Source organism: Pseudomonas sp. TAE6080, from assembly GCF_018732265.1.
GTDB classification, from domain to species: domain Bacteria; phylum Pseudomonadota; class Gammaproteobacteria; order Pseudomonadales; family Pseudomonadaceae; genus Aquipseudomonas; species Aquipseudomonas brenneri.
On sequence record NZ_JAHIDY010000009.1, the window covers coordinates 113,410 to 162,383 of the forward strand.

Sequence of the window (48,974 nt, forward strand, 5' to 3'; positions counted from 1 at the left end):
CATCACCGACAGCAACCTGTCGCCGCTGGCCAAGCGGGCCAACGCGGTGTTACTGGTCAATGAAGGGTCGTCGTTCGCGTTTCGCTCGTTGAGCGCAACGCTGTGCCTGTGCCAGGCGCTGTTTATTGCCGTGGCGTACCGGCTGGAGCTGAAGGTCGATGAGATTCACGAACAGGTGGGGTTCGACGACTAAAAAGGCCCGCTCCTACATTTTGGCCGAGGTGGCCGTGAGAATTGCCTACATGAATTTTCTTTTAGAAACCTCGCTATCATTTCTTGGCAAAATGCCTCACTCCAGAGTGACCAGGTAGCCCCCATGCCCCGTATTTTGACCATCGAAGACGACTCTGTGACGGCCCGCGAGATCGTCGCCGAGCTGAGCAGTCATGGACTGGACGTGGACTGGGTAGATAACGGCCGCGAAGGACTGAGCCGGGCCGTCAGCGGCGATTACGACCTGATCACCCTCGATCGCATGCTCCCGGAGCTCGATGGCCTGGCCATCGTCACCACCCTGCGCACCCTCGGCGTGTCGACGCCGATCCTGATGATCAGCGCCCTTTCCGACGTGGATGAACGGGTCCGCGGCTTGCGGGCCGGTGGGGATGACTACCTGACCAAACCCTTCGCCTCCGACGAGATGGCGGCCCGGGTCGAGGTGCTGCTGCGCCGCAACAATGCGGTGAAGGCTGCGCAAACCGCACTGCGCGTGGCCGACCTGGAATTGAACCTGATCAGCCGTGAAGCCAGCCGCGCCGAGCAGCCTTTGAGCCTGCTGCCCACCGAGTACAAGCTGCTGGAGTTCTTGATGCGCAACACCGGGCAAATCCTCTCGCGGATGATGATCTTCGAGGAAGTCTGGGGTTATCACTTCGACCCGGGCACCAACCTGATCGACGTACACATCGGCCGCCTGCGCAAGAAAATCGACCCACCGGGCCAGACGCCGCTGATTCGCACGGTACGAGGCTCGGGCTATGTCATTGCTGAACCCGTCTAACGGCTGGCGCTCGTCCAGCAGCCGGTTGCTGGCGCTGTACAGCTCACTGTTCGTGGCCTGGAGCTGCATCCTCATGGGGGTGTTGTACTACGAGGTCTCGGGATACCTGGGCGACCTTTCGCGCCACTCGTTGATGCAACGCCAGCACCTGTTCCAGCGGTTCGAAGGCGCACAACTGGATGAAGCCCTGGCCACCAGCATGACCTTCGACATGAAGGGCATCGACGCCTATGGCCTGTTCGATGGGCAACAACGCCCACTCAGTGGCCCGATCCAGCAGATTCCAGCAGGCTTGGCCCTGGACGGGCGCATCCATGCCTTGGCCAACTGCATCGAATCGGATGATCCGAAACTGCCCCTGGGCAGCTGCGACGCCGTAGCGACCCAGACCCAGGATGGTCGCTGGCTAGTACTGGTGCGCGATAACGGCTCGTTGCTGGGCGTGACCCGGATCATCCTGCAAGCCCTGCTTTGGGCGATCTCCCTGACCATTATCCCCGGCGTCGCCGGCTGGCATCTGCTGCGCCGGCGCCCGTTGCGCCGGATTCGCGCAATCCAGGCCAGCGCCGAAGCCATTGTCGCCGGCGACCTGACCCATCGCCTGCCGCTGTCCAACCGTCGTGACGAACTGGACATGCTGGCTGCCATCGTCAACGCCATGCTCGGGCGCATCGAAAAACTGATGAACGAGGTCAAGGGCGTGTGCGACAACATTGCCCACGACCTGCGTACCCCACTGACCCGCTTGCGTGCGCAGTTGTACCGGATCAAGCAACAGGCCGATGGACACTCGCCCCTGGCCTTGCAACTCGATGAAGTGATCAGCGAGACCGATACACTGATGGCGCGCTTTCGCGGCTTGCTGCGCATTTCCGAACTGGAAGACCGGCAACGACGCTCCGGCTTCCTGGTGTTCGATCCCCTGCCGTTGCTTCAGGAACTCCATGACTTCTACCTGCCGTTGGCGGAAGAAGGCCAGTTGGCGCTGCTGTTGCAGGTCCCCGAAGCATTGCCGCCAATTAATGGCGACCGCGCGCTGCTGTTCGAAGCGCTGGCCAACCTGCTGAGTAACTCGATCAAGTTCACCCCGCCGGGCGGCGAAGTGATTGTGCGAGGGAGCAACGAATCAGGCTGTACGCGCATCGACGTATTGGACTCCGGCCCGGGGATTCCAGAAGCAGAGCGGGCCGCGGTGTTCCAGCGTTTTTACCGGGTCGATGACGGCCAGCAACAGGGCAGCTTTGGCCTGGGCCTGTCGATTGTGGCGGCGATCATCAACCTGCATGGCTTTGGACTGGAAGTCGGCAGCAGCGAGCGCGGCGGCGCGCGATTGACCCTGGAATGCCGCCAAAAAAACCCACTGTAGGCGCCGGCTTGCCAGCGCCTACAAAGTCAGGCCGGGAAATTTTTGCGCAAGGCCTCGACACCACCGGTATAAACGCCGCTGAACAGCGCTTCGACCTCAGCCTCGGTCACACCGGCGATCGGGGTGAACACACCTGACCACGTGACTTTGGCCGAGTGCTCACCCAGCGCTTCAACCTGCAAGGTCGCCAGATACGCGCTCACCGGGAACGGCGATTCACTGATCGTGTAACTGTAGGTGCGCGCAGCGTTATCAAAGGTCTGCAGATGCTCGACCACCACCGCGCCATCCACGGTTTGCAGATGACGCACACGCCCACCTTCGCCCGGTTCGCTCTTGGCAATCAGGGGCAGCCAATCGGGCAACGAGTTGAAGCCGCCGACCAGGTGCCAGACGTCGTCGGCCGAGGCCGGAATTTCAATAAAAGCAGCGGCTTTGGCCACGATAAAACTCCACAACATGAGGAAAAGGGAGGCCAGCTTACGCTGCCTGTCGGCGCTCGTGCCATTGGTGGGCGGCCCACCGCCTCAAGCGAAGAAGTTTGCATGCACCACCTATCTGCCAGAGAAGAACAATGACGCGCATTATCCGGTGGCACTGCTGTGCAATAAATAGGGGTATCCGAATAACACTTTTGCGTTATACGCACAGCTTGGAGTCATCATGCAGAACTTCAACGAATTGAGTTTCAAGGCGCTGCGCCTTCCTCCATTACCCGGCAGATCCATCATCGACTTTTTTGTCGAACGCTTCGACAGCGTCCCTTACCGGGACCGCTGAATCAGAACAGCCACTGGCCGATCAGCCAGGCATTGGCGCCGCTGATCACGCTGAACAGACTCCAGGCCAGGATCCTGGTGGGCAGGCGATTGACGAAAGGCCCCATCAATTGCCGGTCGCCGGTCATGCGGATCAGTGGATACAGGGCAAAGGGCAACTGCAGGCTGAGCACCACCTGGCTGAGGATCAGCAACTTGCCAATGGCATCGTCCCCCATCAACCACACCCCGAGGAACGCCGGGATCAGCGCCAGGCCACGGGTGATCAGGCGGCGTTGCCAGCAGGGAATGCGCAGGTTGAGGTAGCCCTCCATGATCACCTGGCCGGCGATGGTGCCGGTGAAGGTCGAGCTTTGCCCGGACGCCAGCAAGGCAATGCCGAACAGGATACTGGCGAAGGCGCCGCCCACCAGCGGATCCAGCAGATGGTAGGCATCCTGGATTTCCACGACCTCGGTATGGCCGGTCTGGTGGAACGCCGCAGCCGCCAGCACCAGGATCGCGGCGTTGACCAGCAAGGCCAGGGCCAGGGAGCCGATGGTGTCGATGCGCGCCAGCTTGACCGCATCCTGGCGGCTGGCCAGGTCCTGGCCGAACAGGCGGGTTTGCACGATGGACGTGTGCAGGTACAGGTTGTGGGGCATTACCGTGGCCCCGAGGATGCCGATGGCCAGGTACAGCGGCGCGGCATCGCTGATCGCCGAGAGCGACGGTGTGAAACCACGCAAGACGTCCGGCCAATAGGGTTTGATCAGCACCAGTTCGACGAAGAAGCACACGCCGATGGTCGCCACCAGCGCCAACATGATCGCCTCCAGGCGCCGGAAGCCACGGTTTTGCAAGGCCAGGATCAGCAACGTGTCAAACGCGGTGATGACAATGCCGGTGGTCAGCGATACCCCCAGCAGCAGATGGAACGCCAGGGCGCAGCCAAGGACTTCGGCCAGGTCGGTGGCGATGATCGAGATTTCCGCCAGCACCCATTGCGTGCGCGCGGAGCGCTGGCTGTAGCGCTCGCGGCACAACTGCGCCAGGTCCTTGCCGGTGGCGATGCCCAGCCGTGAACACAGGCATTGCACCGCCATCCCCGCCAGGCTGGCGAGCAACACCACGAACAACAGACTGTAGCCATAGCGCGACCCGGCCTCGATGGCCGTGGCCCAGTTGCCGGGGTCCATGTAGCCGATGGAAATCAGCAGGCCGGGGCCGGCAAACTGCAGCACCCGTTTGAAAAACGACGCGCGGGGATCAACGGGGATGGTGCCCGCCACTTCTGGCGGGCAGAACGGGGCAGTGGCAATTTTCGGCAGGCTGAATTTCACGCGGGGTACCAGGCAAACACACAGGACAAGGACGCAGCTTAGCAGTCCGGAGCGACCGTGCGCATCAGCGTTTCCCGAGGTAGATCAAAGGCCTCGACCACCTGCACCACCAGGTCCATCTCCTGATTCAGCGCCTCACGCTCCATGCGCTGGCGAATCACCCCCAGCACCAGCACCGCCAGGGTCGTGATGGAATACGCCGGCCCGGAAAACGCCCGCACCCCGCTCACCAGCAGCATGGCCGCCGCCAGCGCCTGCCCCACCACCGGGATCGCCGTGGCCGCACCTCGGCGCAGGATAAACCCGGTCAGCCCGGCCAGCGCCGTACCGCTCAAGGCGGTGGTGGCCGAACGAGCGACATCGACACGGTTGAAAAACCCCTGCTCCTTTTGCGCCGCAGCCCTGAGTTCGGCCTCGAACACTGCGCGGTCGGCCAGGCTGAGTTTATCCTTGTATTGCTCGATCAGGGTCTCGGCGACCCGCTCTTCCAGGCTCACCAGGGCCACACTGTCGATGGGCTGGTCAAACTTGAGACCGACGCGCAAAGCCACGTCCTGGGCCAATTGGCGATAACTCACCCCATGCCCACGGGCCAGGTTCATAAAGCTGTCACCGCCCATACGCTGCAACTCGATAGCCAACTGCAATGGGTCGCGCACCTGCGCATCGATGGTCGCGCTGCGCTTGGCGGCCATCAGCTCGGCGAGAAACTGCAATTCTGGCGCCCGTGCCTGGCGCAGCACCGGGAACAGGTCCACGTCTTCCTCGGCAAAACGCACCTCGGCACTGCGCTGGTCCGCACGGATCATGCCGCGGCGCTCGTGCAGCAAGTCGGTGTACTGCACCACAGTCTGCAACTGCGGCCAGTAGGCAGCGTGATCGAAAGTGACCAGATGCACGTTGGTCACTTTGCCCTTGAGGGATGGCGTCAAGGGAATCGCATAGCGACCAATGCAGCGCTCGGTATCCGGCTTGAGCGCCAGGGCCCAGTCCTTGCTGGAGTGGCAGTTGATCACCCGCCCCTTGAGCGGCGCCGACACCTGCTCCCAGGGGCTGGACGTGCAAATCGCCCCACCCATCAACAACAGGTGATTGAGCGGCAGCTCCCGGGCCAGCTCGGGGCTGGCCAGCAGGCTCTTGACCAGCAGGCGGGCGCCCAGGGAATGGCCGATCAGGTTGATCTGGCGCACCTCGATGGATTCGGCATGCAGGTAGTTGGCCAACTCCACCAGCAGTGTCCTGGCCACTTCGTCCACCCGCGCTTCGACACTTTTGTAGTGATCGAGAAAATAGCCCACCGCCTTGCCCAGGCCCACGGTCGCCGCGCCCAGGGTGCCGCCGCCGAGCATCGAGGCGATGATGTCCTTGAAGGGGGCGAACAGGTTTTCCAGGAAATGCCCGGCCGGCCAGAACAGCATCAGGTTGGTCGAACCCTCGATCCCCGCCAGTTGCGCCTGGAAACTGGCCAACTGTTGCGGGTTGAAAAACGCGGAATAGCCATGGACATAGAGATTGAGCACCTGTCCCCGGGGCTCGCCGCACAGCACGAACGAGGGCTTGCGGGTGCGGTGCATTTCATCCCACTGGTGTTGCATGAGGCGGTGGCTCCTGGTGGCGTCGGGGGGCGATAGTAACAAGAACACGCCCTGCGTGGAGGGTTGTAGACAGCAACCGGCTGATGACTGAAGCACCCGCTTGGCCATGGTTTTAGTAAAAATTCAGATTCAAAAACGCCAAATCGCGCTCTAATAGCGCCCTGTCGATTCGCCTCAAAGATCCTGGAGTAAGCGATGCCCCATGAAGGCAACCTGTTACAAGCGGCCGTGGTGTTCCTGTTGGCCGCGGTGCTCACCGTGCCCCTGGCCAAGCACCTGAAACTGGGTGCGGTGCTGGGCTATCTGTTCGCCGGCGTGATTATCGGCCCCTCGGTACTGGGACTGATAGGCAACCCACAAAGCGTCGCGCAGTTCTCCGAGCTGGGGGTGGTGTTGTTGCTGTTCATCATCGGCCTGGAGCTATCGCCCAAACGCCTGTGGGTGATGCGCAAGGCGGTGTTTGGCGTGGGTCTGGCGCAAGTGCTGTTGACCGCCATGGTGATGGGCGCAGTGGCACTCTGGGCATTTGGCCAGTCGTGGAACAGCGCCATTGTGCTGGGCTTGGGCCTGGCGTTGTCCTCCACCGCCTTCGGCCTGCAAAGCCTGGCCGAACGCAAGGAACTGAACAGCCCCCACGGGCGCCTGGCCTTTGCGATCCTGCTGTTCCAGGACATCGCGGCAATCCCGCTGATCGCCATGGTGCCGCTGCTGGCCGGCAGCGACCACACCACCACCGCCGCCCAGGACCTGAACCACGGTTTGCAGGTATTGGGCAGCATCGCCGTGGTGATCATCGGTGGCCGCTACCTGCTGCGGCCGGTGTTTCGTATCGTCGCCAAGACCGGCCTGCGCGAAGTGTCCACCGCCACGGCGCTGCTGGTGGTGATCGGCACCGCCTGGCTGATGGAGCTGGTGGGGGTGTCCATGGCCCTCGGCGCGTTCCTCGCCGGCCTGCTGCTGGCCGACTCGGAGTACCGCCACGAGCTGGAGTCGCAAATCGAGCCGTTCAAAGGCCTGTTGCTGGGGCTGTTCTTTATCAGCGTGGGCATGGGCGCCAACATCGGCCTGTTGTTCAGCACGCCCTTTGTGGTGCTGGGGCTGACCCTGCTGCTGATCGCTATCAAGTTGCCGCTGCTGTACGCGGTCGGGCAGATGGTCGGCGAACTGAACCGCGAGAGCGCAGTACGCCTGGGTGTGGTGCTGGCGGCCGGTGGTGAGTTTGCCTTCGTGGTGTTCAAGATCGGCCGCGACCAGGGCCTGTTCGCCCCGCACCTGTACGACGTGCTGGTGCTGACCATCACCCTGTCCATGGCCCTCACGCCCCTGCTGTTGCTGCTGTGCCCGAAACTGTTCAGGCCCAAGGCCAAGCCGGTGGAAGTGCCAGAAGAGTACCGCGCCATCGAGAGCGATGCGCCACGGGTGGTGATCGCCGGCATGGGCCGTATGGGGCAGATCGTGGCACGGATCCTACGGGCGCAAAACATTTCGTTTATCGCCCTCGACACCTCGGTGGAAACCATCGAGCTGACCCGCAGTTTCGGCGGCATGCCGGTGTTCTACGGTGATCCGCAGCGGCCAGAGATCCTGCATGCGGCAAAGGTCGACCAGGCCGAGTACTTCGTGATCGCCATGGATGATCCCGAAATCAATATCAAGACCGCTGAACTGGTGCGCAACCTTTACCCGCACATGAAGATCATCGCCCGAGCCCGTAACCGCCAGCATGTGCATCGCCTGGTGGACCTGGATGCGTCACCGGTGCGCGAAACCTTCTATTCCAGCCTGGAAATGAGCCGCCGTACCCTGGTCGGCCTGGGACTGAGCGAGACCCAGGCCGATGCGCGGATCAACCGCTTCAAACACCATGACTTGCAACTGTTGACCGCCCAACACGCGGTGTACGACGACGCGGCCAAGGTGATGCAGTCGGCCCAGGAGTCTCGTGCAGAATTGGCCCGTCTGTTTGAAATGGACCGTCTTGAGGAAGAGTCCGGCAAGACTTGAGGATGGATCTGAACGAAATTGCGAATTTTCTGACAGAATACGTCGCAATTTCGTTCACCCATTGGACCACCTCATGGCCATTCTCAGCAAAACCGCCGCCCGCCTGGCCCTGGCGCTGACCATCAGCCTGGGCGCCAGCCCGCTGTTCGCGGCAGCCAAGCCGGCCACTGCGCAACCGGACGACTTCCAGATCGTCTCGACCCTCGACGGCAAATTCACCTTCACCCTGCCCAAAGGCTATGTCGCCGACGCCTTGCCCGCTGGCGCGCAAGCCCAGGGTACCGCTGGCGCCAACGGCACGATGTACATCAACCAGGCGTCAAAAAGCGTGGTGGTTGTGGCCCAGACCCTGCGCAACGATGGTATCGACCTGAAGGACGACGAACCGCTGTTTCTCGATAGCGCGGTTGAAGGTTTCCTCAAGGACGTCGGCACCAGCCTGCCGGACTACAAGAAACTGTCGCAAAAGAAACTGCTGATCAAAGGCGTAGGCCTGCGCCAGATTGATGCCACCGCGAGCATGGGCGGCGGCAAGACCTTGAACTCGACCTTCCTGGCCGGCTCCGGCAATCGGTTGCTGGTGATCCAGGCCATTTCCCGGGCCGAGGACGTGACGGGGCATGGGCTGCTGGTAAGACAGATTACCAGCGGTAAATAACTCTGCTCCTACAGGAGATATGACTAACACCCACCTGTGATCGCGACAGTCTCAGGGCCGGCCGAGCAAGTGGCTCATGGCGGTCTTGAGTTTCATCGGCCGCACCGGCTTGTGCATCAACGTATGCCCCAACTCGCGGATCTGCAGTTTCAGTTCATTGCTGTAGTTGGCCGTGATCATCATCGCCGGGATCGCGCTGGCTCGCCGCGCATTGATCCTGGCCACCGCGTCCACGCCATTCTGCTCGTCATCCAGGTGATAGTCGGCAATCAGCAAGTCCGCCTGGGCATGGTAGTTGTCCACCTGGCGCGCCAGGTCCTGCTCGGACAAGGCCGTCACCACCTGGCAGCCCCAGCCCTCAAGCAGCGTGCGCATACCGGCGCAGATCGCGGCGTCGTTATCCAGCACCCACACCCGCGCGCCCTGCAAACGCTCCAGCATCGGCTCGCTCATCACAGGTTTGGGCAACGCCTTGGGCGCGGTGCTGCTCAGCGGTACCTCCACGCTGAACATCGAGCCCCGGCCCGGCCATGAGCGTACGGTGATCCGGTGCCCGAGAATCCTGGCGATCTTCTCCACAATCGCCAGGCCCAGGCCCAGCCCGCGATCCTGATCCGGGCGTTGCACATCACCGCGCTTGAACTCCTGGAAAATCTCCTCCAGACGCTCCTCGGCGATGCCCATGCCAGTGTCCCAGACCTGGATCGACAAGCGCTGATGCTCACGCCGACAGCCCAGCAGCACACGCCCGCTAAAGGTGTAGCGAATGGCATTGCTCAACAGGTTGCGCAAGATCCTCGCCAGCAGTTGAACGTCACTGCGTACCAGTGCCGAGCAACCGATAAAATGCAACTCCAGCCCCTCACTGCGCGCCACTTGGGTGTATTCGGCGGCCAGGTTGTCCAGCAGTTCGCTCAAGGCAAACGGCGCGATATCGGCCTTGATCACCCCGGCATCGAGTTTGGAAATATCCACCAGGGTACCCAGCAGGTTTTCCACATCCTCCAGGGAGTTGCTGACATTACGCACCAGCGTCTCGTTGGCCACCGGGTCGCGCCGTTCCAGCAAGGCGCCGGTAAACAAGCGCGCGGCATTGAGCGGTTGCAGCAGGTCATGGCTGACCGCTGCGAGAAACTTGGTTTTCGACAGGTTGGCCTGCTCGGCTTCCAGCTTGGCCTCACGCAAGCGCGATTCCACGCGGCGACGCTCGTCGATTTCCTGCAGCAACTGGTCGTTGAGCGAGGTCAGCTCGGCCGTACGCTCGCGTACCCGCAGCTCCAGGTTCTGATAGGCCTGGTGCAAGGCTTCGGCGGTGCGGCGGCGCTCGGTAATGTCGCGGATCAGCACAAAGATCCCCACCACTTCGCCACTGGCCAGGCGGTTGGGCACATAGGAGCGCAGCATGTAGCGCTCCTGGTGGTTGCTGTTGGTTTCGGCGAACTCAAAGGTCACGCTCTCCCCCGCCAACGCCTGCGCCACGTAGGTTTGCAGACGCTGGTAATGCTGTTCGCTGTGGGCCTGGCGCAGGCTTTTGCCGAGCATCGCGCCCTGGGGCCAGCAATACCATTGCTCGTAGACTTTATTGGTGAACTCGTAGATCAAGTCGCCATTGAGGTAGGCAATCAACGCTGGCACATGGTCGGTAATCAGGCGAATCCAGCGCTCGCTCTCCTGGGATTTCTGCGCGACGGCTTGTTCTCGGCGCAGGGTCTCGGCCAGTTTGACGTCGGTGATATCAGTAAACAGAATCACCCGGCCGCCGTCCTGGGTCGGCCGTTCGCTGACTTGCAGCCAGCGCCCGTTATCCAGGCGATAGAACAGGGTCTCATCGGCGTGTCCGTGGGCCTCTTCAGTGAACAGGCCGTTGACCGTCATCAACCGCTTGACCTCGCGCAGGCCCATGCCCGCGACAATCTGCACCGGGCTGTTGCTCCAGAACCCCTGGAAGCGGCTGTTGAACAACACAATATGTTGGTGCTGGTCGAACAGCACAAAGGCATCGGAAATGCTCTCGATGGCATCGATCAGATGCTGGTGTGCGGTTTCTGCCCGCAGTCGGGCATCACTCAGCAGATGGTTGCTGGCCTTGAGTTCGGCCATGGCCTGGTTCAACGCATCGGTACGCTCGCGGACCTGCTCGGCCAGCACCACCGAATGCTGGAACGCCGCATAAGGGTCGTTGCCACGGGTGGCACCGGACTCGATGCGTTCGATCAGCGCGGCGTTGATCCGTTGCAGCTTGTGGTTGTCCTGCTGCAGGGCGCTGATCTGCGCCTGCAGTTCAGCGCTGTCCAGGGGGGCGACCACGGGCAATGGCGACCCCGGTAAAGGTCTGGTTGATGTGCATGCCATTGAACTGCTCTCCGTAGGTGTTGAACCCCATCACCCGTTGCTCACGCAGGAACGTGCCGATCGACTCCAGGGTGCCGTGGTCTTCCAGTTCCAGGCGCCTGAGGAAACAGTCGCAGCCGATGGTCAGCAGCAGGTCGCCAAGGCGTGCTTGCAGGCCGTCGAACAGGGTTTGCAGGTTGGGCAGGATCGGCCCCGGCGTCATGGCGGTGAGGACGATGCCGTTCTCTACCGCACAGTAAAAACTCAGGCTCAGGTCATCGTGGACCCGCTGGATCGCGCGCACGTAGTACTGGTCGTTGATGCGCACCGCCAGTGGGTGGGCGGCGAAGATCCGGTGATCGAGTTGTTCCACCGCCACGCCGATATGTCGGGCGTATTCTTCGGCGGCAGGTTCGGCATTCAGTTCGAAGACCCGCCGCGAAGGGCTGTCGGCGCCGGTCACTACCAGTTTCTGCGCCCGGGGCAGGATGTGGTGGGTGGTGAACACTTCAAAATCCAGCCAGGTATTGACCAGCACCACCACCGCCGCGCCGCTGTGAAACTCACCGTCGAAGTACACGTGAGTGTGGGTCAGGTGGTTGTCATCACCCGCCGAGCCGCCAAAGTGCGGGATATCGCCCAGAGCCGCACTCAGGGCGGCGAGGACCATTTCTTCACGGTTGGACAGGCCATCGAGCAGGGTCAAGGCAAAGCTGTTGCCCTTGATCGGCGCCAGGCTGTTGCTGCGACAGCCACCCACCAGGCGCTCGACCATTTGCTGGGCGTCGATCAGGCTGAAGTGCTCAACCTGGTCGATCAATTCGGTGGCGATGGAAAAGTGCGCATGATCAAACCCCACCGCTGTCACGCAATTGCGCCCATAGCCCTGGGGCGTGATTTCGCCGGCACTGGTGCAACCCACCACGCGGATCCCGCCGAAACGCTGTTGCAGGGCCTGGCCGAGGGCCTTGAGGTCATAGGTGGCGGAGCAGAAGAACAGCACGAAACCCAGGTACGGATGCAACAACTGGCTGGCCAGTTCATCAGCCACCTGCCACGCCTCGCTGGCCTGGGACATGGCTGTGACTACGCCTTCGCTGTGCACCTGTTGCATGGTCACCTCCGCCTTTGAAGATCAAGTGTACGAACGCGCGGGGTGGCGACCTATGCTACTTGGGTACTGGGTCGGGGCTTCGATGGGATGAGAGTCACTCATTGCCGAGGAGCCAATATGGAATGGGATCAACAATGTGGGAGCGGGCTTGCTCGCGAATGCGGTGGGTCAGTCAGCCATTTTTCAACTGACCCACCGCATTCGCGAGCAAGCCCGCTCCCACACTTTTGACCGTGTTCCAGGTCATTACCAGGTGAGCACCGCACCTACGGCAAAGGTATCGGTGTCTTCGTTCTGCGCGCTGGTGTCGTGGCCGGTGATCTCGAACTGGTTGTACTCGGCCACCAGTTTCAGGTTGTCGTTGATGTCATGGAACAGGGCAATGCCACGGGTTTCATAATCCGCGCCGCTGCCGACCACACCGTTGCCGTCGTCCTTGGTCTTGCCGTAGGACAGGGCCAGTCGGTTCTTGCCCAGTTTGTAGGAGCCCTGCAACAGGTAGCCGTTGCTGTCGACATTACGCAGCGTCGCCTCACCCGCGTTGTTGGTGAAGAACGGGTTGATGCCCTTGGCCTGGAAGCCCGAGCCGGTCAGCGACAAGCCGCCCATCTTCGCTTGCACGCCATAGCCCAGGCCCTTGGAGGTCACCGATTCGACGGTGGAATCGGTGTTGTCCGAAGTCTGGTAGCTGCCGTTGAGCCAGCTGTAGATCTTCGCCCCGCCGACATCGAACTGGTAGGTGATCTCGCTCTCGGTGCGCGGGTTCTTCTGGTAGGCCTTGCCCAGCGTGCTGCTGTCGTTGGTATCGACCGGGTCCATGATGCCCACCGCCACGCGCAGGCCGTCCATCACTGGGGTGCGGTAGGTGATCTGCGAGGTGGGGAACGGGTACGGGTAACCACTGCCGATATTGCCGAACGACACCCCGCCGCCGTCCACCAGGCCCAGGCTGTCGCTGACCTGGCCATAACCGGCGAGGAGTTCGTCGAGCAGGATGTTGGAGCGGGCGAACAGGCCGAAGTCCTTGCCGATCAACACCTCGCCCCATTCGGGGTTGGCCACGGTGCCGTAGAACTGGCGCACGTCGATGGCGGTGTCGGTGCCGTTGGTTTCGCTGTCGTTGATGGTCACCCAGAACGAGGCCCGGGCGCCGAGCCTGAGGTCATCGACCTGCTTGCCCATGTTGAAGCCCAGGTAGTTGGGCAGAAACCCCATCTTCACCCGCGACTGGCGCCGGTCGTACTGTTCGCCGGCACGGTCCACATCGCTGTTGACGTAGAAGGCGTTGATATAGCCATCGGTCGAGAATGTGGTCTCGTCCTTGTCGTACAGCACGATTTCGGCCTGGGCCACTGAACTCAAGCCGAGGCTGGCGATAAAGACAGGCAACAAATGACGGGGGACATTCTTATTGTTATGCATGGCGCGCTCCGCGACGGGGGTCTGGGTGTCGGAGGCGATTATCGAAAGGCAGGCTGCGCGGTTAAACGCTGCCTTGGAAGGGAATGTGCGGTGCTTTGGACGGCGGCAAGGGCCCGCCACTTAAGGCTTACACCTGTAGGAGCGAGCTTGCTCGCGAAGGTCGTCAACGATGACGCGGGGTGCTTGAAAGAACGGCGGCGTCCTTGGGTTTTTCGCGAGCAAGGTGAGCGGTGCGCAGGTTAGACAGCGTTGAACAACATCCCGCCGGCGACCACCACACACAGGCTGGCAAAACCGACTTGCAGCACCCGCGCCGGCACCCGCGAACCCAGGCGCCGGCCAATGAGCATGCCGACAATGCTGGCGCCGATAAACACCCAGCCCAGAAGGTCGATGGTCACGCCCGCATGAAACGCCCCCACCACGCCGATTAGCGAGATCAGGCTGATCACCATCAGCGACGTGGCGACGATCCCGCGCATCTGCACATCGGTCAGTTGCTTGAACGCCGGCACAATCAGAAAGCCGCCACCCACGCCGAGCAGGCCCGATACCGCCCCCGTCACCGCACCCAATGCGGCCAGGGTCGCGGTGCATTTGGCGGTCCAGGAAAAGCGCCCGGTCTGCTGATCGAGCATGCAGTTCTTCTGCCCCCAGGACGCAGCGCCGTGGTCGCTGGGGCCGGCTTCGACCTTCTCGCGCCGCAACATGCGCCACGCCACCAGCACCATCAGCGCGCTGAACAGGCCCATCAGGATCTTGTCCGGCAGTTGATGGGCAAAAAACACACCCAGTGGTGAAAACAGCGCGCCGAGCAAGGCGATCAACAGCGCCGCGCGGTAACGCACCAGGCCGTGGCGCAGGCCATCGATGGCACCGACGGCCGCCGCCGCGCCGACCGCGAACAACGACACCGGCGCCGCTTCGGTCATGCTCAAGCCCAGCCCCAACACCAACGCCGGCACGCCGAGAATCCCGCCCCCGGCACCGGTCAAGCCCATGACCAGGCCCATCATCACGCCAAAAAAACTTGCCAGCAGCATAGGGTTCTCTCAATCCACCTTGGCCAGACGGGTCAGCCACTCGCGGCCCTTGAGCATGCCGTTCCAGTAGAACCACGGCAGCAGCGTCGCCTTGAGCAACCACGCCGAGCGCCGCGCCACCGTCGGGTCGAGGGGGAACGTGGGCAACAGTTTGCCGCCATAGCCGAACTCGGCCAGCACCACCTTGCCCTTCTCGACCGTCAGCGGGCAGGAGCCATAGCCGTCGTACTTGAGCGGCAACGGCGCCTGTCTGCGCAGGGCCAGCAGGTTCTCGGCCACCACCACGATCTGCTTGCGCACCGCCGCCGCGGTCTTGGCATTGCTGGTGGAGCACACATCGCCAAGGGCGAAGATGTGCGGGTAGCGCACCTGTTGCAGGCTGTGAGGGTCGACTTCACACCAGCCGGCAGCATCGGCCAACGGGCTGTGGCGGATAAAGTCCGGGGCTATTTGAGGGGGGACTACGTGCAGCAGGTCGAAGGTTTTTTCCTCGACGCTGACATTGCCCTCGGCGTCCCTGACCTCGAACCAGGCCTTGCGCGCCGGGCCATCGACCTTGATCAGGTTGGAGTTGAAGGCCAACCGCGCGTGGTATTTCTCGACGTACTTCATCAACGGCGGGACAAAGGTCGCGACGCCAAACAGGGCCGCGCCCGCCAGGTTGAACTCAACCTCGATGTGGTGCAGGTCGCCTTGCCTGAGCCAGTGATCACAGGACAGATACAGGGCTTTTTGCGGCGCGCCGGCACATTTGATCGGCATGGCCGGCTGGGTGAAGATCGCCTTGCCACCCTTGAGCTGTTGCACCAACTGCCAGGTGTAGGCCGCGTGCTGGTAGCTGTAGTTGGAGGTGACGCCGTTGTGGCCCAGGGTCTGCTCCAGGCCTTCGATTTTCTCCCAGGCCAGGCGCAGGCCCGGGCATACAATCAGGTTGTTCCAGGTCACGCGCTGGCCGCTGTCGAGCAGCAGGGCCTGCTCGTCGGGCAGCAGCTCGCTGACCGCCGCCTGGACCCAGGTCACGCCATCGGGCAGCACCCGGGCCATGGGCCGCATGGTTTTGCGAATGTCATGGGCGCCGCCGCCCACCAGGGTCCAGGCGGGTTGGTAGTAATGTTCGGCGCTGGGTTCGATCAGGATGATATTCAGCTGCGGGTCGCGCTTGAGCAGGCTGGCCAGCAGGCCGATGCCTGCCGAGCCGCCGCCGATGACTACGATATCGCCACTGATGGTTGGGCCACAGTGTTGCTCGTTCATGGTCTATCGCCTTTTGAATCAATGCACACAAGGGTCGCTGCCGCATGGCGTCACGCCCAGCTTTTTATCACCGCCCCGCAGTACAACCCGGAGAGGGTTTTCATCACTTGAATCACTTCGTGGCTGGCCAGCCCGTAAAAGATGTACTTGCCTTCACGGCGAGTCGCCACCAGTCCCTCATCGCGCAGGATCCCCAACTGCTGAGACAACGTCGGCTGGCGCACGCCGGTCATGGTTTCCAGCTCACCGACGTTGCGTTCACCCTGGGTCAACTGACAGAGGATCAACAGCCGGTCCTCATTGGCCAGGGCCTTGAGCAAGGTGCACGCCTTGGACGCCGATGCACGCAACTGGGCGACTTCGCCTTCACTCAGACTGGATTCCATTTGCCTCGGTCCTTTCTCTCACTTAAGCTCAAAACATTATGTTTAAACATAAAGTGAATATCACGCCTTTTTTTAGCCATCAGGGACCGCCGTCATGTCAGCGCTGATTCAACCCTTCCTGGACGAGGCCTCGTCGACCTGGACCTATATCGTCTATGAAGCCGACGGTGGCCCCTGCGCCATCGTCGATTCGGTACTCGATTACGACCCGGCGTCCGGGCGCACCAGCACCGCGCAGGCCGAGCGGCTGGTCGCTTTTGTGGTTGAGCACCGCTTGCAAGTGCAATGGCTGCTGGAAACCCACGCCCACGCCGATCACCTCTCTGCCGCGCCTTATCTGCGCCGGCAGTTGGGCGGCAAGATCGCGATTGGGCAGTCCATCAGCAAGGTCCAAGATGTGTTCAAGAACCTGTTCAATCTGGAGCCGGAGTTCCGCGCCGATGGTTCACAGTTCGACCACCTGTTCGCCCCCAACGAGATCTTCCACATCGGCCACCTCAAGGCCCAGGCCCTGCACGTGCCCGGCCACACCCCGGCGGACATGGCCTACCTGATCGACGACCAGATGATCCTGGTCGGCGACACGCTGTTCATGCCTGACGTCGGCACCGCCCGCTGCGACTTCCCCGGCGGCGATGCGCACCAGTTGTATGCCTCGATGCGCACGTTGCTGGCCTTCCCTGCCGACACACGGTTGTATGTGTGCCATGACTACCCACCGCAAGGCCGCCCGGCCAAATGCCTGACCACCGTGGCCGAGCAGCGAGCAGGCAATATTCATGTGCATGACGGGGTGGATGAGGCGGCGTTTGTGCAGATGCGCACAACGCGTGATGCCGGGTTGGGCATGCCGACGCTATTGCTGCCGGCGATCCAGGTGAATGTGCGGGCGGGGCATATGCCGCCGGCGGAAGACAACGGGGTGGTGTACCTGAAGATCCCCCTCAACCAACTGTGAAACACCAGCTCCTACATTTTCAAACGCATTCCAATCATCAACCCAGGTTGATGCCATTGGCCGGCAACGGCAGCGCCGTCTTGTAGCGCACCTGCTTGAGCGCAAAGCTCGAACGGATGTTCGCCACCCCCGGTACCTTGGTCAGGAAATCCATCATGAAGCGCTCCAGCGACTGGATAGTCGGCACCAGCACCCGGATCAAATAGTCGGGATCGCCGGCCATCAGGTAGCACTCCATCACCTCCGGCCGGTCGGAAATCGCCCCCTCGAACTGTTGCAGCGCCAGTTCGTTCTGTTTTTCCAGGCTGACGTGGATAAACACATTGACGTGCAACCCCAGCAGGTCAGCGTCCAGCAGTGTCACCTGGTCACGGATCAGCCCCAGTTCTTCCATCGCCTTGACCCGGTTGAAACACGGTGTGGGCGACAGGTTGACCGAGCGTGCGAGGTCGGCGTTGGTGATGCGGGCGTTCTCCTGAAGACTGTTGAGAATCCCGATATCGATACGGTCCAGCTTGCGCATGAGACAAAACCACCTGTTTATTATGTTTATGCAGATTTTTTATCCGCAAATGATCTCAGGCGCAACCAAACAGAGATAAATATTCTCCCCAGCCCGGCCTATGATTGTTGTAGGACAAGATTTCCCCTACCCGGGGACTGACTGTCAGCTAAGCGCGCCCACTATAAGAAATCCACAAGATCGAGCGTAGAAAGCCATGACCCAGCAATACGAACCGCTGCGCCTGCACGTTCCCGAGCCTTCTGGCCGCCCAGGTTGCAAGACCGACTTTACCTACCTGCGTCTGACCGACGCCGGTACGGTGCGCAAACCCGCCGTTGACGTAGAACCCGCCGACACCGCCGACCTGGCCAAGGGTCTGATCCGCGTGCTCGACGACCAGGGCCAGGCCCTGGGCCCATGGGCTGAAGGTGTGCCGGTAGAGATTCTGCGCCGTGGCATGCGTGCCATGCTCAAGACACGGATCTTCGACAACCGCATGGTGGTCGCCCAGCGCCAGAAAAAAATGTCGTTCTACATGCAAAGCCTTGGCGAAGAAGCCATCGGCAGCGCCCAGGCCCTGGCCTTGAACATCGACGACATGTGCTTCCCCACCTACCGCCAGCAAAGCATCTTGATGGCCCGCGAAGTGCCGCTGGTGGACCTGATCTGCCAACTGCTGTCCAACGAGCGCGACCCGCTCAAGGGCCGCCAGTTGCCGATCATGTACTCGGTCAAGGACTTTGGTTTCTTCACCATTTCAGGCAACCTCGCCACCCAATTCGTACAGGGCGTGGGCTGGGGCATGGCCTCGGCGATCAAGGGCGATACCAAGATCGCCTCGGCGTGGATCGGCGATGGCGCCACCGCCGAATCGGACTTCCACACTGCCCTGACCTTCGCCCATGTGTACCGCGCGCCGGTGATTCTCAACGTGGTCAACAACCAGTGGGCAATCTCTACCTTCCAGGCGATTGCCGGTGGAGAGGCCACGACCTTTGCCGGACGCGGCGTGGGTTGCGGCATCGCCTCCCTGCGCGTGGACGGCAACGACTTCATCGCCGTCTACGCCGCCTCCGCCTGGGCCGCCGAACGTGCGCGACGCAACCTCGGCCCAACCCTGATCGAATGGGTCACCTACCGCGCCGGCCCGCACTCCACCTCGGATGACCCGTCCAAGTACCGGCCTGCCGACGACTGGAGCCATTTCCCGCTGGGCGACCCGATTGCCCGCCTCAAGCAGCACCTGATCAAGATTGGCCAGTGGTCCGAAGAGGAACACGCCACAGTCAGTGCAGAGCTGGAAGCCGAAGTGATCAGCGCACAGAAAGAAGCCGAACAGTACGGCACCCTGGCCGGTGGCCAGATCCCGAGCGCCGCGAGCATGTTCGAAGACGTCTACAAAGAGATGCCGGAGCACTTGAAGCGCCAGCGTCAAGAGTTGGGGATCTGACATGAACGATCACAACAATAAAATCGAGTTGGAAACCGCCATGACCACTTCCACCATGACCATGATCCAGGCCCTGCGCTCGGCCATGGATGTGATGCTTGAGCGTGACGACAACGTGGTGGTGTTCGGCCAGGACGTCGGTTATTTCGGCGGCGTATTCCGTTGCACCGAAGGCTTGCAGACCAAATACGGCACCTCGCGGGTATTCGACGCACCGATCTCCGAAAGCGGCATCGTCGGTGTGGCCGTGGGCATGGGCGCCTATGGCCTGCGGCCGGTGGCCGAGATCCAGTTCGCCGACTACGTCTACCCCGCCACCGACCAGATCATCTCGGAAGCGGCGCGCCTGCGCTATCGCTCGGCCGGCCAGTTCACTGCGCCTTTGACCATGCGCATGCCTTGCGGCGGTGGCATCTATGGTGGCCAGACCCACAGCCAGAGTATCGAAGCGGTGTTCACCCAGGTCTGCGGCCTGCGCACGGTGATGCCGTCCAACCCGTATGACGCCAAGGGCCTGCTGATCGCCTCGATCGAAAACGATGACCCGGTGATCTTCCTGGAGCCCAAGCGCCTGTACAACGGCCCGTTCGACGGCCACCACGACCGCCCGGTAACGCCATGGTCCAAGCACCCGCAGGCGCAGGTGCCGGACGGTTACTACACCGTACCGCTGGATGTGGCCGCCATCGTGCGCCCTGGCTCGGCCGTCACCGTGCTGACCTATGGCACCACCGTGTATGTGTCGCAAGTGGCCGCCGAAGAAACCGGCATCGACGCTGAAGTCATCGACCTGCGCAGCCTGTGGCCGCTGGACCTGGAAACCATCGTCAAGTCAGTGAAAAAGACCGGCCGTTGCGTGGTGGTGCATGAAGCCACCCGTACCTGCGGCTTCGGCGCCGAGCTGGTGTCTTTGGTGCAAGAACACTGCTTCCACCACCTGGAAGCGCCGATCGAACGTGTGACCGGTTGGGACACCCCCTACCCCCACGCGCAAGAGTGGGCGTATTTCCCTGGCCCGTCCCGTGTGGGCGCGGCTTTGCAACGGGTCATGGAGGTCTGAATGGGCACGCACGTTATCAAGATGCCGGACATTGGCGAAGGCATCGCAGAGGTTGAGTTGTCGGTGTGGCACGTCAAGGTCGGCGACATGGTCGTCGAAGACCAGGTATTGGCGGATGTGATGACCGACAAGGCGATGGTGGACATTCCCTCGCCAGTCCACGGCAAGGTGATTGCCCTCGGCGGCGAGCCGGGTGAAGTCATGGCGGTGGGCAGTATCCTGATCAGCATTGAAGTGGAAGGCGCCGGCAATACCAAGGAATCGGCGCTGTCGGCGGTGGTTGCACAAGCCGCGCCAGCACCGCAAGCCCAAACCAGGGCTCCCGTGGTTGAAAGCAAGCCGGCAGCGACCAAGCCGGTAGTGGCAACAGCGCAAGCCCCGGTGGCCCGTGACGCCGCCGAGCGCCCGCTGGCCTCCCCGGCCGTGCGCAAGCATGCGCTGGACGCCGGGATCCAGTTACGCCTGGTCCAGGGCTCGGGCCCGGCCGGGCGCATTTTGCATGAAGACCTCGATGCCTATCTGCAACAGGGCACCACGCGGGCCTCGGCCGGCGCCAACCCGTATGCCGAACGCAACGACGAAGAGCAGATCCCGGTGATCGGCATGCGTCGCAAGATCGCCCAGCGCATGCAGGACGCGACCCGCCGCGCCGCACACTTCAGCTACGTCGAAGAAATCGACGTGACGGCCCTCGACGACTTGCGCGTACACCTCAATGAAAAACACGGCACCAGCCGTGGCAAGCTGACCCTCCTGCCATTCCTGGTGCGGGCGATGGTCGTGGCGCTGCGTGACTTCCCGCAGATCAATGCGCGTTATGACGACGAAGCCCAGGTCATCACCCGCCTCGGTGCGGTGCATGTGGGCGTCGCCACCCAGAGCGACGTCGGGCTGATGGTGCCGGTGGTACGGCACGCCGAGGCGCGCAGCCTGTGGGGTACCGCCGAGGAAATCACCCGCCTGGCCACTGCCGCACGCAATGGCAAGGCCAGCCGCGACGAGCTGTCGGGCTCGACCATCACCCTGACCAGCCTTGGCGCGCTGGGCGGGATTGTCAGCACCCCGGTGCTGAACCTGCCGGAAGTGGCGATTGTCGGGGTCAACCGCATCGTCGAGCGGCCGATGGTGATCAAGGGGCAGATCGTGATCCGCAAGATGATGAACCTTTCCAGCTCCTTCGATCACCGGGTGGTCGATGGCATGGACGCGGCGCAATTCATCCAGGCCATCCGTGGCCTGCTCGAACAACCCGCCAGCCTGTTCCTGGAGTAAGTCATGTCGCAAGCATTGAACACCACGCTGCTGATTATCGGCGGCGGCCCTGGCGGCTATGTGGCAGCCATTCGTGCCGGCCAACTGGGCATCCCGACCATCCTGGTAGAAGGCCAGGCGTTGGGCGGCACCTGCCTGAACATCGGCTGCATTCCGTCCAAGGCGCTGATTCACGTGGCCGAACAGTTCCAGCAAACCGTACACCTGAGCCAGGGTTCGGCCCTGGGCATCGACGTGGACGTGCCGAGCCTGGACATCCGCAAGAGCGTGGAATGGAAAGACGGCATTGTCGACCGCCTGACCACTGGCGTCGCCGCGCTGCTGAAAAAGCACAAGGTCCAGGTGATCCATGGCTGGGCCAAGGTCATCGACGGCAAGACCGTGGAGGTGGGCGAGCAACGCATCCAGTGCGAACACCTGCTGCTGGCCACCGGTTCAAAAAGCGTCAACCTGCCGATGCTGCCGATTGGCGGGCCGATTATCTCGTCCACCGAAGCCCTGGCGCCGACCCGCGTACCCAAACGCTTGATCGTGGTCGGTGGCGGTTACATCGGCCTGGAACTGGGGATTGCCTATCGCAAACTCGGGGCCGAAGTCAGCGTGGTCGAAGCCCAGGATCGCATCCTGCCCGCCTACGACGCCGAGCTGACGCAACCGGTGGCCGAGTCCCTCAAGCAACTGGGGGTCAAGTTGTACCTCAAGCACAGCGTCACCGGGTTTGAAGGTGGCAGCCTGCAGGTACGCGATCCAAATGGCGACACGCTCTCTCTGGACACCGACCAGGTGCTGGTCGCCGTCGGGCGCAAACCCAACACCCAGGGCTGGAACCTGGAAGCCCTGGACCTGGCGATGAACGGTGCGGCGATCAAGATCGACAACCGTTGCCAGACCAGCATGCGCAATGTCTGGGCCATCGGCGACCTGAGCGGCGAGCCGATGCTGGCGCACCGGGCCATGGCCCAGGGCGAAATGGTCGCCGAACTGATCAGCGGTAAATCCCGGGAATTCAACCCGGCGGCGATCCCGGCGGTGTGCTTTACCGACCCGGAACTGGTGGTGGTCGGCAAGACCCCGGACGAAGCCAAGGCGGCAGGCCTGGACTGCATCGTGTCGAGCTTCCCGTTCGCCGCCAATGGCCGGGCCATGACCCTGGAGTCCAAGACCGGCTTCGTGCGGGTGGTAGCGCGCCGCGACAATCACCTGATTGTCGGCTGGCAGGCCGTGGGGGTTGGCGTGTCCGAGCTGTCCACGGCGTTTGGCCTGAGCCTGGAAATGGGCGCCCGCCTGGAAGATGTGGCCGGCACCATTCATGCCCATCCAACCTTGGGCGAAGCGGTGCAGGAAGCAGCCCTGCGTGCCTTGGGGCATGCCCTGCACCTGTAAAAAGCTACACACAACCCTGTAGGAGCGAGCTTGCTCGCGAAAAACTCAAGGGCACCGCGTTTATTTTGGTTATACGCGTTATCGTTGACGATTCTCGCGAGCAAGCTCGCTCCTACAGGAACCGCATGCAACTGGAAGACCAGCAGCGGAATGAAGTATTGTTGCGCCCATCCGGAAATAAACCGAAAGCCTGCCTTCGACCAGGCGGTTGCAAAGAGATAGAGGGTGTCATGAGTAACGAAAGCATCAATTGGGACAAATTGGGTTTTGACTACATCAAGACCGACAAGCGCTTCCTCCAGACCTGGAAAGACGGCGCCTGGCAAGAAGGCACCCTGACCGACGACAACGTGCTGCACATCAGCGAGGGCTCCACTGCCCTGCACTACGGCCAGCAGTGCTTTGAAGGCCTCAAGGCCTACCGCTGCAAGGACGGCTCGATCAACCTGTTCCGCCCGGACCAGAACGCCGCCCGCATGCAGCGCAGTTGCGGCCGCTTGCTGATGCCACAAGTGCCGACCGAAGCCTTTATCGAAGCCTGCAAGGAAGTGGTTCGCGCCAACGAGCGCTTCATCCCGCCGTACGGCACCGGCGGCGCGCTGTACCTGCGCCCGTTCGTGATCGGCACCGGTGACAACATCGGCGTGCGTACCGCGCCCGAGTTCATCTTCTCGATCTTCTGCATCCCGGTCGGCGCCTACTTCAAGGGCGGCCTGACCCCGCACAACTTCCTGATCTCCGGCTACGACCGCGCCGCGCCAAACGGCACCGGTGCCGCCAAGGTCGGTGGCAACTACGCGGCCAGCCTGATGCCCGGCTCCCTGGCGAAAAAAGCCAACTTTGCCGACTGCATCTACCTGGACCCGGCCACCCACTCGAAAATCGAAGAAGTCGGCTCGGCCAACTTCTTCGGGATCACCCACGACAACAAGTTCGTCACCCCGAACTCGCCGTCGGTACTGCCAGGCATCACCCGTCTGTCGCTGATCGAGCTGGCCAAGACCCGCCTGGGCCTGGAAGTGGTTGAAGGTGATGTGCTGATCGACAAACTGGCAGACTTCAAGGAAGCCGGGGCCTGCGGCACCGCTGCCGTGATCACGCCGATTGGCGGCATTGAGTACAAAGACAAGCTGCACGTGTTCTACAGCGAAAAAGACGTCGGCCCGGTCACCCAGAAGCTCTACAAAGAGCTGACTGGTGTGCAGTCCGGCGACGTTGAAGCGCCGGCTGGCTGGATCGTCAAGGTCTAAGCCAACACTGAATGCAGGGGCTGGCTTGTGTGGGAGCCAGCTCCCACATTTGTTTTGGGGTGACTTCAGGGTTTGGGCAGGTTCTGCGCAATCTTCTTGCCCATGCTGATCCTCGGTTCCACGCCATACCCCAGCGCTTCGTAGAACCCCACCACCGTATCGTTGCCCAGATTGATCTGCAGGTTGATCTTCAGGCAGCCCAGGGCGATCAACGCCTGTTCCCCATGCCGCACCAATGACGCGCCCAGGCCCTGGCGGCGATAGTCAGGATGCACGGCCACCGAATACAACCAGCCACGATGCCCGTCGTAACCGGCCATCAAGGTACCGATCACCGCCGCCTTATCGGTAGCGACAAAGAACAGCCCATCGTCGACCGCCAGCTTTTTATCAATCGCCAGTTCCGGCCGGTTGTGGGGCGTGTCATAACCAAACGCTTGCTGCCACAGCGCTGCCACCTGGGCACGGTGCTGGCGGTCGCGATAGACGCCGATGGGATGGCGTGACGACAACACCTTCTCCATCACCAGCGTGCGCTCGTTGCCGTGATACACATCGCGCACGGTATGAAACCCCAGCCTGGTATAGAACGGCTCGGCGGTGAGGGACGACGGTACGCTCAGCACCGTGACCCCAGCTTCACGGGCCCGCTGTTCGATATCGACCATCAGTTGGCGGCCGATGCCCTGCCCTTGCAGTGCCGGATTGACGAACACCGAACGTACGACATTGGCATCCAGGGCGGCGGTCGCGACGATTTGCTGATCCTGGAGTGCAACCAGCACGGTGCGCCGCGTAAGCAATTGCAGGACCGCCTGCGGCGTGAAGTTGCTCGCCACCCGGGCAATCACGTCCGCCGGGTAATCGCGAGCGTTGCTGCTGTGCAGGGCGGCGAGGATAACCTGGCTGATGCCTTCGGCATCCGAGGCTTGAGCAAGGCGAACGGCGGTAGACATGACTCCTCCTGACGGACGACGTTACGACAGCCACCACAATACCTATGTGTGGGCTTGTGTGGGAGCTCCCACATTTTGAGCGGTGCTCGACGCTACAGCCGATTCGGCTGCCTCACCCCTCTTTTCAGCTTTCCCGGCTGAGGCACGACCTTGTTTCAGCCGGGATTCTGCGGCCAGAGCGCACAAAATAGCCTCAATGCCCAACCTCATGGACTCGTGCCCCCATGCAAACCACCAACACCGTCTTGATGATCCGCCCGGCGCACTTTGCCTTTAACCCGGACACCGCGATCAACAACCGCTTCCAGCGCGCGCCCGCCGATCCCCTGGCCGCACAGCACAAAGCGCTGGAAGAGTTCGACGGTTATGTCGACACCCTGCGCCAGCATGGCGTGGAAGTGCTGGTGGTACAGGACACCCCCGCGCCCCACACCCCGGACTCGATCTTCCCCAACAACTGGTGGAGTAGCCACGCCGACGGCAGCCTGGTGCTGTACCCGATGGAAGGGCAGAACCGCCGCCTGGAACGCAACAAAGGCGTGCTGCAAGTGCTGGAGCAACGCTTCGCAATCAAAGGCACCATCGACTTCAGCCACCTCGAACAACAGAACATGTTCCTCGAAGGCACCGGCAGCATGGTCCTCGACCGCCAGCACCGCATCAGCTATGCCTGCCATTCCGGGCGCACCCACCATGACGCCCTGCGCCAGTTCGCCGAGCGCCTGGACTATCAGGTCTGCGCCTTCCATGCCGTCGACCGTCATCACGCGCCGATCTATCACAGCAACGTGATGATGAGCGTGGGCCGCGACCTGTCAGTGGTGTGCCTGCAAGCGTTGCCCGAAGAGCACGAACGCCGGGGCCTGGAACGATCCCTGCGCGATACCGGCAAGGACATCCTGCCCCTGGACTTCGACCAGTTGGAAGCCTTCGCCGGCAACATGCTGGAAGTCCACGACCGCGACGGCCAGCCGCTGCTGGTGATGTCCAACAGCGCCTGGCAATCACTCAAGCCCGCGCAGCGCCAGCATGTGGAGCGTCACACCCACCCGGTGGTGGTGAATATCGACAATATCGAACGCATCGGCGGCGGCAGTGCCCGCTGCATGTTGGCCGAAGTGCATCTGCCGGCCCGCGCCTCATTCCAATAAGGAGTTTCCCCATGACCCGTTATATCGACGTCAACGACCTCAGCTACCTGGTATCGCAAAAGGGCCTGCAAACCTGCATCACCGAGATGGCCGAGTACATCCGCGCCGACTACCTGCGCTGGAATGACTTTGAGAAATGCGCACGTCTGGCCAACCATTCGCCCGAGGGCGTGATCGAACTGATGCCGGTCTCGGATGCTTCGCTGTATGCCTTCAAATACGTCAATGGCCACCCGAAAAACACCCAGAGCGGCATGCTCACCGTCATGGCCTTTGGCGCCCTGGGAGATGTTGATACGGGCAAACCGGTATTGCTCAGCGAGATGACCCTGACCACCGCGATTCGTACCGCCGCCACCTCGGCCCTGGTCGCGCGCTACCTGGCCCGCGACAACAGCCGCAGCATGGCACTGATCGGCAACGGCTCGCAGAGTGAATTCCAGGCCCTGGCGTTCCACGCCATGCTCGGGATCACAGAAATCCGCCTGTTCGATATCGACGCCAAGGCCATGGCCAAACTGGCAAACAATCTCAAGGCCTTCCCGGCGATCAAGGTGATCCTGGCCGGCAGCGTGGCCGAAGCGGTCAAAGGCGCCGATATCGTCACCACCGTCACCGCCGACAAGGCCTACGCCACCATCCTCACCGACGAGATGATCGAGCCCGGCATGCACCTCAATGCCGTCGGCGGCGACTGCCCCGGCAAGACCGAACTGGACCGCCGTATCGTCGAGCGCGCGCGGGTGATTGTCGAGTACGAACCGCAAAGCCGTATCGAAGGCGAAATCCAGCATATGCCCGAGGATTCGCCAGTCACCGAGCTGTGGCAAGTGATCAACGGCCAGAAGCCAGGCCGGGAAAATGCGCGCCAGGTCACCCTGTTCGACTCGGTAGGTTTTGCCCTCGAAGACTACTCGGCCCTGCGTTATGTGCTGGACGTGGCCAAGGCCCTCGACGTGGGCAGCGAGCTGGAGTTGGTGCCAGACCTGGCCGACCCCAAGGACCTGTTCGCGCGCCTGGCGCAGCAACCGGCCGCACAGCATAAAAAGCGCGCCTGAAACCGCTCTGGCCTGCTGCTTTGCGCAAGTAGCAGGCCGAGACAGGCGGTTTGAAAAGCCGATATGCCGGGTCTTGCAGCCGATTCCGCTGCCGCCCGCGTTTTAACAGCGTATTCCGCATGCCAACACCCCGGTAAACGACACAAAAAACGCACCACCATGAAGCATTCTGAGCGCGACCAAAGAGTCAGCAAATGAATGCATGCCGCACCCTTTCTACTGCCCTGACATCAATTACAAAATATAGGGAAAACACCATGACTCCGCTCCGATCACTCATCGCCGCGCTGCTCCTGCCTTTGTGCGCCACCGCCGTCCAGGCCCAGGAATGGAAAGAAATCCGTTTCGGCGTGTTCCCCGAGTACCCACCCTTTGAATCCGTGGCCGCCGATGGCAGCCTGCAAGGTTTCGACATTGAGTTGGGCAACGCCATCTGCGCCAAGCTCGAAGTCAAATGCACCTGGGTCCACAACGAATTCGACGGCATGATCCCGGCGCTGCGTGCGCGCAAGTTCGACGCAATCATGTCCTCCATGGCCGTGACCCCGGCCCGGCAAAAACAGATCGACTTCAGCGACCGCCTGTTCCTCAGCCCCACCTCGGTGATCACCCGCAAGGGCGCCGGCTTCGGCGACACCCCGGAATCGCTCAAAGGCAAGCAGGTCGGCGTGCTCCAGGGCTCGCTGCAGGAAGCCTACGCCCGCGCGCACCTGGCCAAGCTCGGCGCCCAGGTCAAGGCGTACCAGTCCCAGGACCAGAACTACGCCGACCTGCAAAACGGCCGCCTCGACGCGACGCTGACCGACAAGCTCGAAGCCCAGCTCAACTTCCTGTCCAAGCCTGAAGGTGCCGACTACCAGTCCGGCCCAGCCTTCAAGGACCCGACCTTGCCCCTGGACATTGCCATGGGCCTGCGCAAGAACGACCAGGAACTACTGGCGCTGATCAACAAGGGCATTGCTGCCGTACAGGCCGATGGCACCTACGCGCAGATCCAGAAGAAATACTTCGGCGACGACGATATCTACCACGAATAACGTCAGCAGCTAGCCTCTCTCCCTGTAGGAGCGAGCTTGCTCGCGAAAAACGTCAACGATAACGCGTAAAACCAGATTAAACGCGGTGCCCTTGAGTTCTTCGCGAGCAAGCTCGCTCCTACAAAGGGAAACCGTGCCCATCGAGATCTCCCTCCATGAATGAACTCCTCAACCTGCAAGGCTTCGGCCCGCTGCTGGCCCAGGGCGCCTGGATGACCATCAAGCTGGCGTTCCTGGCGCTGGTGCTGAGCCTGGCCCTGGGCCTGATCGCTGCGGGTGCCAAGCTGTCCAGCCACAAACTGCTGCGTATCCCGGCCACGCTCTACACCACCTTGATCCGCAGTGTGCCGGACCTGGTGCTGATCCTGCTGATCTTCTACAGCCTGCAACTGTGGCTCAATGACCTGACCGAAATGCTCGGCTGGAACTACTTCGAAATCGATCCATTCACCGCGGGCGTGATCACCCTGGGCTTTATCTACGGGGCGTATTTCACCGAAAACTTTCGCGGCGCGATGCTCAGTGTGCCCGTGGGCCAACTGGAAGCGGCAACCGCCTACGGTTTGAGTCGCTGGCAGCGCTTCAGGCTGGTGATGTTCCCGCAATTGATGCGCTTTGCATTGCCGGGGCTGGGCAATAACTGGCTGGTGCTGCTCAAGTCCACGGCGCTGGTGTCGATCATCGGCCTGGCAGACCTGGTCAAGGCCGCGCAGAACGCCGGCAAGACCACCAATGACCCGCTGTACTTCCTGATCCTCGCGGGCTTGGTGTACCTGTTGATCACCACCCTCTCCAACCGCATCTTCAAACGCCTGGAACGGCGCTACAACGTCGGCATCAAGGGGATCGCGCGATGATTGAACTGATCCAGCAATATGGCCTGGCGTACCTGTGGACCGATGGCTCGGGCTTTTCCGGGGTGGCCATGACCTTGTGGCTGTTTATCGTGTCGGTGATCCTAGGGTTTTTCCTGTCGATCCCGCTGGCGATTGCCCGCGTCAGCGAGCACTTCTGGCTACGCTGGCCGGTGGAGGTCTACACCTACCTGTTTCGCGGCACGCCGCTGTATATCCAGTTGCTGATTTGCTACACCGGCCTGTACAGCCTGGAAATGGTGCAAGACAACGCCCTGCTCAATCAGTTTTTCCGCAACGCGCTGAACTGCACGCTGCTGGCGTTTGTACTCAATACCTGTGCCTACACCGTGGAGATCTTCGCCGGGGCCATTCGCAATATCCCCCATGGCGAGATTGAAGCCGCGCGGGCCTATGGTCTGCACGGCTGGCGGATGAACCTGTTCGTGGTGATTCCCGCTGCACTGCGCCGCGCGTTGCCGGCCTACAGCAACGAAATGATCCTGATGCTGCACGCCACGTCCCTGGCGTTTACCGCAACCATCGCCGACATCCTCAAGGTGGCCCGCGATGCCAATGCCGAGACGTTCATGACGTTCCAGGCTTTCGGCATTGCCGCGCTGCTGTACATGCTGCTGTCCTTTGCATTGGTGGGCCTGTTCCGACTGGCCGAACGACGCTGGATGCGCTTTCTTGTCCCGACCCGAGGCTAACCCATGAACCAGTCCGCACAGGCCCTGGCCGCTCACCCTGCTGACCTTGCCGTCTCCCGCCCGACTGTTGTTGCGGCCAGCGCCAGCGTCAAGCTCAAGGTCCAAGACCTGCATAAAAGCTACGGTGAGCATGAAGTACTCAAGGGCGTTTCGCTCAACGCCAGCAAGGGCGATGTGATCAGCCTGATCGGTGCCAGCGGCTCCGGCAAAAGCACCCTGCTGCGCTGCATCAACTTCCTTGAACAACCCGACGCCGGGGTGATTACCCTGGATGGCATCAGCATTGAAATGCGCCGGGGCCGCGCCGGCGTACAGGCGCCGCACCAGGCACAACTGCAGAACCTGCGTACGCGCCTGGCCATGGTGTTCCAGCACTTCAACCTGTGGAGCCACATGACGGTGCTGGAAAACATCTGCATGGCGCCGCGCCGGGTGCTGGGCGTGAGCGCCGCCGAAGCGGAAAAACGCGCACGGATGTATCTGGACAAAGTCGGCCTGCCGGGGCGGGTCGCTGATCAATACCCGGCGTTTCTCTCCGGTGGCCAACAACAGCGGGTGGCTATCGCGCGGGCCCTGGCCATGGAGCCGGAGATTATCCTGTTCGACGAACCGACCTCGGCGCTGGATCCAGAGCTTGTAGGAGAAGTCCTCAAAGTCATACAGACGTTGGCCGAGGAAGGTCGTACCATGCTCATGGTCACCCACGAAATGGGCTTCGCCCGGCAAGTGTCCAGCCAGGTGTTATTCCTGCACCAGGGCCGCGTCGAAGAGCAAGGCAGCGCCGAGATCCTCGACCATCCCAACAGCGAACGCTTGCAGCAATTTCTCTCCAACCGCTTGAAGTGAATACAGAATCGACCATGGATACCAAGGCCAACGGACCCCACTCCTCCCCTGCGCTGGATCGCATTGATGAAGCCATCATCGATGTCCTGCGCCATCAGGGACGTATCACCTACGAAAAGCTCTCTTCGCTGGTACACCTCACGCCCAGGCCCTGCCTGGAACGGGTGCGCAAGCTGGAGCGACGCGGAGTGATTCGTGGCTATGGCGCGATCATCGATGTGCAGATGGTCTCGCCGGGGTTGTCGCTGCTGGTGCTGGTGGCCCTGTCCAACCAGAGCGGGCGCTCGGCGCAAAAAGCCTTCGAAGCCTGCGTCAAGGCGTGCCCGCAGGTGTTCGAATGCCAGTTGATCAGCGGGCCGTTCGACTACAGCCTGCGCATGCGCTGCCGGGACATGGAGCACTACCGCGTGTTGACGGAAACCTGGCTGAACAATGACGAGCTGCACATTGATAAATTAGTGGCACATCCGGAGTTGGCGGTGGTGAAAAACACTGCGACTGAGTTGGCCTAATCACCACCCCCTGACACAACAGAGATCAACTGTGGGAGCAAGCTTGTGTGGGAGCTGGCTCCCACATTTAACTGTGCCCGCTTGATATTTTCTTACCTCGCCGAGCCGCCACCAGGCTCGCCTGCCCATCCCGCTGCTTCCCCGTCCGCGCCTCACTGATCAACCCCGGTATCAACTTGCCCTCCGGCAGATTCTTCCAGAACCGGCTCGGCAAGTGCCCTTCCATGACCTTGGGATTCAACCGCGCCGGGTTGAAGATATGGCTGTAGTAGGTCAGCCACATGGCACTGTGTGGATCTTCGACATTCTGTGCCAACTGCTGCCATTGCTCCGGGCACTGGCGTTGATGAATCAACTGCTCACCGTCGTAATACACCCCATCCAGTGGCGTGGCGATCATCCAGCGATGACGGCCCATGCGCCCGACAAAGTGCTGGCTGGCACTGTGCAAAATGTCGTGGGCCGGCTCATGCCACGCCACGTATTCCGGCATCTGCGGGCCCGCTGCCGCCGGCAGGGCAATAAAGCGCACAAACGCATGCAGGTGGTGGGCTTCGCGTCGTACCTGCTTGATCCGGCGCTGCAGTTCGCTGCCCAGTTGATCTCCCGCCATCATCGCCGTGCGGTCGCCATGGCTGACGCGCCACAGCACTTCGTACAGCAGGCTCCAACGCTGCTCGCCGTGGTAGCAGGCGGCACTTTCCAGCAGTTCCAGCAGGGTCTTGGGAATACGCGCCTGGAACGGGCCATTGTGCGCTGGGTAATGCTCATCGGTGGCGAACAGGTCCGCCACTTCCACTTCGCCCCAACTGACATGGCTGGGGTCGATCTGATGGCTGAGCAACCAACGCGCCTGCTCGCGCCAGGTGCTGAACAGGTTGTCGCATTCCAGGCTGATCATCCCCACAACCCCATCTGTTGCGGCTGCGGACGATCACGCAGCTGCTCGCGCAACAGCACGCTGGTGCTTTCGGCCTGCTGGGGATGGTAGTCACTGGTGATGAAAAACGGCTTGGCCTTGGTCAGCACGCAGCGCATGCGCGCCAGGTCCTCAAAGCGGATCTTGCGCTGTCGACGCAGTTCCACCAGACGCTCGGTGGTGCGTAGGCCTATCCCCGGGATACGCGCGATCAAGGTCGCCTCGGCACGGTTAAGGTCCAGCGGGAACACCTCGCGATGCTCCAGGGCCCAGGCCAGCTTAGGATCGATATCCAGCGCCAGATCCCCCGGCCCCGCGAACAGTTCATTGGCGCGAAAACCATAACTGCGCAGCAGGAAATCCGCTTGATACAAGCGGTGCTCGCGCATCAACGGCGGCGCCGCCAGGGGCACGCTTTTCGGGCTATTGGGAATCGGGCTGAACGCCGAGTAATACACCCGGCGCAACTTGAAGTTGCCATACAACGCCTCGGCGCCGTGGAGGATGGTGCTGTCGTCCGTGTCATCGGCACCGACAATCATCTGCGTGCTTTGCCCCGCCGGGGCAAAACGTGGTGCGCGGGGCTCGTTGAGCACGGTTTGCTCGCCGGTGAAAATCGTCTGCATCGCCTGCTTGATCGAGCCGATCTGCTTTTCCGGCGCCAGGATCCGCAAGCTTTTATCGGTGGGCAGTTCAATGTTCACGCTCAAGCGATCGGCGTAACGCCCAGCCTCGGCAATCAATGCAGGATCCGCTTCGGGAATGGTCTTGAGGTGGATATAACCGCGAAAGTCATGCACCTCGCGCAGCAACTTGGCGACCCGTACCAGTTGCTCCATGGTGTAGTCCGCCGAACGGATGATCCCCGAACTGAGAAACAACCCGCTGACACAATTACGCCGATAGAAGTCCAGGGTCAGCGTCACCACCTCCTCCGGGCTGAACCGCGCACGGGGCACGTCGCTGGAGCGGCGGTTGACGCAGTATTGGCAGTCGTAGAGGCAGAAATTGGTCAGCAATACCTTGAGCAACGACACACAGCGCCCGTCCGGGGTGTAGCTGTGACAGATGCCCATGCCGTCGGTCGAGCCCAGCCCCGCCTTGCCCTCGGAACTGCGCTTGGGCGCACCGCTGCTGGCGCAGGACGCGTCGTACTTGGCGGCATCGGCAAGGATGCTGAGTTTTTCGATCAACTGCATGGCGGGCTACCGAATACTGTATTTTTATACAGTATCAGCAGCAACACCCGCCATTCAAGGGGAGACAGGCGAACGGTAGGACAAATCACTGTAGGAGTCGGGTCTTGGACCTTCAATCATCGCGAGTCAGCACTTCCAGCAACTCGATCTCAAAATGCAGATTGCTATGGGGCTTTATATGCGCACCCATCGCCCGCTCGCCATAGGCCAGATGCGCCGGTACAAACAGCTTGCGCACACCACCGACCTGCATGCCCATCAAACCCTGGTCCCAACCTTTAATCACTCGACCAGTACCAATCACACATTGGAACGGCTTGCCCCGCTCCCAGGAGGAATCAAACACCGTGCCGTCTTCCAGGGTGCCGGTGTATTGGGTGGTGATCAGCGCCCCCTTGACCACGGTTTTTCCGTCGCCTTGGCGCAGGTCGGTGATTTGCAGTTCTTCGTTGCTCATGGGGGTCTCGTTGGGTTCATACAGGCTGGCTTTTTCCCAGAATCAAGCGCCGTTGGCAAGCGCCCTCTAAAGGATCCAGGCTACAGCTCAGCCAGAAGCATCTGACTTAACCTCACCCATTTTTTCCCCTCTTATGAAAAACCAACCACCCCGGTTGCATAACAATAAGAGGTCACCCGCAATGAGCGAACCAACAAGCCCTGTCCGCGTCGCTGTCGTGCAGTTCGCCCCCCAGGTCGGCCTGGGTAACCGCGAAAGCAATCTACGCCGCAGCCTGGCGTTGGCCGCCGAGGCCGTCAACGGTGGGGCTAACCTGATCGTACTGCCCGAGTTGTCGAACTGCGGCTATTTCTTCAGCAGCCGCCAGGATGCATTCGAGCATGCCGAGGTCATTCCAGGCGGCGCCAGTGTGCAGGCCTGGATGGCGTTTGCCGCCACGCACCAGGTGTATCTGGTGGCGGGCCTGAATGAGATCGATGGCCGGCAACTGTTTAATACTGCGGTATTGCTGGGGCCGGATGGGTTGATCGGCAAATACCGCAAGGCTCATCTGTGGAACCTGGAAAAACTCTGGTTCACCCCCGGCAACCTGGGGTTTCCGGTGTTTGAAACACCTATCGGGCGGATTGGCCTGTTGATCTGCTGGGATATCTGGTTCCCGGAAGTACCACGCATCCTCAGCCAACAAGGCGCCGACATTATTTGCAGCCTCAACAACTGGGTGTGGACACCGCCGCCGCTGTTCGATGAGGCCGGCAAATGCATGGCGTCCTATCTGACCATGACTGCGGCACACGTCAACAACGTGTTCATCGCCGCTGCCAGTCGTATCGGTGAAGAGCGCGACGCGCGCTACCTGGGCTGCTCGTTGATTGCCGGGACCAATGGCTGGCCCATCGGCAAAGTGGCGTCGGCCAACCGCCAGGAAATTCTGTTCGCCGATATCGACCTGACCAGTGCCCGCAGTGCGCCGATCTGGAACAGCCTCAATGACCTGCAACGTGATCGGCGCAATGATCTTTACGATCAGATGCTCGGGTATTCCCAACACCCCGCCCTGCCACGCTAAAAGGACGGTGGATCATGGAAAACCTGTTCCTGAAACCCGGCACCGAACGATCATCGATCGATACGGCGGTCATCATACTAGGGCTCATCAGCGCCTTGCTGATCCTCTGGATTGCATTCACACACCAAGGCTCCTGGCCCGGCTACAACGATATGGTGGCGGGCTTTCCGGAGCCCATCGCCTGGCTACGCTGGGTAGTGGGGGATATCAGCGAGATGGCCTTCTACAAGCATGAACTGGCCTCCCTCGGTTTGTTGGCGGGTGCATACCTGGCCTGGTGGGCCAGCCGAACCGGCAAGCGCTGGCAGGGTTTTGCGATTTGCTACGGCAGTGGGTTATGGCCGTGGCTGGTAACCAGTTCCCTTCTGGGCCTGCTGCTGAGTAACCTGCTGTGGGGGTGGACGGTCACCGCCGCTACCTGGCAGCCGACCTTTGCGGCGTTTGTGTCATTGCCGGCGGCAATGGTGCTGATGTTTGGCGACGGCTGGAAGGTCACGCTCAACGGCGCGTTGCTGGGCGCGCTACTGGTCACGCCAACGTGCTTGCTGATCGTCAATTTTGTCTGTGTCCCGCTGGGTTTGCCTGTCGTGATTGGCAACGTACTGGGCATGGCGGTGGGCAGCGTGATTGCCTTTGTCGTGTGCCGACGCGTACCGGTGCTGGTGCGTTCCGGCTATATCGCCCCGCCCAGGCCCGCCCCGGCCAAGCCACCATCTTATGGCGTGGCCTGGAGCCTGCGCAGGGTGTTGGCTGATTTTTCCGAAGCGCCGTTTTTCGGCAATGAGTGGGCCAGCCTCGGCCTGCTGGCCGGGGTCCTGCTGGCGTATGCCTTGAACCCCGTGAGCGCCGCCTATGGCTCGGGATTGGTGCTGCAACTGGTCGGCGCCCAGGCGCTGACTTCGGCACTGGGCGTGGTGATCTGGCGCAGCCAGTGGATCAAGCGCGGTTGGTATCCCACCTATGTGCCGTTGGTGTCGGTCGTGCCAGCGGCAGTGCTGACCCATGGCGGCAGTTGGATGGTGATCGGCTCAAGTGCATTGCTCGGGGCGCTGGTTGCGCCGCCATTGGCCTGCGCAATTGCAGGACGGATGCCGGCGCACTTTCATCCTTACATCGGCAATGTGATTTCGATGGCGCTGAGCACCTTGTTGATTGTGCCTTTGGTTGGAAGATTGGTCGCGTAAACACGCGGGTAAGGCCCATGAGCCTTACCCGCGCTCACTCACAACCACCGCCAAAACCGGCTCCAGAACCCCCGCTCCAGGTCCGCCTTGCACCCCGCATATTGGCGCGCATACATATCGGAGCGGGCCTTGACCTTGCCGGCAACCGGCAACAGCCACGCCTTGCTGGCATAGGTGCGGTTACGGTACCCACCCCAGCCTTCGTGGTAGTTCAGGTATTGGCCATAAGCGTCATATTTGTACACGCCGTTGATAGTGGCGGTCTTGTCCATGTACCAGCCGACAAAGTCGATGGCATCGTCGAAGTCCTGGCGGCTGGCCCAGTTGCGGCCGGTGCTTTTCTGGTAGTCGCCCCACACTTCATCCTTGGCCTGGGCGTAGCCGGCAGCGGTGCTGACACGGCCCCAGGGAATGATCCACAACAGGTATTTACGCGGGGTCTTGGCGTTCTGCCGGAAGCCCGACTCCTGGTACATGATGGCAAACGGCACCTGGATCGGCACACCCCAGCGCTTCTGGGTGACTTTGGCCGCGTCGTACCAGTCATCCTTTTCGCGGAAGATGCCACAGATATCATTGGGCGTGCGCGGCGGTGAGGTGCCGCACGCTGCCAGCAGGAGGGTGAGTAACAGCAGGGTTGTGGTTTTTAGCGGGGTCAAAAGCATACCTTTGCGTGATGCGCGTAAAAGGTCGACAGTTTACGCGCTCACGCAAGGTGATGCCGCTAAGACATCAATTGACCTTGATCAAGCCATTGGCACTTTACGAGTCGAAATGGCCAGGCGCCCCATACCAAAGCTCAATGCAGCCCCCAACAGCAACATCAGCAATGTGCTCCAGGCCGCGCGGGACAGTTGCTTAGCCGCGATTTCACCGGCTTCGCGGGCCTTTTGTTCAGCCTGGGCCTTGAGCTCTTCGACTTTCTGCACGGCCTGCTGATACGCCTGGGCATAGTTCTCGACAATCTGGCTGGCCTCGGCCTGGCTCTTGCCGGTGCGGGCCGCGACGATGTTGACCAGCGCCTCTTTGTCCGCCGCATTCAACGCAGGCTCACCGGAAGCCTTGACGCGCTCGAACCATTGCTTGAGTTCGGTCGCAGCCTGGGCCGGGTCGGTTGCTGCATCGGTGGCCGATTGCTTGCCATCAGCGCCAATCTGCTCGGCTTTCTGCTCGACCGTGGCCGGATCCAGCTCAGCCTTGCCGCTTTGCTTGAGCAAGGTGTCGAGTTCGCCCTGCAAGCTGTCCCAATCCAGGCTGATGCCCTTTTCGTTCAACTGCTGCTTGACGCTGTCGCTGATACCCGGCGCCACGGCGGCAATCCCGCTGCCCGCCGCCGACAGGCCTTTGCCTACGACATTGCCCGCTGCGCCGACAACGCTGGTGGCCAACGCCGCCAGCAGCCAGGTGGTCAGCAAGGTGGTGATGGTCCAGCTCAGGATGCCATGCAGGCCACCGCGATCCGGGGCCGTGCGCCCGGCAACGAAGGCACCCACGCCAATCGCCAGCAGCGTGGAGACAAACAGCCAGATACCAGCGCCAGTACCAAAACCACTCAACGGGTTACCGGCCTGCATCGCGTCGACCGCGCTGGCGCCGATGGCGGTGCCCAGTACGCTCAGTACCAGATAGGTCACCAGGGCAATTGCACTACCGGCCAGTACCGAGCCCCAGGACACGCGAAACGGCGAACGGTTGGTTTCATAGAGGGTGGTCATGATCGATCCTTGGACAAATGAGTAGGCCTTCAGTGTGTCCAGGTCGGTGGCTGCGGTCTCGGCACAATTGCACTAGGTACACTGGTGCATTCGCACCCCGCCAGGGTGATTGGCTCTGCACTATGCTCAGGCTCTGTTGTCGTACTCCACATGTGCCAGACACGCCCTGTTCTGTAGGAGCGAGCTTGCTCGCGAAGAACCTGAGGGCGCCGCGTTCTTCCTGGGCGCGCGCGTTACCGGTGGAGCAAGCTCGCGCCTACAGGAGACACGGTTGTCCTTATCTACCCATTTTGGAGAAACCATGAGCCAGGCCGTCCTCGCCCAAGAAACCAATCGCCGCCAATTGCAGCAGATCATCTCCGGACTGTCCGATGGGGTGATTCTCGCCGAGGTCGACCAGAGCATTCTCTGGGCCAACGAAGCCGCGCTGGCCATGCATGGCCTGGATGACATTGCCGGGCTCGGTGCCAACACGGCCGAATACGCCGAGCGCTTTGCCCTGCGCTATCGCAACAATCACCCGCTGGCCCTGGAGGCCTATCCGCTGAGCCGGGTGGCCAACGGCGAAGCGTTCAGTGACGTGATAGTCGAAGTCACCCCCACCGCCGACGCCGACCGCACCTGGGTCCATCGCTTGCGCAGCCTGGCGCTCACCGACAGCGCCGGCAAGCCGGAACTGCTGGTGCTGATCCTCAGCGACGCCACCGAATGGGCCAGCGCCGAGCAGCGCTTTGAAAAGACCTTCAATGCCAACCCGGCGCCGGCGGTGATCTGCCGCTTGAGCGATTTGCGCTATATCAAGGTCAACCAGGGGTTCCTCGAAATGACCGGTCATAACCGCGATCAGGTGATCGGCCGCTCGGTGTACGAACTGGATGTGCTGGAACAGGCCGAACGCAAGGAGCTGGCGATCCAGCGCCTGGGCGAAGGGGCGACCATCCCGCAGATGCAAGCCGAGCTCAAGCTGCCTGAAGGCGGCAGCAAGCTGGTGATTGTCGCCGGCCAGCCGCTGGATATGAACGATGAGGAATGCATGCTGTTTTCCTTCACTGACCTTGAGCCCCGGCGCAAGGCCGAAACCGCCCTGCGCCAGAGCGAGGAGCGGTTTGCCAAGTCCTTCCGCCTGACACCGGTGCCGACCCTGGTGTGCGATGCGGGCAATCAGCAAGTGGTGGACGTCAACGACGCGTTCATGAGCATCACCGGCTACACCAGTGAAGAACTGATCGGCAAGTCCATCACCGAGATCAACTTTATCGACAGCAGCGAGGCCTGCACGCAGTTGTTCGCCACCCTGGAAAAGGCCGGCAACCTCGATGGCCAGGATCTGAAGATCCGCAAGAAAGGCAACGAAGTGATTGATTGCGTGGTGTCGGCCGACACCGTGAGCATTCAGGACACCACCTGTTACTTGCTGGTGATGATGAACATCACCGAACGCAAACGCTCGGAGCTGGAGTTGGTATCGGCCATCGAGGAGGTGATGAAAGATGCGTCCTGGTTCAGCCAGACCCTGATCGAAAAACTGGCCAACGCCAAGAGCGTCAACAGCCCCAACCTGCCGAACATCGCGTTCACCGACTTGACCGCCCGTGAGCGGGATGTACTGGGGCTGATCTGTGAAGGCCTGGCCGACAAGGAAATCGCCTCGCGCCTGAAGCTGGCGCCCAATACCGTGCGCAATCATGTGGCTACGGTCTATTCCAAACTCAACGTACACAGCCGCAGTGCCGCCATCGTCTGGGCCCGGGAGCGGGGGTTGTTTGCCGGGGAGCGGCGGGCAAAAAACCCGAAATAAGGTGCAAATGCACTAGGACTACCAGTGCAAATTCGCCTTATTTTCCTACCCATGCACTACTTAACCTTTGAAGGGTGAGTACAGGCCTTGAACGCCTTTACCCAAGCACTCTTGCCCTTTGAAGGAAAGTCCACATGTTTACCCTGGCCCAACTGCGCAATTGCATCGAGGAAGCCTTGTTGCCGCTGACCTGCGAGTTCACCTTGTGTCGCGACTCGTCACTGACCTTGAAGGTGTTTGACGCCGAGAGCGGCCGGGTGGACCTGGTCGTCACCGGGATCAGCGTGAATAAGCTCAAGACCCCGCAAGACGTCGCGACGATGGTCGAGGAATTGCGCTATGAGTTGCACAGCAACACCGTGGGGGGGGCACTCTCCATCTGACCCCGCCCCTTTGTAGGCACTATTCCCTGTGGGACGCAGACATTTACACAGGTTGTGCGGTGTCAGGACGCGGTTTCAACGACGCGCCGATAAAATAGAACAGCCCGCCGGCCACGATAAACCCCGCCAGCATGTAGAACATGTAGTGCGCCGGCAGGCTGGCCAGCACCAGCCCGCACAACACCGGTCCCAGGGCGGCACCGAGGTTGGAGAGGTTTTGCGCGCCGTAGTACATGCCCCGCAGGTGATCCGGGGCAATGCGGTCGATAAACATGTATTCAGCGGGGAATACGATGATTTCCCCCACGGTAAAGATCGCCATCGACACCACCCACCACCACACGCTGGTGGACAGCGCAAAGCCAATCACCCCCAGCATGAACATGCCCAGCCCGAGGATCAGCCAGCGGCTCAGGTGACGGTGGCTGATCTGCCGGCCAATCACGTATTGCAGGGCGATCACCAATAGTGCGTTGGTGGTCAGAATCGCGCTGATGACCTTGTAGGTGTACTCCGCACTTGAGGTCGTCACCAGGTACTGCGACAGGTACGCAGTGAACTGTCCAAAGACTACTGCGCTGAGCAAGCCGCCCACGGTAAAGCACACCAGCCGATGATCACGCAGCAACACCCGGCCAACGGCAAGGAACGACACCGGTTTTTGCGCCGTGTCGACCGTCGCCAGGGTGCGGTCGCCCCAACGCCAGTAGAGCAGGAAAAACCCAGCCCCCAGTACCGCCGACAATACAAACGGCAGGCTGATATCGGCCTTGGCGATCATCGCACCAAAAAACGGCCCGACCGCGTAACCGATATTGGTCAGGGTGTACTTGATAGAAAACACTTCGCTGCGCGCATCCTCGGGCAACAGGCTGGCAAACCCGGCCTTGACCGCAATATCGATCACCGCATAGGCCAGGTTGATCAGGATCAGGCAGGCATAGAACAACCACAGGTCACGCGCCAGCAGCGTGCCGACAAACCCCAGGACAAACAGCAGGCTCAGGCCCAGCAACAAGCGATAACTGTTGACCCGGTCCACCAGGAAGCCGCCGTAGACACTCAGCAGGGAGCCGACGATCAGCGAACTGCCAATCACCAGGCCTACCTGGCTGATGCCCAGGGCAAAGTGACTGGTCAGGTAGATCACCATGTACGGAAAGGTAATCGCCTTGGCCAGTGTCAGAATCAGCGTGGCTGACAGCAACAGGTTCACGGTGCGGGGGTAATTTTTTATTGTGGTCAGCATCCTGCTCTCTTTCTCTGAAGGCATTCGTTGCAATGGGGCCAGTCGCTACCTTAACGCAGGATGAGCGGCAGAAAATGCTGCCTTATGCATTTATGCAAAAATTAAATCCACAATTCTGAATAACGTGTATACGGTACTACTCTCCTTGCGCCAGCCTACTGACGAGTCCAAGCACGATGAAAACAGCTCTGTCCCGAACCAAACTATTGGCCAGCGCCTTGATTGTGATCGCGGTGATCGGCGGCGCAACGTATTACCTGCTGGGCCGCAATGCTGACACCGAGTTGCTTGAAGACGCCGAGTACAGCGAGGCACAGCTCAATGAAGGCGGTGTGGATGGCATTCGGGACCTGCCCTTGGCGGAAGCGAAAAAGCGCCTGAATTACCTGATCCTCGATATGCGCGACAGCCTCAACCGCATTGCGGTGATCGAAAGCATGCGCCTGGAAATCGGCCCGGCCACCCCCACGCCCGACGAGCCTCAGGCGCAGAAAGAACTGAGCTACGACAAGCCGTTCGTGCCCTTCCCCGATCAGCAATTGAAGGCTGCGTTGACCACCCTCAAGCAAACACCGCTGCACTTCCAACAGGTGTTTTTCGACAATGGCTCCGGGCTCAACCTGGATGTCGAAACGATCCGCGACACCCTCAAGCTTGGCGCGCTGCCGGATCAGGAAAGCACAGGCAGCTACCAGATCCAGACCGTGCATTTTCGCGATGGCACCCAACAGCCGTTTGCCGAGGTGGTCCTTGAGGACGCCAATAGCGAAGAAGAGCCAAACCACACCAGCACCGAGCTGAAGGTCAACAAGCCGGTTGAGCGCATCAGTGTTGCCCTGCACTACCAGGCTTACCCTGGCTTCAAGAAAATCCTGCTGGACCAGGCCAACCCGAAAGTCACCGGTGAAAACGGCGAGACTTACCAACTGACCGCCCTCGGTGACTCACGCGCGGCCCTGCAACTGGCCACGCCCAAGCACAAGTCCTATGTGATCCAGGGCCTGACCGCCGACGGCAAGACCTTGTACAGCGGCGGCAGCAGCTCCAACACCTCGCCCACGGCCGAACAAAAGGCCAACCTGAAGGCGTACTACAACGAACTGCTGCGCATGGAAGACCATTTCGACGATTTCAAAAATGCCGCAGCCGTGCAGGATCACCTGGAAAAATTCGCCAGCAGCCTGCCCAGCTCAGACAGCGACCTGAGCAATGTCCAGGTGACTTACCAGTTCGAAGACACGCCTGCCAGTGTGGTCATCTACCTGCTGGAACCGGCGCAACCGCAGACGATTGATCTGGAAATGAGCAACAACCTGGCGCCCCGTGATCGCTACATTGCCTTCGACAGCGCCAGCGAAAAAAAGGGCTTTATCGATAACCAGGGGCAATGGGTGGTCAAGCCACGCTTCGAGCGTATCGAGTACACCCAAATGCCTGATGTCTACCAGATGATGGTCGGCGAGAAGTCCTCTGGCGAGGGCTGGAGCCAGTTGCTGTTCAAGTACTTTGCCTTTGTGCCTGGCACGCACACGCTCAATGAACTGCCCTTCGAAAGCATCGAACAGCAGATCAACGACCGGTTGATGGTGGTCCAGCGCGAGACCAATGGCCCCTACGGTGTCTACGACGTCAAGAAATTGCAGGTCGTGGTGCCGATGAAGTACGTCAACCCCAGTGTCGTCGGCGAGGTGTTCATCGCCCGTCCGGGCCAGAAAACCTATGGCTCGGACTCGCTATACGGTGCCTGGAACCTGAGCGGCAAGGAGCTGCTGGCGCCGCGCTACTCCAGCGTTAACGGCGCGGGCGCCTTTATCTACGCCACCTCTGCCGACAAGCATCAAACCGACGTCTACGACCTGGGTATGAAAAAACTCAATCCGGCCGGCGCAACGGTCTTCGGACAGTTTGTACAGGGCCAGCCGTTATTGATCCAGGACCGTAAAAGCAACAAATACAGCTTCATCAATGAACAGGGCAAGGCGCTGCCGTTCAGCCTGCCATTCGATGACGTGAATACGTTCTCCAACGGCATGGCGGTGGTGCAAAAGGGCAGCCGTTACGGCGCCATTGATATGAACGGCAAACTTCGCGTGCCCGTGACCTACACCAAGCTCACCCCCTTCCAGAAGAACCTGGCCGCTGCAGAAATGGATGGGTTTGAGGGCTTGGTGCTGATCGACAAGAACAACCGCGTGGCGAAGAAACTGGGCTCCTATACCAGCTACAGCTACCCGTCCAACAGCAACGATGCGACCTACAGCATTTGGGATGCGCAGGTGCCGAACCGGGTCAATGTGTTCGATGCTGACGGTAACCAGACAAGCAGTTTTGAGCGCGAGTAAGGTTCAAACCGTTCAATCAAGCCAGACAGGGCGCTTGTCCGTTGCGCCCATGAAATTAATCATGTATTTTTTCATGAAATTTAAAGATAAGAATTTCACGAAAATACTCCCATGGACAAACAAGAAGAACTGGACGCCCTGGCGACCCTGATCCACGACCTGCGCAAGTACAAGAAACTCACCCTGGCCCAGCTGGCGCAAAAGATCGAGCGCTCGGTGGGTTTCCTGTCCCAGGTCGAGCGCGGTTTGTCGCGCCCCACCGTGGCAGACCTGACTGCCATCAGCCATGCCCTCGATGTGCCCACCACTTATTTCTACAGCGTGCCCAAACCCAAGGCGGTGGATTGGGTCACGCGGCCCAACGAGCGGCGTACGGTGTACTACGCCAATGGCATTACCGACATCCTCGTCTCACCGAGCATGAACGGGGCGTTCTCGATGCTCGACAGCTGGTTGGCCCCTGGCGCCAACAGCGGTGAACAGACCATGAGCGACCGCGCCGAACAGGCCGGGTTTGTGCTTGAAGGCCACCTGACGCTATGGGTCGAAGGCGAGGCCGACGCGGTCACCCTGGGCCCCGGCGACAGCTTTCACCTGGCCAGTTTCGCCCACTGCCGCTACGGCAACCTGACCGACCTGCCGGCCCGCGTGCTGTGGGTCTACAACTGAGGCACACCAAGGAGCGTCACCCGTGAAAAGCCATTCCTCCACGTTACTGGCCGAAGTGCGGACCTTTCGCCAGAACCATCCGGATGTACGTTACGTCGACCTGATTTCCCTGGACATTCCCGGACGGTTCTACGGCAAGCGCTACCCGGTTGAAATGTTGGAAAAAGTCGCCGCCGGCAGCCCTCTGAAACTGCCACAGAACGCCGTGCTGCTAGGCGCCCAGGGCGGTTTGTTCAAGATCGGCGACTACTGCTTCCATGACGGCGACCCGGACGCCAACCGCCGCCTGGTGCCCGGCACGCTCAAGCCGGTAAGTTGGGAGGCGCAGCCCCTGGGACAGATGCTGATCACCTCCGACGGTACCGAGGCACCCATCGAATTCGAACCCCGAGAAGTGCTGGCCAAGGTCCTCGAACGCCTGCACGGCAAGGGTATTCACCCGGTGGTGGCGTTTGAACTGGAGTTCTACCTGTTCGACAGAAAACTCGCCGATGGCCTGCCGCAATTTGCCCGCGACCCGTTGAGCGATGACCCGGACGACCAGCCCACCCTGCATATCGAGCGGCTGTCACGGTTCGCCCCGGTGCTCGATGACATGGTGCAGACCGCCCAGGCCCAGGGCATCGATATTACGGTGATCACTGCCGAACTGGGCCCCGGCCAGTTCGAAATCAATTTTGGCCACCTCGACGATGGCCTGCGCGCCGCCGACTGGGCCGCCCTGTTCTGCCGCAGTACCCGTGGCGTGGCGCTCAAGCATGGCTATCGCGCCAGTTTCATGGCCAAGCCCTACCTGCAACATCCGGGCAGTGGCATGCATGTGCATGTCAGCCTGTACGATGCCGCCGGCAATAACCTGCTGGCGGCGCATCAGCAGCAACCGTTGCGCCACGCGGTGGCGGGTTGCCTGGAACTGCTGCCCCATTGCATGCCGATTTTCTCGCCCAACCACAACGCCTTCAGGCGCCTGGGCGGTACGGTCAACGCGGCGACCAAGGCCTGCTGGGGCTATGAAGACCGTGACGCCTGCGTGCGTATCCCCGAGTCTGATCCGCGCAACCTGCGGATCGAGCATCGCCTGGCCAGTGCCGACGCCAATCCCTACCTGGTGCTGGCGGCAATCCTGGTCGGGCTCGAACATGGCCTGGAGGCTGCGCGCGAACCCATCGCACCGTTGAACGAGGACCGCGACAGCGGCCACGACTTCCCCCTGGAAATGCTTGAGGCCGTGCGCGCCATGCAGGCGCAACCGGCCCTGCGCAAGGGCCTGGGCGCGGAGTTTGTCGACGTCTATTGCGAGAACAAACGCCAGGATCACCTGGCCTTCCAGCAGGAGATCAATGCACGGGAATATCGCTGGTATCTGTAGCGACCGCCTCCCTGTAGGAGCTGGCAAGCCAGCTCCTACAGTTTGATCTTCGCGGCCTTGAGCAAGGTGTTACCTTGCAAAGGTCTTATGATCGCCCTCTCCTGCGGACTGCCCATGACCGACCAAAGCCCCCCTGCCCTCAAGGAAATCTTCAACCTCGAACGCCTGCAACACATCGCCGATGAAATGCGTGCGGTGTACCCGGCGTTTGACGCCAAGGGGTTTCTCAAGCACGCCACGCAGGATTTGGCCCAGTTGTCGGTGATGCAGCGCATGGCCCGTGTCAGCGAAAGCCTGCACGCGGTCATCCCCCTGGACTATGCGCATACCCTCAAGCATCTGTATGCCCTGGCTCCGCGCCTGAACAGCAGCTTTGTCAGCCTGTTCCTGCCGCACTTTGTGGCCAGCTACGGCCAGGATGACTTCAAGCGCTCGATGGCAGCGCTCAAGTACTTCACCACCTTTGGTTCTGCCGAGTTTGCCGTGCGGCCTTTTCTGCTCAAGGATTTTGAACCCACGCTGGCGGTGATGCAGCAGTGGTCGCTGGACGACAATGAACACGTGCGCCGCCTCGCCAGCGAGGGCTCGCGGCCGAGGCTGCCGTGGTCGTTTCGCCTGGCCCGGGTGCAGGCCGATCCGCGCCTGTGCGCGTCGATCCTGGATAACCTCAAGGCCGACAACAGCCTGTATGTACGCAAGTCCGTGGCCAACCACCTCAACGACATCACCAAGGACCATCCGGACTGGGTGCTGGATGTTATCGAGAGTTGGTCACTGGACAACCCTCAAACAGCCTGGATCGCTCGCCACGCCCTGCGCAGCCTGATCAAGCAAGGCAATACCCGCGCATTGACGATCATGGGCGCAGGCGCGCGTGCCGAAGTGAAGATCCAGCACTTGAAGGTCGAGCCCGCGGTGATTCGCCTGGGTGAGCGCATCAACCTGTCGTTTACCCTGCAATCCATGGCCAGCACCTCACAAAAACTGGTGGTGGACTACGCCATCGATTATGTAAAAAGCACCGGCCATAGCGCCGCCAAGGTGTTCAAGCTCAAGACCTTTACCCTCGGCGCGAATGAGCGGCATACAGTTTTACGTAGCCAACACATCCGCGACATGACCACGCGCAAGCACTACCCCGGCCAGCACACCGTGCATGTACTTGTGAACGGTGAACGCCTGGCAAGCAGTGAATTTGAACTGCTCGACTGACCCTTCCCACCAAACAAAAGGCTCTATCTCGGGCCTTTCAGCGACATTTATTGTCCTACAATGCTGGTCTTTGGTGTTGCGATCAATTATCATCTGCCGCCTTCTTGGTACCCGCTAGGGTATCTGTGTCAACGTTCCACCTGAGGCGCCCATGCACTGTTTTTCGTTTTACCGCCCTTTGATTTGCGCAAGTCTGGGGCTTGTTTCGCACCACGCTTACGCCGCGCCGCAACCCATGGCAGAAGCTGCACTTGCCAACGAATCCGAGCTGCACTGCCACTTCAACCGTGACGCCAGCACCGATTGCACCACCACCTACCGCTACACCATCCTCAAGCCCAGTGGCCGGGAAATATTGTCGCGAATCGACTTCAACTATGCCGAAGGCGATGGTTTTGAAGTACTGCACGCCGAATCCACCCAGCCCGGCGGCAAGCCGCAGCCCCTCGACGAAGCGCAGATCGATACGCGCACCGCGCCCAACCCTGACCAGGGGTTTTCCCGGCTCAAGCAAACGTCCCTGGCCTTTCCCAACCTGCGGGTCGGCACGCAAATCCGCTACACCGTGCGCGAACATCACGCCGCCAAGCCGCTGATGACCGAGTTCCACTACGCCCTGCAGTTCGGCACCAGCACTGCCCGTCGCGACCGCCTCAAGGCACGGTTCACGGCTGAACGGCCAATCGAGTGGCGCGCGGAGTTGATGGACGGTTTCACCATCACCCCATCGGTCAATCGCAAGACCCTGGATATCGAACTGAAGGCGCCGACCTATCTCAATTACATCAACGAATCGAGCCACGCCTACCTGCGGCTGATCCCGCGTATCGAAGTGGGCAGCAGCCTTGATGTGCAAAAGCATTTCGGTGGTTTTGCCCAGCGCTACAACCAGATCCTCGCGACCAAGCTGCCGGCAGGCAGTGCCGCCGCCGTGGCTACGGTGAAAGACTTGGCCCCGGCGCAGCAAGTGGCCGGCCTGATGCAGCACATCAACGATCACTACCGTTACCTGGGGGACTGGCGCGCCACGGATCGCGGCTATGTGCCGTTTAACCTGGCAGAGATCGAACAGCACGGTTATGGCGACTGCAAGGACCTCGCGATCCTCCTGACCGCCATGCTCAAGGCCAGCGGGATCAAGGCCGAGACCGCCTGGGTCAGCCGTGGGGATGTGGTGGATTCACTGCTGATTCCGGGCACCGGCGCGCCCAACCACGCCATCGTGCGTGCCGAAGTAGCCGGCCAGGTGTGGTGGCTGGACCCGACCAACCCGGTGTTCGCCCCGGGCCAGGCCATGCCCGACATCCAGGACCGCTGGGTACTCGTCAACGACGCCCAAGGCCAGGTACGCGAGGAACATATCCCCCTGGCGCGCCCTGAAACCAGCATCCGCCTGGACAAACAGGTGCATTACGACAAACAGGGCAACGGTGCGACCCGCGCCAGCGTCACCTTCAGCGGCCTGACACTGATGCAATTAAGCGTCGCTGACCGCGAGCAAGGCGCTACCGCCACCGACCAGAACATCTGCGACAACTTCGGCCGGGAAATCAGCGATTGCCAGGTCACCCGCTCGCCCACCGGCTTCGTGGTGCCCGACACCTACACCGTCAACGCCAGCATGACTGACCTGCGCGCCCTGGAGAAACTCGACAACGGCTACGTCTATACCGACCAGTCGCTGAAAGAGAAGTGGGATGACCTGTTCAACTACCGCCGCAACGGGCAACAGGGCGACCTGTACCTGGGCAATCCGGACACTGTCGACTACACCTTTACCTTGACCGGCGGGAAGATGGACAAACCGGTGCAGGGCTGCAAGATCAGCTCGCCCTGGTATGACCTGGAGCTCGATGGCGAGCAGCTCAAGGACGGCTTGCGCTATCACTATCGGCTGACCCAGAAAGTGCGCTGGTTGAGCCACGATGAAATCTTCAGTGCGCCGTTTGAAAAGATGATCAACGATGCCCGTGCGTGTGGTGAACAGGTGCATCAGACCGTGAAACTCTAAACCCACGCACAGCCCCATGTGGGAGCTGTCTCGCCCTGCGAGGCTGCGATGGCGGCGGCACAGTCACTGAAGATGTCGCCTGATCCACCGCTATCGCAGCCTCGCCGGGGCTCGACAGC

At 61.2% G+C, this 48,974-nt stretch carries 44 protein-coding genes (1 of these 44 running past the window's edge); 27 read left to right on the forward strand and 17 right to left on the reverse strand.

Annotated elements, in window-relative coordinates; genetic code table 11:
* From KL786_RS09345 to KL786_RS09355, 3 genes are all read left to right on the forward strand, one after another.
* Positions 1–193, forward strand: the 3' end of a protein-coding gene (locus tag KL786_RS09345; protein WP_032861090.1) for a MurR/RpiR family transcriptional regulator. It extends 719 nt beyond the left edge of the window; 193 of the gene's 912 nt are visible here — the last part of the coding sequence; its start codon lies beyond the left edge, outside the window; its stop codon occupies positions 191–193.
* Between the two features lie 123 nt (positions 194–316).
* Positions 317–1,000 carry a response regulator transcription factor gene (locus KL786_RS09350; protein ID WP_215517420.1) on the forward strand — a complete coding sequence of 228 codons (684 nt, stop codon included), beginning with the start codon at positions 317–319 and terminating at the stop codon, positions 998–1,000.
* Positions 978–2,366, forward strand: coding sequence for a sensor histidine kinase (locus KL786_RS09355; protein ID WP_215517421.1), 1,389 nt, complete (start codon positions 978–980; stop codon positions 2,364–2,366). The genes KL786_RS09350 and KL786_RS09355 overlap by 23 nt, the downstream gene beginning before the upstream one ends.
* Before the next feature lie 26 nt (positions 2,367–2,392).
* Here KL786_RS09355 and KL786_RS09360 read toward each other — a convergent pair whose 3' ends face one another.
* The 3 genes from KL786_RS09360 to KL786_RS09370 all read right to left on the reverse strand — a co-directional run bounded on the left by KL786_RS09360 (position 2,393) and on the right by KL786_RS09370 (position 6,062).
* On the reverse strand, positions 2,393–2,827 hold the full coding sequence (locus tag KL786_RS09360) for an SRPBCC family protein (RefSeq protein ID WP_252193658.1): 435 nt from the start codon (positions 2,825–2,827) through the stop codon (positions 2,393–2,395).
* 320 nt (positions 2,828–3,147) lie between these two features.
* Positions 3,148–4,467, reverse strand: a complete 1,320-nt coding sequence (locus KL786_RS09365; RefSeq protein ID WP_032861093.1) for an Nramp family divalent metal transporter — start codon at positions 4,465–4,467, stop codon at positions 3,148–3,150.
* 38 nt (positions 4,468–4,505) lie between these two features.
* Complete coding sequence (locus KL786_RS09370; RefSeq protein WP_215517423.1) at positions 4,506–6,062, reverse strand: DUF726 domain-containing protein; 1,557 nt, start codon at positions 6,060–6,062, stop codon at positions 4,506–4,508.
* Between the two features lie 195 nt (positions 6,063–6,257).
* On the opposite strand from KL786_RS09370, the gene KL786_RS09375 reads away from it, so the two are divergent.
* Both KL786_RS09375 and KL786_RS09380 read left to right on the forward strand, forming a co-directional pair.
* A complete protein-coding gene (locus tag KL786_RS09375; protein WP_154841742.1) occupies positions 6,258–8,066 on the forward strand; it encodes a monovalent cation:proton antiporter-2 (CPA2) family protein in 1,809 nt (602 codons plus the stop codon).
* Between the two features lie 73 nt (positions 8,067–8,139).
* Complete coding sequence (locus KL786_RS09380) at positions 8,140–8,724, forward strand: DcrB/PsbP domain-containing protein (protein ID WP_065943695.1); 585 nt, start codon at positions 8,140–8,142, stop codon at positions 8,722–8,724.
* 51 nt (positions 8,725–8,775) lie between these two features.
* Here the strand turns inward: KL786_RS09380 and KL786_RS09385 are convergent, their stop codons facing one another.
* The 6 genes from KL786_RS09385 to KL786_RS09410 all read right to left on the reverse strand — a co-directional run bounded on the left by KL786_RS09385 (position 8,776) and on the right by KL786_RS09410 (position 16,274).
* Positions 8,776–11,037: a hybrid sensor histidine kinase/response regulator gene (locus KL786_RS09385; protein WP_252193669.1), complete on the reverse strand. Its 2,262-nt coding sequence runs from the start codon at positions 11,035–11,037 to the stop codon at positions 8,776–8,778.
* The gene (gene nosP, locus KL786_RS09390; RefSeq protein ID WP_215517425.1) at positions 11,006–12,169 is read right to left on the reverse strand and encodes a nitric oxide-sensing protein NosP; all 1,164 of its coding nucleotides are present in this window, start codon (positions 12,167–12,169) and stop codon (positions 11,006–11,008) included. Before nosP ends, KL786_RS09385 begins: the two co-directional genes overlap by 32 nt.
* A gap of 246 nt (positions 12,170–12,415) precedes the next feature.
* Positions 12,416–13,591 carry a porin gene (locus tag KL786_RS09395; protein WP_215517426.1) on the reverse strand — a complete coding sequence of 392 codons (1,176 nt, stop codon included), beginning with the start codon at positions 13,589–13,591 and terminating at the stop codon, positions 12,416–12,418.
* 239 nt (positions 13,592–13,830) lie between these two features.
* Positions 13,831–14,634, reverse strand: coding sequence for a sulfite exporter TauE/SafE family protein (locus KL786_RS09400; RefSeq protein WP_215517427.1), 804 nt, complete (start codon positions 14,632–14,634; stop codon positions 13,831–13,833).
* Positions 14,635–14,643: 9 nt separating this feature from the next.
* Entirely contained in the window at positions 14,644–15,888 is a 1,245-nt protein-coding gene (locus tag KL786_RS09405) for an NAD(P)/FAD-dependent oxidoreductase (protein ID WP_215517428.1), read from the reverse strand.
* A gap of 50 nt (positions 15,889–15,938) precedes the next feature.
* Positions 15,939–16,274 (reverse strand): ArsR/SmtB family transcription factor, encoded by a 336-nt coding sequence (locus KL786_RS09410; RefSeq protein WP_032860171.1) that lies wholly within the window; start codon positions 16,272–16,274, stop codon positions 15,939–15,941.
* A gap of 94 nt (positions 16,275–16,368) precedes the next feature.
* Between KL786_RS09410 and KL786_RS09415 the strand changes: the two genes are divergently transcribed.
* A complete protein-coding gene (locus KL786_RS09415; protein ID WP_215517429.1) occupies positions 16,369–17,232 on the forward strand; it encodes an MBL fold metallo-hydrolase in 864 nt (287 codons plus the stop codon).
* A 37-nt stretch (positions 17,233–17,269) separates the two neighbouring features.
* On the opposite strand, the gene bkdR is transcribed toward KL786_RS09415, so the two are convergent.
* The gene (gene bkdR, locus KL786_RS09420; RefSeq protein ID WP_032860173.1) at positions 17,270–17,755 is read right to left on the reverse strand and encodes a Bkd operon transcriptional regulator BkdR; all 486 of its coding nucleotides are present in this window, start codon (positions 17,753–17,755) and stop codon (positions 17,270–17,272) included.
* Between the two features lie 196 nt (positions 17,756–17,951).
* Between bkdR and KL786_RS09425 the strand changes: the two genes are divergently transcribed.
* The 5 genes from KL786_RS09425 (at position 17,952) to KL786_RS09445 (ending at position 24,152) form a co-directional block, all read left to right on the forward strand.
* Positions 17,952–19,187, forward strand: a complete 1,236-nt coding sequence (locus tag KL786_RS09425; RefSeq protein ID WP_215517430.1) for a 3-methyl-2-oxobutanoate dehydrogenase (2-methylpropanoyl-transferring) subunit alpha — start codon at positions 17,952–17,954, stop codon at positions 19,185–19,187.
* A gap of 1 nt (position 19,188) precedes the next feature.
* Complete coding sequence (locus KL786_RS09430; protein WP_032860175.1) at positions 19,189–20,247, forward strand: alpha-ketoacid dehydrogenase subunit beta; 1,059 nt, start codon at positions 19,189–19,191, stop codon at positions 20,245–20,247.
* A complete protein-coding gene (locus KL786_RS09435) occupies positions 20,248–21,519 on the forward strand; it encodes a dihydrolipoamide acetyltransferase family protein (RefSeq protein ID WP_215517431.1) in 1,272 nt (423 codons plus the stop codon). It abuts the gene before it with no gap.
* A 3-nt stretch (positions 21,520–21,522) separates the two neighbouring features.
* A complete protein-coding gene (gene lpdA, locus KL786_RS09440; RefSeq protein WP_215517432.1) occupies positions 21,523–22,902 on the forward strand; it encodes a dihydrolipoyl dehydrogenase in 1,380 nt (459 codons plus the stop codon).
* A gap of 230 nt (positions 22,903–23,132) precedes the next feature.
* Complete coding sequence (locus KL786_RS09445) at positions 23,133–24,152, forward strand: branched-chain amino acid aminotransferase (RefSeq protein ID WP_065943689.1); 1,020 nt, start codon at positions 23,133–23,135, stop codon at positions 24,150–24,152.
* A gap of 65 nt (positions 24,153–24,217) precedes the next feature.
* On the opposite strand, the gene KL786_RS09450 is transcribed toward KL786_RS09445, so the two are convergent.
* Positions 24,218–25,108 carry a GNAT family acetyltransferase gene (locus tag KL786_RS09450; RefSeq protein ID WP_215517433.1) on the reverse strand — a complete coding sequence of 297 codons (891 nt, stop codon included), beginning with the start codon at positions 25,106–25,108 and terminating at the stop codon, positions 24,218–24,220.
* Positions 25,109–25,332: 224 nt separating this feature from the next.
* Between KL786_RS09450 and ctlX the strand changes: the two genes are divergently transcribed.
* The 7 genes from ctlX (at position 25,333) to KL786_RS09485 (ending at position 31,279) form a co-directional block, all read left to right on the forward strand.
* Entirely contained in the window at positions 25,333–26,259 is a 927-nt protein-coding gene (ctlX, locus tag KL786_RS09455) for a citrulline utilization hydrolase CtlX (RefSeq protein ID WP_215517434.1), read from the forward strand.
* An 11-nt stretch (positions 26,260–26,270) separates the two neighbouring features.
* Complete coding sequence (gene ocd / locus KL786_RS09460) at positions 26,271–27,317, forward strand: ornithine cyclodeaminase (protein WP_032860180.1); 1,047 nt, start codon at positions 26,271–26,273, stop codon at positions 27,315–27,317.
* Positions 27,318–27,574: 257 nt separating this feature from the next.
* Positions 27,575–28,354: an ABC transporter substrate-binding protein gene (locus tag KL786_RS09465; protein WP_215517435.1), complete on the forward strand. Its 780-nt coding sequence runs from the start codon at positions 27,575–27,577 to the stop codon at positions 28,352–28,354.
* 155 nt (positions 28,355–28,509) lie between these two features.
* Positions 28,510–29,211 carry an ABC transporter permease gene (locus KL786_RS09470; protein WP_215517436.1) on the forward strand — a complete coding sequence of 234 codons (702 nt, stop codon included), beginning with the start codon at positions 28,510–28,512 and terminating at the stop codon, positions 29,209–29,211.
* The gene (locus KL786_RS09475; RefSeq protein ID WP_065943687.1) at positions 29,208–29,921 is read left to right on the forward strand and encodes an ABC transporter permease; all 714 of its coding nucleotides are present in this window, start codon (positions 29,208–29,210) and stop codon (positions 29,919–29,921) included. Before KL786_RS09470 ends, KL786_RS09475 begins: the two co-directional genes overlap by 4 nt.
* A 3-nt stretch (positions 29,922–29,924) precedes the next feature.
* A complete protein-coding gene (locus KL786_RS09480) occupies positions 29,925–30,767 on the forward strand; it encodes an ABC transporter ATP-binding protein (RefSeq protein ID WP_252193659.1) in 843 nt (280 codons plus the stop codon).
* A 14-nt stretch (positions 30,768–30,781) separates the two neighbouring features.
* Positions 30,782–31,279, forward strand: a complete 498-nt coding sequence (locus KL786_RS09485; RefSeq protein ID WP_029296543.1) for an Lrp/AsnC family transcriptional regulator — start codon at positions 30,782–30,784, stop codon at positions 31,277–31,279.
* A 67-nt stretch (positions 31,280–31,346) separates the two neighbouring features.
* Here KL786_RS09485 and KL786_RS09490 read toward each other — a convergent pair whose 3' ends face one another.
* The 3 genes from KL786_RS09490 to KL786_RS09500 all read right to left on the reverse strand — a co-directional run bounded on the left by KL786_RS09490 (position 31,347) and on the right by KL786_RS09500 (position 33,854).
* On the reverse strand, positions 31,347–32,180 hold the full coding sequence (locus KL786_RS09490; RefSeq protein ID WP_215517437.1) for a TIGR03915 family putative DNA repair protein: 834 nt from the start codon (positions 32,178–32,180) through the stop codon (positions 31,347–31,349).
* Positions 32,177–33,397: a putative DNA modification/repair radical SAM protein gene (locus KL786_RS09495; protein WP_215517438.1), complete on the reverse strand. Its 1,221-nt coding sequence runs from the start codon at positions 33,395–33,397 to the stop codon at positions 32,177–32,179. Before KL786_RS09495 ends, KL786_RS09490 begins: the two co-directional genes overlap by 4 nt.
* A 112-nt stretch (positions 33,398–33,509) precedes the next feature.
* Entirely contained in the window at positions 33,510–33,854 is a 345-nt protein-coding gene (locus KL786_RS09500; RefSeq protein WP_090290830.1) for an FKBP-type peptidyl-prolyl cis-trans isomerase, read from the reverse strand.
* A gap of 181 nt (positions 33,855–34,035) precedes the next feature.
* Between KL786_RS09500 and KL786_RS09505 the strand changes: the two genes are divergently transcribed.
* Both KL786_RS09505 and KL786_RS09510 read left to right on the forward strand, forming a co-directional pair.
* The gene (locus KL786_RS09505; protein WP_215517439.1) at positions 34,036–34,923 is read left to right on the forward strand and encodes a nitrilase family protein; all 888 of its coding nucleotides are present in this window, start codon (positions 34,036–34,038) and stop codon (positions 34,921–34,923) included.
* A gap of 14 nt (positions 34,924–34,937) precedes the next feature.
* On the forward strand, positions 34,938–36,107 hold the full coding sequence (locus KL786_RS09510) for a hypothetical protein (protein WP_215517440.1): 1,170 nt from the start codon (positions 34,938–34,940) through the stop codon (positions 36,105–36,107).
* A 38-nt stretch (positions 36,108–36,145) separates the two neighbouring features.
* Here the strand turns inward: KL786_RS09510 and KL786_RS09515 are convergent, their stop codons facing one another.
* Both KL786_RS09515 and KL786_RS09520 read right to left on the reverse strand, forming a co-directional pair.
* Entirely contained in the window at positions 36,146–36,766 is a 621-nt protein-coding gene (locus KL786_RS09515; RefSeq protein WP_252193660.1) for a transglycosylase SLT domain-containing protein, read from the reverse strand.
* Between the two features lie 87 nt (positions 36,767–36,853).
* Complete coding sequence (locus tag KL786_RS09520; RefSeq protein ID WP_215517442.1) at positions 36,854–37,822, reverse strand: hypothetical protein; 969 nt, start codon at positions 37,820–37,822, stop codon at positions 36,854–36,856.
* Between the two features lie 301 nt (positions 37,823–38,123).
* Here KL786_RS09520 and KL786_RS09525 point away from each other — a divergent pair, with 301 nt between their 5' ends.
* Together KL786_RS09525 and KL786_RS09530 are read left to right on the forward strand one after the other, a co-directional pair.
* Positions 38,124–39,620, forward strand: coding sequence for a PAS domain S-box protein (locus KL786_RS09525; RefSeq protein ID WP_032860205.1), 1,497 nt, complete (start codon positions 38,124–38,126; stop codon positions 39,618–39,620).
* Between the two features lie 134 nt (positions 39,621–39,754).
* Positions 39,755–40,003, forward strand: coding sequence for a DUF1652 domain-containing protein (locus tag KL786_RS09530; protein WP_215517443.1), 249 nt, complete (start codon positions 39,755–39,757; stop codon positions 40,001–40,003).
* Positions 40,004–40,046: 43 nt separating this feature from the next.
* On the opposite strand, the gene KL786_RS09535 is transcribed toward KL786_RS09530, so the two are convergent.
* The gene (locus KL786_RS09535) at positions 40,047–41,252 is read right to left on the reverse strand and encodes an MFS transporter (protein ID WP_215517444.1); all 1,206 of its coding nucleotides are present in this window, start codon (positions 41,250–41,252) and stop codon (positions 40,047–40,049) included.
* Between the two features lie 176 nt (positions 41,253–41,428).
* Between KL786_RS09535 and KL786_RS09540 the strand changes: the two genes are divergently transcribed.
* The 5 genes from KL786_RS09540 (at position 41,429) to KL786_RS09560 (ending at position 48,855) form a co-directional block, all read left to right on the forward strand.
* Positions 41,429–43,594: a WG repeat-containing protein gene (locus tag KL786_RS09540; RefSeq protein ID WP_215517445.1), complete on the forward strand. Its 2,166-nt coding sequence runs from the start codon at positions 41,429–41,431 to the stop codon at positions 43,592–43,594.
* Between the two features lie 111 nt (positions 43,595–43,705).
* Positions 43,706–44,263, forward strand: coding sequence for a helix-turn-helix domain-containing protein (locus tag KL786_RS09545; protein ID WP_032860210.1), 558 nt, complete (start codon positions 43,706–43,708; stop codon positions 44,261–44,263).
* 22 nt (positions 44,264–44,285) lie between these two features.
* Positions 44,286–45,632 carry a glutamine synthetase family protein gene (locus KL786_RS09550; protein ID WP_215517446.1) on the forward strand — a complete coding sequence of 449 codons (1,347 nt, stop codon included), beginning with the start codon at positions 44,286–44,288 and terminating at the stop codon, positions 45,630–45,632.
* 114 nt (positions 45,633–45,746) lie between these two features.
* Positions 45,747–46,844 (forward strand): DNA alkylation repair protein, encoded by a 1,098-nt coding sequence (locus tag KL786_RS09555; RefSeq protein ID WP_215517447.1) that lies wholly within the window; start codon positions 45,747–45,749, stop codon positions 46,842–46,844.
* 151 nt (positions 46,845–46,995) lie between these two features.
* Entirely contained in the window at positions 46,996–48,855 is a 1,860-nt protein-coding gene (locus KL786_RS09560; RefSeq protein WP_215517448.1) for a DUF3857 domain-containing transglutaminase family protein, read from the forward strand.
* Positions 48,856–48,974: the final 119 nt, after the last annotated feature.

Bases quoted from the DNA above. Each gene is read 5' to 3' on its own strand.
- KL786_RS09350 (WP_215517420.1), top strand. From the start codon at position 317: ATGCCCCGTATTTTGACCATCGAAGACGACTCTGTGACGGCCCGCGAG.
- KL786_RS09355 (WP_215517421.1), top strand. From the start codon at position 978: ATGTCATTGCTGAACCCGTCTAACGGCTGGCGCTCGTCCAGCAGCCGG.
- KL786_RS09360 (WP_252193658.1), bottom strand. From the start codon at position 2,827: ATGTTGTGGAGTTTTATCGTGGCCAAAGCCGCTGCTTTTATTGAAATT.
- KL786_RS09370 (WP_215517423.1), bottom strand. From the start codon at position 6,062: ATGCAACACCAGTGGGATGAAATGCACCGCACCCGCAAGCCCTCGTTC.
- KL786_RS09375 (WP_154841742.1), top strand. From the start codon at position 6,258: ATGCCCCATGAAGGCAACCTGTTACAAGCGGCCGTGGTGTTCCTGTTG.
- KL786_RS09380 (WP_065943695.1), top strand. From the start codon at position 8,140: ATGGCCATTCTCAGCAAAACCGCCGCCCGCCTGGCCCTGGCGCTGACC.
- nosP (WP_215517425.1), bottom strand. From the start codon at position 12,169: ATGCAACAGGTGCACAGCGAAGGCGTAGTCACAGCCATGTCCCAGGCC.
- KL786_RS09395 (WP_215517426.1), bottom strand. From the start codon at position 13,591: ATGCATAACAATAAGAATGTCCCCCGTCATTTGTTGCCTGTCTTTATC.
- KL786_RS09400 (WP_215517427.1), bottom strand. From the start codon at position 14,634: ATGCTGCTGGCAAGTTTTTTTGGCGTGATGATGGGCCTGGTCATGGGC.
- KL786_RS09405 (WP_215517428.1), bottom strand. From the start codon at position 15,888: ATGAACGAGCAACACTGTGGCCCAACCATCAGTGGCGATATCGTAGTC.
- KL786_RS09410 (WP_032860171.1), bottom strand. From the start codon at position 16,274: ATGGAATCCAGTCTGAGTGAAGGCGAAGTCGCCCAGTTGCGTGCATCG.
- KL786_RS09415 (WP_215517429.1), top strand. From the start codon at position 16,369: ATGTCAGCGCTGATTCAACCCTTCCTGGACGAGGCCTCGTCGACCTGG.
- bkdR (WP_032860173.1), bottom strand. From the start codon at position 17,755: ATGCGCAAGCTGGACCGTATCGATATCGGGATTCTCAACAGTCTTCAG.
- KL786_RS09425 (WP_215517430.1), top strand. From the start codon at position 17,952: ATGACCCAGCAATACGAACCGCTGCGCCTGCACGTTCCCGAGCCTTCT.
- KL786_RS09430 (WP_032860175.1), top strand. From the start codon at position 19,189: ATGAACGATCACAACAATAAAATCGAGTTGGAAACCGCCATGACCACT.
- KL786_RS09435 (WP_215517431.1), top strand. From the start codon at position 20,248: ATGGGCACGCACGTTATCAAGATGCCGGACATTGGCGAAGGCATCGCA.
- lpdA (WP_215517432.1), top strand. From the start codon at position 21,523: ATGTCGCAAGCATTGAACACCACGCTGCTGATTATCGGCGGCGGCCCT.
- KL786_RS09445 (WP_065943689.1), top strand. From the start codon at position 23,133: ATGAGTAACGAAAGCATCAATTGGGACAAATTGGGTTTTGACTACATC.
- KL786_RS09450 (WP_215517433.1), bottom strand. From the start codon at position 25,108: ATGTCTACCGCCGTTCGCCTTGCTCAAGCCTCGGATGCCGAAGGCATC.
- ctlX (WP_215517434.1), top strand. From the start codon at position 25,333: ATGCAAACCACCAACACCGTCTTGATGATCCGCCCGGCGCACTTTGCC.
- ocd (WP_032860180.1), top strand. From the start codon at position 26,271: ATGACCCGTTATATCGACGTCAACGACCTCAGCTACCTGGTATCGCAA.
- KL786_RS09465 (WP_215517435.1), top strand. From the start codon at position 27,575: ATGACTCCGCTCCGATCACTCATCGCCGCGCTGCTCCTGCCTTTGTGC.
- KL786_RS09470 (WP_215517436.1), top strand. From the start codon at position 28,510: ATGAATGAACTCCTCAACCTGCAAGGCTTCGGCCCGCTGCTGGCCCAG.
- KL786_RS09475 (WP_065943687.1), top strand. From the start codon at position 29,208: ATGATTGAACTGATCCAGCAATATGGCCTGGCGTACCTGTGGACCGAT.
- KL786_RS09480 (WP_252193659.1), top strand. From the start codon at position 29,925: ATGAACCAGTCCGCACAGGCCCTGGCCGCTCACCCTGCTGACCTTGCC.
- KL786_RS09485 (WP_029296543.1), top strand. From the start codon at position 30,782: ATGGATACCAAGGCCAACGGACCCCACTCCTCCCCTGCGCTGGATCGC.
- KL786_RS09490 (WP_215517437.1), bottom strand. From the start codon at position 32,180: ATGATCAGCCTGGAATGCGACAACCTGTTCAGCACCTGGCGCGAGCAG.
- KL786_RS09495 (WP_215517438.1), bottom strand. From the start codon at position 33,397: ATGCAGTTGATCGAAAAACTCAGCATCCTTGCCGATGCCGCCAAGTAC.
- KL786_RS09500 (WP_090290830.1), bottom strand. From the start codon at position 33,854: ATGAGCAACGAAGAACTGCAAATCACCGACCTGCGCCAAGGCGACGGA.
- KL786_RS09505 (WP_215517439.1), top strand. From the start codon at position 34,036: ATGAGCGAACCAACAAGCCCTGTCCGCGTCGCTGTCGTGCAGTTCGCC.
- KL786_RS09510 (WP_215517440.1), top strand. From the start codon at position 34,938: ATGGAAAACCTGTTCCTGAAACCCGGCACCGAACGATCATCGATCGAT.
- KL786_RS09520 (WP_215517442.1), bottom strand. From the start codon at position 37,822: ATGACCACCCTCTATGAAACCAACCGTTCGCCGTTTCGCGTGTCCTGG.
- KL786_RS09525 (WP_032860205.1), top strand. From the start codon at position 38,124: ATGAGCCAGGCCGTCCTCGCCCAAGAAACCAATCGCCGCCAATTGCAG.
- KL786_RS09530 (WP_215517443.1), top strand. From the start codon at position 39,755: ATGTTTACCCTGGCCCAACTGCGCAATTGCATCGAGGAAGCCTTGTTG.
- KL786_RS09535 (WP_215517444.1), bottom strand. From the start codon at position 41,252: ATGCTGACCACAATAAAAAATTACCCCCGCACCGTGAACCTGTTGCTG.
- KL786_RS09540 (WP_215517445.1), top strand. From the start codon at position 41,429: ATGAAAACAGCTCTGTCCCGAACCAAACTATTGGCCAGCGCCTTGATT.
- KL786_RS09545 (WP_032860210.1), top strand. From the start codon at position 43,706: ATGGACAAACAAGAAGAACTGGACGCCCTGGCGACCCTGATCCACGAC.
- KL786_RS09555 (WP_215517447.1), top strand. From the start codon at position 45,747: ATGACCGACCAAAGCCCCCCTGCCCTCAAGGAAATCTTCAACCTCGAA.
- KL786_RS09560 (WP_215517448.1), top strand. From the start codon at position 46,996: ATGCACTGTTTTTCGTTTTACCGCCCTTTGATTTGCGCAAGTCTGGGG.